A 57671-nucleotide genomic window follows, 5' to 3' on the forward strand; every position below is an offset into this window, starting at 1 on the left:
ACTTGTTCAACGGCTTGGATTTTGAATTCTTCTGTGTAGCGTTTTCCGCTCATAACAACACCTCAGAGTTTGTTGAATTATATAACTATTAAGTGTCTAGGGAAGTGGGGTCTTACCACCCCGTATATCTTGAATGCATCCGCTGCCATTACTGAGGTGGTAACTCCTGCCGTCATCAGTGCAATGGCTAGCTTGTTTGTCATAGTTTTCATGTGTTGTCCTTATAGGATTACATATCCCTGTTTGTGGTGGTCTTTCCGCCTTGCCTTTTCAAACTATGTACATCTCTTCAGGTAATCCGATGAAAGCCGGCATCAAGGAGATCAAATGAGCACTATGTTCATGCCGTGAGTGATTAAACAGTTGTTCTGGCGGCCCTGCCTCAAGCAGAGAGCCCATGTTCATGTGCCTTACTCGAAGATACATCTGACGAATAACGGGTAGTTTATGTCCGAAAAACAACCTGGTAATACCTTGCGTAACTTGCAGAACTTCAGCCTAGCTCGGAACTGGAGTAGTCGATAACTACAGTTCCTGACCACTCCAAAACTCATGTGGATACTTAAGAGGCACTCAGTTAGAGAGTGAGCAAATCAGGGTCGAATCTTAGGTTGGAGTATGGGTTTTGGAACACCATCTGCATCTGTCAGAGTATGAGGTGGTCTTAGTCTCAAAAAAGATACGCGCTCCTGGACTTGTAGGTCTCAAAAACGGTTGCGATAACAATTCATAACGAAAGAGTTCCCCCGGCCAGGTTAGCCATGGGGAAAAGCGGGTTTGGGGACATCTAGGCTGTTTGATTCGGTGTGTCACCCGAGTTAGCCCTCAACGGCCGTCACGGTGCCAGCCAGCAAAGTTCTGGACAGAAATCATTTAGGGTAAGTAACTCAAACCAAGCTCTTTGCATTAGTTTGAGTATGGCAAACTGGTGATCGATATAGAGACATCACATCTCGTGTTGAATGAATTTTCAAAAGGCAAGATTAAACATCTTGCCTCTCAAAAATTAGCTAGCCCGCATTTACCCCATCAGCGACTACTTTAACCTACTCTGGAGCGAGTTTGATAGCCTCTTTGACCACTGCTGATTGGTAGTACAAAAAAGCTAGGGCTCACCTAGCTTTTGGGGTCCTGATTAGATTTCTTGGCTGATCACTGGTTCCAATTCATCGACAGTTGTTTTATTTTCCGGTGGGTTTAGCTCGAGTTGTTCCGTGTTGGTGTTAAAGAATAGAAGTTCTTTTTCCCCTGCATTGTATCCAACAAATTCAAACATCAGCCCAGTTGTGTATTCAATATGAGCAAGTTGGACACCAAGCGGAATGAATGTTAGTAAATTTGTAGCTTCTTCAATCAAGTTGCGATCACTGAGTGCACCCTCTTTAACCTTGTAATAAGTCATAAAAGGTGTATCACTTGATGATGCACTTAGGAAGTTGGCTGGAAAGTAGAACCACCCATGCTTTGTGGAGTAGTGCGAAAATGCTCCTTCAACTTCACCGAATGGGACTGATGGGATGCTACTCAAAAGATCAGTGTGGACCCCGTCAAAGTTAACCTTGTAAAGCGACCCTGATGGGTTATCTGTAGATTTAAAGAACCCAATCACATTCCCTTCATCATCTCGAACTGCGTTTGTCGCATCAGTGGTGTCACGCCATACGTTTAATTCGGTGCCATTGGAGCCAAACTGAACACCATCTTCATTGAAAGTTAGGCTTAGTTTTGTGCCATCTCCGCGTGTTGAGCTGGTCAAAAGCTGCGATGTACTGTAGTCATCGTTGGCTAAGCTCTCGATTGAGCCTGCTATAAGACCATGATTCTCTTGAACCTCATCCAAGTCCACGCCGAGTAGTTCAAGTTCCTGCTCAAGATCTGCAACATTGCCGTGCGAAGCTGTTAAATAAGTTAGTCTATATGTATTTGAGTCCGGTTGGCGAAGCTCATATAGGAAATTGATTCCATCAGGTGTCCAGTAACTATTCGGGGTTACAGCACTCGAATAGTCTCCAACTCTTGTTGTTACACTTCCAACTTTTTTTACTGCGTCATAGCCATTGCGCCAAGAGGTAATGCTCGCCGTATTAATCCAGCCATCACCATCCGGTTGGTAGTCGTTTGATGCAAAATAAAGAGTAGAGCGGTCTGTGCTAACAAACGGCTCGCTTATAAGTAACCCGCTAGACCCGTTAGGGGTTAGACAGGTAGGTACTGCATCTGCCTTGTTTAGAGGAACCATGATTACGCCACAGTGCTGTGGGCGCGGGTTGTTTGTTAGGTGAAGGCCTGCAAAGTCACCAACTAGGATTAGTTCATTTTTTAGGACTGCTCGGCTCTTGATCTCACATGCGCCATAATCTGTATCAGCAGTGTAGATGTATTCAAGATCGGTATTATCTTCTTGGTCATCAAGGTCTGGCACTGCACGGAGTAGTGTTGAACAGTCGCGAGAGCCACGTTTTGTATTTTTCGCAGCATCGCTTACTGGTTCATAGCCAACGGCAAGCATGTTAGTTGTGTTCCAAGTGCCTGCGACTTCACCACCGCCACTACCGCCATCGCTCCCGCCGCAGCCTGAAAGTAATAGAGCGAGTGCCGTCAATGTGAAGGTTTTATTGTTAGTGTTCATTCTTTATTGCTCTTTTGATCAAATTATTTAGTTACTCTCTATCCTTGGGTTTCATTAATAATCTAACAATTCTGAGCTAGAGATAAGAATAGAAGGCAGCAAAAAGCCAGCTCTGCGAACAGATGTTTCAGCCAAGAAGGAAACTATCGCAAAAAGAACTAGCGATGGACAAAATAACTGACCCATTATTCCATGTCTATGAGTTTTAAAAGTTTTTTATACCTAAACAACAAAGACTTCAACTAGATTACTGTGAGCGTAAGTGATACCGGAAAGGCCGAATGACTCGAAGGTATTCATCAGAAGAGAAAAAAGATGCATAATAGAAATGCAACCAGAGTGCATATACACCATGACTGTCATATGAGCATTGTTGAGGCTAGTTCTGGTTGCCCCCACTCACTCTTGTTTCATCCAAAACACACAATGGGGCAAAAGCTTGTTTTATGCACATCGTAACACCACTAGCCTTTTTTTAATTTGAAATCTGCCCAATTTAGCTACCAACAGATCAGTCAGGTAAGGGGAAGTATCTGCCATAGTCTGTTGTAATGTTCATTATCGTTGGCCCTCCATTAACCCGAGTAACTCCACCACTTGCCTACCATCACTGGGCATACCCTCATAAGCACCGAAGAAGCTTGGGTAGTATATTGGTACGGATGTAAACAGAAACTGAAAGAGTGCAAAATACAGGCCGAAATTAACCAAGTAGTGGACTAGATAGGGTAGCTCATGACGGCTAATCATATATAAGGTGGCACATAAAATAAGAGATACAATAGGCCCCATTAACAAAGAGACAATTTGTAAATTTTTACTGACATCTCTTTTTATAGAAGCAAAGCCAATATTCATCGATAAAGGTGCTATTGAAATTTTCAGTTTGCCAGCTCGAAACTCTTTAACATCACTTCCACTTCCCAAACGTATTTCTGCTGAGTGGCCAGCGATTAATTGAGGTGTAACGTGACCTAACTCATGAAGTAGCACAGCCAATGGCATAACTAGCAAAAAACCTAGAGTTAAACCTATCATAGTTTTCAAAACCAACCTCCGTAGCATTGATATCACAGCAAAACAATCATATGCCTAATTGATGCTTGTACCAAGGCCCGATTGGATTAGCGTGATTAGGGCAAACCCAGGTTGAGGAGGAGTGAGTCAGCAAAGGTATAACGCATAAAGGGGCATAGACGATTTATGCCCCTTGTTAAGCCCTTTAGCAGGATCGCGTTGCTTTACCCTGATACGATTTCTTTAATTGCTTTTTGGTATGACAACAGCTTGAGTACCCACTCTTCCACCATTCTACGCTCTAGCCTAATACACTGTCCTATGAGAAAGTCTTATAAATGATGTGTTTAAGTGAATAACCTCGCTAATGTCGATATTTGGCTTTATGACTGATTCAGGGTATCAAACGCCTGCATCACCTGCTGACAAGTCATCACTCGGCCATGCCCCTGCCCTTGCGTTGCCACCAGCGTCACGTTATCCATCTCTCCTGCTGCCTGGACAGAGACAGCGAAGCTGGCAAACTTATCCTGCTCGTCATGGACTATGATTGTCGGCTCACTGCGTGCTGCCAGCTTTTGATATGGGTCTACCGAGTGAAGTGGGTAGTGATAACGCTGCTCAAGATCACTGAGAACCTCAGTAAACAGCCGCATCGAGTATCCAGAGCGAGCAACGCTGCCAAACAGGTTTTCCACGTAGTTCAACACGGGAGCGATAAGCAGCAGTGGCACTGACTGGAGTTTTTGATGATGACATTCCAGCGTCGAGGCGGTGCCCATGCTGTGTGCCACCACACCCACGACATCATCCACGCTATCGAGAATCGACTCTAATCCATTCACAAACGCTGGGATATGACCATATGCACCCTCACTCTTTCCATGGGCAGGGTGATCATAGGCCAGCGCCGTAAAGCCCTGTTTAGCGATATGCTCCATCAAAGGGAAGAACTGACTAGCACTGCCGGACCAGCCATGACTCAGCACCCATACCGGGCCTGTGCCTAACGTGTAAGTGGTCAGGGCGCCCTCTTGCCCTGCCACACTGCCTATTACCAAACCTTCTGGCTGGGCATTCTTAGGCTCGGTTCTCACTGGAGTCAGGAACAGCTTATGAGCGGTTTTTTTGGCATGCTTGGGCGCAATTCTGTGGTGCAGGCGCGTGGTGACGTTGATCATGCCACGACGCAGGCTGAAACGATTGCCGGTGTTAAAGTAGATTTTCTCACTCATTGATTGAATCCTATTACTTGCCGCGAATGACTTACCGCGAATTGAGTGTCTGCAGGCTAATCGCAGATTACGACACAGTTTTTTCCAGAAAGCAAACCTGACAGTGCAGCCACAGTCGGCTCTTTTTGTACGACAATTTAATACCCAAGCCCAATCGCCTATGTCAAAATACAGCCTGTTTTCATCCTCCTATAGCGAAATACTATGCTCGAACAGCTGATTTTTTCTGCCTCTGTTACCGGTCCTATCTGCCTCATGTTGGTCATGGGGGTGCTTTTAAAACGCGTGGGTATGATCCATGACGCCTTTATTGAGAGTGCGTCAAAATTGGTGTTTCAGATCACCCTACCCACGATGCTGTTCTTAAGTATCGTTAATGGCAACTTTGACTTGGGGGGCAGTGGCACCCTGATTGTGTTTGGCTTTGTCATTAACACGCTGGTGTTTCTGCTCAGTATCTTGCTCAGCAAAGTGGGGCTGCCTCAGCACCCAGACCACGCTGTGGTCGTTCAAGGTGGCTTTCGCGCCAATACCGCGATTATTGGACTCGCCTATATGGCGAAACTGTTTGGTGATGAAGGGATTGCACTTGCCGCGCTGTACGTTGCCTCTACCACACTGCTATACAACATTCAGGCGGTTTTGATCCTCACACCGAAAGGAACAGGCAAAGGCAGCATCGCAACAATTAAAGATATTCTGAAAAACATCACCAAAAACCCGCTGATCATCGGCATTGTTTGTGGTTTGGTAGTGAAGATTATCAATATTCCCGTTCCAATGATGGTCATCGATACGGGTAATTACTTTGCCAGAATGACTTTGCCACTGGCACTGCTGTGTACGGGCGGCTCACTGAATCTCAGTGCTCTCAAGCAAGATCAGAAACCAACCTGGTTCTCCTCCAGCATTAAGCTGGTGTTTGCGCCGCTGTTTGTCACCAGTAGCGCCTATCTGTTTGGCTATCGAGATATGGAGTTAGGGCTATTTTTCCTAATGAGCTCGGCACCGACAGCCGCAGCAAGCTATGTGATGGCACGCTCTATGGGCGGTAATGCCACCTTGGCGGCGAACATCATTGCTCTCACTACGGTTGCTTCTATCATCACCTGTACGCTTGGTATCTTCATCCTCACCAACCTCAACCTGATTTAGGTTTACATTGTAAATAGCACTGCCGTGATGCGAAAAAAGCTCCCATCTGGGAGCTTTTTTGCTAATGATTGATAGCTTTCTAGTCGAGGAAGTCTAAACACTCAACCAAGCGATGAATGGTAGGCGATTTAAAAGGGTTGTCGTGAGTCAGCGCATCATGAGCAAAATACAAGGTTCTCATCTTCGCTCGAACCCCAGCCTCTACCCCTGCCATTGAATCATCGATAAATAGACACTCATCGGCCTGATAGCCCATCTTGTCCATAACGTAATACAACAGTCCTGGCTCTGGCTTCCAAGACTGGGCATCAAACGCGCTGTAAATGCGACCGGAAAAGTCCTTCTCTAAATCAGTGATTGCTAGGGTAATCGCCATTTTTTCTTGCGGCGCATTAGAAGCAATGCACATCGCTATACCACGTTGCTTTAGCGTCTCAATAACCTCTCGCACCCCTTCAATCGGCTCAAGATACTGCTCAAACAAGGTATTGCAGTTCTCGCGATAGCGGCGGATCAGCGCCTCCACATCATACTCATGATCTGGGCGGTGCTGGTCAAGAATGGCATTGAACACGACATTGATATGGATACCCTGAAAACTCTCTTTTACCCACTGGTATTCAATCTGTATCCCAAGCTCTTCCATGGTGATACAGATGGCTTGAAGGCACAGCTTTTCACTGTCAATTAATGTACCGTCACAATCAAAAATGACGCACTTAATAGCTTGCTCTGACATCGATTTTCTCTTTTCCTTGATAATGCCCCCCTATCTAACCACATATCTGTGACAAACTTAAAACAAAGTTGCGAGGAGCGAGGTTCGAGGACGGGCTTTGCCCTGCGGAGAAAAGCAGAGGCGGGAGTCGAGAGGCGAGAAGCGAGAACATTTCGCTCGCGGGGAGTACTCGTTCCTCGGAGTGAAACGTACTCGCTCCTCGCCCCTTTAAGTTAACGCTGGTACTTGTAGAACATCGTCGCTAACGGTGGGAGTGTTAGCTCGATGGAGTTGTCTAGTCCTTGGGACTCGACTGGCTCTACGGTTGCTACTTCGCGTACCTCAACGCCGCTGCCGTCGTATTTAGTGTCGTCGGTGTTGAGTAGCAGCTCGTAGCTGCCCTCGAATGGTACGCCTAGGCGGAAGCTATCGTGTGGGACTGGAGTGAAGTTAGTCACCACTAGGATACGCTCGCCATCTTCGCTCATGCGCTCGTGGGCAATCACGCTGGCATCCGCATCATCTTGTAGGCGCCACTCGAAGCCACGGGGCTCGCTATCGAGCTCGTGTAGGGCTTTTTCGCCACGGTAGAGGTTGTTCAAGTCACGCGTTAGGTCTTGAATACCTTTATGGCGGGCAAATTCCAACAAGAACCACTGCAGCTGATCATCGTGGTCCCACTCAGCGGTTTGACCTAGCTCGGCGCCCATGAAGTTCAGCTTCTTGCCTGGCTGACCATACATATAGCCGTAGTAAGCGCGGCAGTTAGCGGTTTGTTGCCACTCATCGCCTGGCATCTTGCCGATAATCGAGCCTTTACCGTACACCACTTCATCGTGCGATAGTGACAGCACGTAGTTTTCGCTGTGTGCGTAAACCAGAGGGAAGGTCAGCGTGTTGTGGTGGTACTTACGATGGACAGGATCTTCTTTGATGTAAGAGAGACTGTCGTGCATCCAGCCCATGTTCCACTTAAAGCCAAAGCCTAGGCCACCGGCAAAGGTTGGCGCTGATACGCCAGGGAATGCAGTAGATTCCTCAGCAATGGTGATCGCATTCGGGAAGTGTTTGTACACCTCTTCGTTCATCCACTTGAGTGTCGCAATGGCATCGTAGTTCTCACGGCCACCATCGATGTTCGGGATCCACTGGTCGTGACTGCGCGAGTAATCGAGATACAGCATTGACGCGACCGCATCGACGCGGATGCCATCAATGTGGAACTGCTCGAACCAGTACAACGCGTTGGAAACCAAGAAACGGCGTACGTGCTCACGACCTAAATCGTAGATGTACGAGTTCCAGTCTTGATGCCAGCCACGGCGCGGATCCGGGTCATGGAACAATGGTGTGCCATCGAAATTCGCCAGACCATGGTCATCGGATGGGAAGTGCGCTGGTACCCAGTCAAGCACCACACCAAGGCCTGCCTGGTGGCACTGGTCAACAAAGTACTTGAAGTCATCTGGTGAGCCAAAGCGGCTAGTCGGCGCAAACATGCCAACAGGCTGATAACCCCAAGAGCCATAGAATGGATGCTCAGACACTGGCATTAGTTCAACGTGGGTATAACCCATGTCCACCAAATAAGGCACCAACTGATCAGCTAGGTCGCGATAGTTAAGGAACTGACCATCGGCATCACGACGCCATGAGCCCGCGTGCAACTCATAGAAAGACAGCGCATCTTTACGCTTTTCCGTTACTGGGCGCGATTGCCACTCGTTATCTTGCCATTGGTAGCGCGCGTGATCGTAAGTCAATGACGCGAACGATGGGTACTGCTCTGAGTGGAAGCCCCATGGGTCCGCCTTGTGTGGCAAACCTTTACCATCGGGGCCTTTCATCTCGAATTTGTACTGAGAGCCCTCAGGAAGATTGGGGATAAAGATCCCCCAGATGCCGTAATCGAGGCGCTGCATTGGCGTGCGGCGGCCATCCCATTGGTTAAAGTCACCCACGATGCTACAAGCAGACGCGTGTGGTGCGTAAACCAAGAAGCGTGTGCCTGAGATATGCTCGCCACCGCGCTCTAGGGTAATAAATTGTGCACCCAGGTGGTGGTACATCTCTTTTGGGGTATGCAGCTGTTCAAACTCTGCATATAAGTTGTGGTATTGATATGGATCATCAATGATCTGCTCGTTGCCCTGCCAGTCTACTGCCAATTGGTAGTGTTGCAGGTGCAAATCAAACGGGTGCTCTAGCACAAAACCTGAGGCTTCTTCGCGCACCATCGCTAAACGAGAGCCGTCATCCAAGACAACTTGAATGTTGTCGGCACCCGGCATCCATACACGCAGGCTTCCTTGCTCTGCAGTTAGAAATGGACCGATAAATGCAAACGGATCCGCATACGCGGCATTTTCTAGTTGGGTATACGCCAGCGTCATATCCTTAAGCCCTTCGCTCTTCAATTTTTTCTCTCCTAGACCTAACGAACCGAACGGACAGAAGCCCTAACCAACGAATATCCACCGCTTCCCAGACGAGAAGTGGACACGGTTAGTAGCACGCTCGGATTCTTTCTTCTTTGTTATAATGTGCCCGAATCATTTGACGCCATGGCCAAATTTGGGCAAAAAAAAGACCCGCTAAAAGCGGGTCTAAAGTTAGCGTTCGGCCAGTCTACCTAATATTCACCTTCGATAGAGTGACCAAACCGATATTTCTATGCAACAAGACTATTTACTTGCTTCAGCGCGTACTTCCGTTAGGCGCTTAGCCAGACGATTAACATTGTCTTGAGCGAAGATCTGGTCAAGGTTTACCGACAGCTTACGACGCCAGTTCGGGTACTCGTCGACTGTGCCTGGGATGTTTACCGGCTTATCCATTTCTAGCCAGTCTTCAAGCTGTACGCTCAGCAGGGTTGATGAGCCTGCCGCAACGTGCAACTGCAGTGCTTCAGCCAAGTGCGTATCCATAGGTACGTATTGAGCATCGCGACCCACGCCCTCTGGCAAGTAACCGTGCCATGCGACTGAGTCCAAGATACCCTGCTTGCTCTTCAGGCGTTCAGCAAACAAACCTTCTAGCTGCTCTTCATTTGGGTAAAGACCCAGCTCACGCCCCATCTTCAAATCATCGCAGTGCCAGAAACCACGTAGGGTTGGCATATCGTGGGTACACAGCGCTGACATTGATTGGTTAGCGTAGTGTCCTGGTGAGATAAAGCCACCGTCATTTTCTGATGTTTCGAAGAAGAACACCTTGTAGGAATGCACACCCGCATCACGCAAGATACCGACAATCTCATCTGGTACCGTGCCAAGGTCTTCACCAATCACACTACACTGATGACGATGCGACTCAAGCGCCAAGATCGCTAGCATGTCCTCTACTGGGTAGTAGATGTACGCGCCATTGGTCGCGTCCTCACCCTTCGGAATCCACCACAGGCGTAGAAGGCCTAATACGTGGTCGATACGCAGCGAGCCACAGTGCTTCATATTGGCACGCAATAGCTCAATATAGGCCTCATAACCCGTTGCTTGTAGCACTTGTGGGTTAAGCGGCGGTAGGCCCCAGTTTTGACCTAGCGGACCTAGGATATCCGGCGGAGCACCGATGCTTGCATCCAGCACTAGGTTGCCATCATCTGCCCAAGTTTCGGCACCAGAATCTGCTACGCCAACCGCAAGGTCGCGGTAAAGGCCGACTGACATGCCCTTCTCTTGCGCAAGCGTCTGTGCTTCTTTGATTTGAGTATCGGCTACCCATTGCAGGTACATGTAGAGATTGACCTTATCTTGGTTATCTTTGATGTACTTCTGCACGGCAACGTTTTCAAAGCGGCTGTATTTCTCTGGGAATGCTGGCCAGCCCCAAACATTGGCATCTTCTGCATGCAGCTCTGCGTGCAGTGCATCGAAGGTTGCTTGGTGCTGCAGGCTAACGCCACCTTTGGCAACAAAGGCTTCAAACTCTTGCGCTCGCTCAGTGCCCTTGTCTAGATGACGCACCTTAAACTCGTCAAATAGTAGCGGCAGCACGCTCATCTTAAGCGCAGACACCTCAGAGTAGTTCACCCAGTGTGCATCACGCGCATCAGACAGGCGGCGCTGGAAGTCTGCACTGCCGACTTTCTGCTGCGCTTCAGCGCTGAGTGAGAACTCAGGTACTGAGCTCACATCGATGTACATGATGTTCAGCCAACGACGCGAAGACGGGCTGTACGGGCTTGCGCCCTCTGGGTTCGCCGGGAACAGAGAGTGAATTGGGTTCAGACCGACAAAATCACCACCGCGCGATGCGATATCCGCCACCAGCTGTTTTAGGTCACCGAAATCACCGATGCCCCAGTTGTGTTGAGTACGCAGCGTGTAAAGCTGAACACTCGGGCCCCACATTTTTTTACCTTCACCCATCTGCGGCTGTTTGAAACACGCCTGAGGGGTGATGATCAGAGTCATACAGTAAGGAGTTTTGCGACGTTTACGCGAGATTTCGAGCTTGTGATAACCCCATGGCAGGTTGTTTGGCAATGCAAACACCAATGGGCCACCTTGTGCACGCTCATCGCGCACCACTTGAGACTGTAGGTAACCTTCCATTACCTCACCCTCTTCCGTGGTCAAAGACCAACTAAACTCGCTTTCGCGAGCACTTGTGCCTAGGTAAAGCGGTACTTCGACGGGCTCTCCACTTCTTAAGACAAGAACCGGGTCAAGTACATCCTTTTTATGCTTTTTCTCAGCAGACTTAAGCAAAGTTTCATCATTGGTTGTATCGTAACCAAGCGAGGCTAGTAGCCGACGTAGAGTTTCCTCCTCCACTTGGGCTTCATCGCCCCATGCACTGACGTAGCTATCGGCTAAACGCGCCATTTCAGCGACTTGTTTTAATACACTTTGTTCTTTCATCGCTCTCTCCGAAGGACTGCAGACCTTCTTCCTGTAGGGTTTGACCAAGGTTGGTCGAAAATTGTTGCAAGTTATAGAGCCAAGGCGTTTCCGCCTTGGCTATCAATATCATTAAGAAATTAGCGCTTAACCGCTTCTAGTTTCCAAATGTTGTTCACGTAGTCACGGATTGAACGGTCTGAGCTGAACTTACCGACTAGCGCCGTGTTCAAGATAGCTTTCTTCGCCCAACCAGCTTGGTCGCGGTACTGCGCGTCCATCGCTTCGTGCGCTTTCACGTAAGAAGCAAAGTCAGCAAGACATAGGTATGGGTCACCACCGTCTAGCAGGCTGTCGTACGTGGCACGTAGTAGACCTGGTTGACCTGGAGTGAACTCATCGCCTAGTAGTAGGTCTAGCGACGCTTTCAGTAGTGGGTCTGCGTGGTAGTAATCAAATGGGTTGTAACCGGCTGCTTTCACGCGGTTAACGCCATCTACGTCTAGACCGAAGATGTAGATGTTCTCATCACCCACTTCTTCACGGATCTCAACGTTCGCGCCGTCCATCGTACCGATAGTCAGTGCACCGTTAAGTGCCATCTTCATGTTACCCGTACCTGAAGCTTCTTTACCCGCCATTGAGATTTGCTGAGACACGTCCGCTGCTGGGATGATGATCTCCGCCATGCTCACGCGGTAGTCAGGAATGAAGACTACTTTCAGCTTGCCGCCTAGACGTGGGTCGTTGTTCACCTTCTCAGCAACCTTGTTGATAGCGAAGATGATCTCTTTCGCTAGGTGGTAACCTGGTGCTGCTTTCGCTGCGAAGAACACAACGCGAGGGACCATGTCGAACGTTGGGTCGTTCAGTAGACGGTGGTACAGAGACAGTACGTGGATAAGGTCTAGGTGCTGACGCTTGTACTCGTGTAGACGCTTGATTTGCACGTCAAAGATAGCGTTAGTGTCTAGCTCGATGCCCATGTTGTCAGCAACCCAATCAGCCAGACGCTGTTTGTTTTGCTTCTTCACGGCCATGTACTCTTTCTGGAACTTAGCGTCTTCTGCAAACTCAGCAATCGCCTCTAGCTGCTCAAGTTTTGCAGGCCACTCAGTACCAATTTTCTCTGAGATAAGTGCAGACAGACCTGGGTTACAGAACTTCAACCAACGACGTGGCGTGACACCGTTTGTCACGTTGTGTAGACGCGTTGGGTACATCGCGTGGAACTCTGGGAATAGGTCTTTCTTAACCAATTCTGAGTGCAGTGCTGCTACGCCGTTGACTGCGTAAGAGCCGATCACACATAGGTTCGCCATGCGCACCATGCGGTGGAAACCTTCTTGGATGATCGATAGCTTCTGCTGCTTCTCAACATCGCCAGGCCACATTGCACGAACTTCTTTTAGGAAGCGGTGGTTGATCTCGTAAATGATCTCCATGTGACGAGGAAGTAGACGCTGGATCAGTGACTCAGACCAAGTCTCTAGTGCTTCTGGCAGTAGAGTGTGGTTGGTGTAAGCGAACGTGTTCGAGCTGATTTCCCACGCCTCTTCCCAGCATAGGCCTTTCTCATCGATAAGGATGCGCATAAGCTCTGGGATAGCAATCGTTGGGTGCGTATCGTTAAGCTGGATAGTCTCTTGCTTAGGCAGGTCTTGTAGCGTGAAACCCGCTGCTTCGTGACGACGTAGGATATCGCGTACCGATGCCGCAGAGTGGAAGTACTGCTGCATTAGACGCAGTGTTTTACCTTTCTCGTGGTTGTCGTTCGGGTAAAGAACTTTAGTGATGTTACCCGCATCGATCAGCGCGTGCTGCGCTTCGAAGTAGTCACCGTTGTTAAAGCTCTCTAGTGAGAATGGGGCAATCGCCTGACATTCCCAAAGACGCAGTGGGTAAACTGTGTCTGACTCGTAACCGACAATTGGTAGATCCCATGGCATCGCTTTTACGGTCATGCCCGGTACCCATTTACGTACTTCTTTGCCATCTTGGTTGACAACCTCAACGCGGCCAAAGAAACCGATCTCTTGCGCCAGCTCTGGACGAGCGACTTCCCAAGGGTAGCCCTCAACACAACGCCATGCATCAGGCGCTTCTTGTTGACGACCGTCTTCGAATGACTGTTTGAATAGACCGTACTCGTAGTGCAGACCGTAACCCACTGTTGGGTACTCTTGCGCTGCACAAGAATCCATGAAACAAGCCGCTAGACGACCTAGACCACCGTTACCCAGTGATGGGTCACGCTCTTCTTCTAGAAGGTCAGTTAGGTTTTGACCTAGCTCTTCCATGGCTTCCGTGATTTCTTCGTAAAGACCCATGCTGATCAGGTTGTTACCTGTCAAACGACCAATCAGGAACTCTAGAGATAGGTAGTTCACGCTTTTTGCGTTCTTGATCTTTGGATCTTGCTCAGTTTGTAGCAAGTCAAAAGTAGTTAGCTCAGCTAGCGCACGACCCATTGCTAGGTACCATGCACGTGGCGAAGCAGTTTCTACTGTCGTTGCGTAAGTTGCTGAAAGGTGTTTTTTAACGTCAGCTTGAAATGCAGCTTTATCGAAGTTTTGTTGTTGAGTAGGTTTCATTACAGAAATCTCACTTATTTGGTTTTAATCCATCTACCGCATATCGTGCATTCTCCCCTTGAGCAAAACATCCTCCCGTTAGAGGCGGAGGATAGGAGGAGAATACAGGGCGTAGAGCCTATTACTCTGTCAATAAAGTGATCCGAATCGCACTAGGGCCACTTTTTGCCAATTTTGTGTTGAGACTGATCACACTGGTGTTCAATTAATCATCAATTTGTTTTCACAACAGAAAAATCGGCGACAAAGTGGTGAAGGCTAAAATTCCAACCTTGATCACAAACATTCCTATTGCTGGCTTATTGAACTATCAAAGCAGTGCAACCAATTTCAAATATAGAGATCAATACTGCACAATCTGTGACCAATAGCTCAATTTTGGGGCGTAGATAGCGTTATAAGAGGGATTGATGCAAAAACGCGGGCTAGATCAATATGCCGCTTAACCGTAATTAAGTACCATGTCATTACGCTGGTCTAATCACATTTTTCGCAAAAAGAAAAGTGATTGATTAAAAACAAAAAAATAGAGACATCGACAAAACGATGCGCAAATACTTAGGGTAAGAACACGATGTGGATTCCATCAAAACTAACTCGTCCGGGCCGCCTGCACAATGCGATTGCCCGCCCAAGAGTTCTCGACTTACTGCAAGGTGCGAACTGCTACAAACTCGTCCTGTTTCGTTCTCCTGCCGGGTATGGCAAAACCACGATGGCGGCACAATGGCTCGCCGATAAGCATAATGTCGGCTGGTATAGCGTCGATGAGAGCGACAACGACCCGTTTCGATTCATCAACTATTTTCTTCAAGCGCTGAACAAGGCCACCCATAACTGCTGTCCAAACGCACAAAAGCTGGCGGAAAAGCGCCAGTTCTCCTCGCTACACTCGCTATTTGGTGAGGTCTTCACTGAGTTGAGTAACTTTGGCGAGGAGTGCTATGTGGTTATCGACGATTATCATCTGATCAATGACGATGAGATCCATGAATCGATGCGCTTTTTCCTCAAACACATGCCGGATAACCTCACCCTAGTGGTGACCAGCCGCGCTGCGCCGCCACTTGGCACCGCTAACCTGCGTGTGCGTGACCTAATGATTGAGATTGGCAATGAGCTGCTAGCGTTTGATACCGAAGAGACAACGCGTTTCTTTAATCAACGTGTGGATGACGGTATCGATGATATGACCGCCACCAATCTGTGTACTTATGTTGAAGGTTGGCCATCTGCATTGCAGTTGATTGCCCTTCAAGCCCAGCATCAGCAGCGCACGCTGGCCCAAACCGCTGAGTCGGTCTCGCAATTTAATCACGCCCACCTATGGGATTACTTGATTGAAGAGGTGTTTGACCTGCTTGATCAAGAGACGCGTCAGTTCTTGCTTGAGTGTTCTGTCCTGGATCACTTCAACGATACCTTGGTCTGCACGCTGACCAAGCGCGAGGATGCGCTGAGTATGCTTGAGTCGCTTAACCGCTATGGCCTATTTGTTTACCCACTTGAGGGTGAGCAGAACTGGTATCGCTTCCATAACCTATTTGCGGAATTCCTTGCCCACGAGCGTCTGGCGCGTATTCCGCAAAAAGAGAGCGAATTGCACCGCGCAGCAGCGCAAGCTTGGCTGGAACAGGCGATGCCGCATCGCGCTCTGAGCCACGCACTGATCTCCAATGACACTGACCTAATGGCGACCATTTTGCGCGAGCACGGCTGGAAGATGTTTAACCAGGGCGAGTTGGAGTCGCTTGAGAAAGCCATCAACTCGCTCTCTGCTGAGCAGCTCTACACCGTGCCGAAACTGTGTATGCTACAGGCTTGGGTTGAGCAGAGCCTAAATGGCTACAACAATGTTGGTCAGCTGGTGGCCAAAGCCTCTGAGCAGATGGAGCACTATAACGTTACTCTCTCCACCAAAGAGCAGGGTGAACTCAACGCGCTGAAAGCTCAGGTAGCGATTAACCACAATGAGCCGGAGAAAGCCCTTGAGCTGGCCGAGCTGGCCCTTAGCCAGCTTGACCACACGGTGTATCGCAGCCGCATAGTTGCCACTTCTGTCGTTGGCGAGGTTAATCACGTTACCGGTCAGCTTAGCCGCGCACTGCCGATGATGCAGCAAACCGAGAAGCTCGCGCGTCAATACCAGGTGTATCACCAAGCCCTGTGGGCGATGCTTCAGCAAAGTGAGATCTTGATTGCTCAAGGTTATGTGCAAGCCGCTTACGAAGTGCAAGACAATGCGTTCAAACTAATTGAGGAGCACCAGCTACACCAAGTACCAATGCATGAGTTCCTTCTACGCCTGCGTGCTCAACTCCTTTGGTGCTGGAACCGCCTCGACGAGGCTGAGGTCTGCGCCTATAAGGGATTAGAAGTACTCGGCAAAGAGTCGGATAACCGTAACCTGCACTCCTACTCTATGCTGGCGCGGATTGCGATTGGTCGCGGAGAGCTGGACAAAGCTGCTAAATTCATCAAGCAAATTGAACATTTGATGAATCAGTCGACCTACCACGTTGACTGGACTGCTAACGCATCTCTATCGCTACTACTGTTCTGGCAAGCACGCGGGGATAACGCGGCAATTGAAAAATGGCTTGAGACGACTACGCGCCCGACTGAGGCGTACAACCACTTTACCCAACTTCAGTGGCGTAATATCGTGCGCGCGCATATCAACCTGGGTCAGTTTGGTCAGGCGAAAGAGACCCTGACCTTCTTGCAGCAGCAGGCGGACGAACATCAGCTTGTGACCGACATCAATCGCAACCTGATCATCGAAACCATCCTACTCGCGTGTCGTGGTGATGATGAGCAGGCCAAAGAGAGTCTTAAGTACGCCCTTGAGATGACCAATCAAACCGGTATCTTGGGCAACTTCCTGGTAGACGGTAATAAGATTGGTCATCTGCTAGAGAAACTCACCCATAAGGCAGAGCTTGGCGATCTTGAGCGTCACCGCGCGCAGCAGTTGATGAAAGACATCTCAACCACGCAGCGCAGCCGCTCAGTGCACTTTGACGAGGAGTTTGTTGAGAAGCTGGTCAATCACCCGAATATTCCGGAATTAGTCCGTACCAGCCCGCTGACGCAGCGTGAATGGCAGGTGCTTGGTCTTATCTATTCAGGCTTTAGTAACGAGCAGATTGCTCAGGAGCTGGATGTCGCGGGGACAACGATCAAAACCCACATTCGTAACTTGTACCAAAAGCTCAACATCGCCAATCGTAAAGAGGCGATCCGCACCGCAGAGAATCTGCTTCAGTTGATGGGTTACTAAGTCCACCTCCTCCCCTACCCCAGCATGCTAGGGGCGGGGAGCGAGTACGCTGCGCTACGAGGAACGAGGAGTTTGGAGTTCAATGAAATTAAGTCGATAAAAAACACTTATTTGCTGCTAGCTTTTACCGCTGAGCTAACAACAACTCCAAGACTCCTCGAACCCCGCGCCTCGAAACTCGCACCCTGCAGGGGCTCCGCCCCTGAGTTTTACAGTGTAAAACTTAAGCCTGCTGTTGTTTCAGCGCGCGGATCAGCACCGAGGTATCCATTCGATTATCGCCTTGGGCGCTAAGTTGGCGGTATTGCTCGATGACTTTACTGGTGAGTGGCAGGGTGAGTCCTTGACGCTCGGCCTCATCCAAGCAGAAGCCTAGGTCTTTGATCATCCAGTCGATGGCAAAGCCAAAGTCGAACTTATCTTCGGCCATGGTAACGCCGCGATTTTCCATCTGCCATGAGCCAGCCGCGCCATGTTTGAGGCAATCGACGACCGTGGCGATGTCTAGACCGGATTTCTCAGCTAGAAGCAAACCCTCAGATAAGCCGGTGAGAACGCCGCCAATACAGATTTGATTGACCATCTTGGCGCGCTGGCCTTGACCAACCTTACCCATTAGAACCGACGATTTGCCGTAGGCATTGAAAATCGGCTGCAAGGCATCGAAGAGCGCCTGTTCACCACCACACATAATCGTCAGTACGCCATTCTCAGCGCCCGCTTGGCCACCAGAGACTGGTGCATCCATAAACTGAATAGACAGGCTTTGTGCCGCTTCATTGAGCTCTTCCGCAAGGCTTGCCGAAGTGGTGGTATGGTCGACTAAAATCGCCCCAGGCTTCATTGCCGACAATGCCCCAGACTCGCTGGTGGCAACACTACGCACATCGTCATCATTACCGACACACATCAACACCACATCGGCATCATCAACGGCTTCGGCAACTGTATCGGCCTGCTCTGCGCCATATTGGTTCGCCCAGTCAATCGCTTTCTGCGTGGTGCGGTTATACACAGTCACGTCAAAACCAGCCTTAACTAGGTGTCCTGCCATGGGATAGCCCATCACCCCTAAACCGAGAAATGTCACTTTCATCTGTCTTTGTCCCTTTCCATCAAAATACAATGCTTGCTCATCTAACCGCTGCTGATAATAGCCACAGTTAGGATCAAAAAAGGCCAGTTAGAAAACTGGCCTTTGGTCATTTAATCAGCGCCGGCTTACAGCTCAGCGTTGTGGTAAACCTGCTGAACGTCGTCACAATCGTCAAGAAGATCTAGGAACTTCTGGAACTTCTCAGCATCGTCACCGGTTACAGGCGTGTGCGTTTGAGGAACGAAAGTGATCTCTTCTACGTCAAGCGTTAGCTCTGGGTACTCAGCATTCAGCGCTGTTTTCGCTTTGAAGAACTCAGTGTTTGGTGCAAATACCGTGATCACACCGTCTTCAAGCTCGATGTCAGTCACATCAACGTCTGCCATCATCAGTGCTTCAAGTACTGACTCTTCATCGTCACCCTTGAACTGGAACACCGCTTGATGATCAAACATGTGCGCTACTGTACCTGGAGAGCCGATTTTAGCGCCGGTTTTTACAAAACACTGGCGAACATCTTGGTAAGTACGGTTGCCGTTGTCGGTTAGACAGTCAACGATCACGCTCGCACCGCCTGGGCCAAAGCCTTCGTAACGTGCTGGCTGGTAATCTTCACCGCCGCCACCAGTCGCTTTGTCTAGCGCTTTGTCGATAACGTGCGCTGGAACTTGGTCTTTCTTTGCTTTTGCGATCAGGTGCTTAAGCGACAAGTTCATGTCTGGATCAGCACCACCGTTTTTCGCGCACACGTAAATTTCTTTACCGTACTTAGAATAAACTTTAATTTTTGCGCCTGCAGTTTTTGCCATAGAGGCCTTGCGCACTTCAAAACTTCTTCCCATCGGGATGTTCTCTCTAGTGTTTCGTTTTTTTAACGGCAAGATTTTAGCAAAACCATTGCCCTTTTCAATGACTACCGCCCGGCTTACCACGTAAGTTTGATATCCATAGGCATTTGTCGCTCTGGCTCAGAGCAAGTGACGTGTCAATAAGACGGCGTATTACAGCCCCATCATCTGGCGATATTTGCTCACTGAGGCTTGAAACGCCTCTTGCTCTGTCGGATCAGACAATTTACTTAGCTGCGCCTGTACCTCTTCAAAGGTTCCCTTGCCATTTTTCACCTTCCAAACGATGAAGGAAGCTTGCTTATCCAGCTCAATCAGATTTTTTTCACTGTGTGGCAGTAAGGAGAGATTTAAAGACATTCACAGCCTCTTTGTCCAAATAATAACAACACCGCACTATAGCATAAGGGCCCCCCGGCTAGTAACCCTTATGGCTAGGGAGTATCAAGAACGCATTAGGTGGCTTGCTGAGGTTCAACATTGAGTTTACCAGGGGCATACTGCTCAATCACCTCACGCAGGCGCTGTTTATCGATAGGTTTGGGCACAAACTCGTTCATACCCACCTCAAAGCAGCGCTCTTGATCTTCACGAATCACATTCGCGCTCACGGCGATGATTGGCACCTTGGCGCCCCACTCGCCCATTTGGCGGATGTGCTCAGTAGCGACAAAACCATCCATAACTGGCATCTGTAGGTCCATCAAAATGAGATCAAACGAATCTTCGTCGCACATGCGCAGCGCCACCTCACCATGCTCGGCAATCGATACACGAATCGAGAGTTTCTCCAACATGAACTTGACCACCTTCTGATTGACGACCGTATCCTCAACCACCAAAACCGACAACTGACCGGCGTCGACCTCGCTTTCAGCCACCAGCTCATTAGCCGCCGTTGGCTCAGGGTGGCGTATATCCAGGACGTTACTTGGTATCGATGGGGTCGCCATTTCATCGGTTGTAGCAAAGCTCACGGTAAATTCGAAGCTGCTGCCAAGCCCGAGTGCGCTAGTCAGGTGCAACTCGCCCCCCATTAACGCCACCAGTTGGGTACTGATCGCCAATCCCAACCCTGTACCACCATATTTTCGAGTGGTGCTTCCATCGGCTTGCTGAAAGCGCTCAAATATCGCTTGTTGGTGCTCTTTGGCGATCCCGATGCCGGTGTCGGTCACTTGGAAGTGGACCGTCACCTCCCCTTCAGCACTGGATTGCAAACTCACCGCGAGCTTGACATGGCCGCGCTCAGTAAACTTTATCGCGTTACTCAAGAGGTTATTCAGCACTTGCTGAACCCGCACTACATCACCAGTGACTGTGCTAGGAAGTTTGGGATCAATTTGACACATCAACTGCAGGTGCTTTTCATGCGCTCTAACCGTATGCAAGCTGGCCACTTGATCCAACATTTGCAACAAGTGGAAAGGAGACTGCTCAAGATCGATCTTGCCCGCCTCGATCTTTGAAAAATCAAGAATATCGTTGATGATCGTCATCAGAGAGCCCGATGAGGTATTGATGATCGCGACATACTCCTTTTGCTGATCATCAAGCTCTGTCTCCGATAACAGCGAAGCAACCCCCATGATGCCGTTCATCGGAGTGCGAATTTCATGACTCATCGTCGCCAGAAACTCGCCTTTCTTGCGGTTGGCTACCTGTGCTTTATCCCGTTCTTGCTCAAGTTCATCATGGTGCTCGCGCACCCGGGCGACACTTTGGTTGTATTTTTCTGCTAATACCCCAACCTCGTCGACAAACCAGCGTTCGGGCAGCATCACCGAGCTCGGTACGTGACCCCCCTTAAAATCTGATACCGCACCGGCTAGCAACTTAAGCGGATTGACCATCAAACGAAAGGTAACCCACAGCACCGCAAGCATTAGCAGAAAGATCTTGATCGCCTCAGCGCAGATCAAAAAGAAGAACTGTTGCCACACTCCCTGATAGATCGCGGTTAGATCCGACTGAACGATCAATTGAGCAAGTTCAAAGCGCTTACTGCCAGTGTCAAACTCCATCGGCCAGCGCCGCTCAACGACATCGCCATCAAGTCGAGTTCCGATCTCGATAATCACCTCATCCGGGCTGACAATCTGGATGTAATCGACGCCCGGCAGACGGGCCATACCCTGCACCTGAGTCATCAATAACTCTCTATCTTCAACCCACAAGCTGGCGGTAAAGCTCGAGAGATAGCTGTCTTCAATCTGCTGTAACTCAGCGTCAATATGGCTCAGCTCTTCATCCAGCTCACGGCTGACACTATACGCAGCAATGATAATTGTGAAGATAAGGCTCAGCGATACGACAGCAACCATTAACTGACTGCCAATCCCAAATCGACGCCGCGCCTTACTCGAGTAACTCATATGCAATCATTCCCTTAAATTTGCACTAGTATAACTATAGGACGAGGCAACCAAATTTCGAGGTAACTATGAAGGGACTCATATCCACGCTAGCAATCGCACTCACAACCTACAGCACCACGACTATCGCTGAAGAGGTCAATTACTATGTGATTGCTGAGCAAGCCAGACCATTTCAAATCGAGCAACAGGGGGATAAGCACTCTGGTATTGTCACCGATATTGTCCAAGCGATATTCGATAGCTCTGACTACCAACTCAATTATCACACCTATCCATTTAAGCGCATGATTTCGTTGCTTGAAGCAGGAGGAGAACAAAACTGGCTAACCTACGGCAGTCCGAACTGGGGCAAGGCGCAGTCAGAAAACCTCTCAGAGCTGCCTGTTTACACTGTAAAACATGTGTTGGTTTCAAGTGGTGAGTCGTCGTTTAAATTCGCTGATATTGAGACGCTGCGAGGACGGTCTATAGTGCTGCTGCATGGCTTTGACTATCCCAACCTCACCCCACTATTTAATGATGGCGTGATAAATGAGATGCGAGTAAAAGACTACCAAGCCGCGTATCGCGTCCTCAACAGAACGCCAGATGACACGGCTTTCGTCGAGATGGAATCGCGTGTGGTGTACAACATTGATCGCCTGCAACTCAACCGAGAAGATTTTCTTATCCAGCCGTTTAACAGTGTGATACCGGATTACTCGATCTACTTAGCGTTCTCACCAGGGATGGATCCTGAGCTGCAGCAGTACATCAATCAGCGGCTGGCGGAGCTCAAGCAAAGTGGCGCAATCGAATCAATTATAGACAAATACATATAACTGGGGTGATGAAGCAAAATGATAAGTCACCAGGAATCACCGTAACCATATCTTGAGATTGGTTAGGTATAAAAACATTAGGGTAGCCACATAAAGCTACCCTATTAGACTGGCTAGGTCGAGATTAGTGGATCAAGCCGAGCTCTCGCGCCTCTTCCATACTCAACCCGCTTTCGCGGATCTCACGCAAGACCTCAATCCGGCGCCTCGCCTCCGCGCATTTGATGGTTTTATCTGGTTTAACTAGTGTTTCTTCTTCTGGTAATTCCCATTTGTGAGCAATGTTTGTCATTTCATCATGGTCGATAGAATTTATGGACATAGTTTCCTCCCGCAATAACCATGTTGGGACAACTAATCTTTATCAAAGCCGTGTTACGCTGTTAAGGATTTTTCTCCCTTTCTGTGATAGCGATAATGGTTCATTACATCTGTTGATAACCCAGTCAATATTGCTTTGCGTTGGACGAAAACAACCAGTACAGTGTGAGGTTCAGCCTTACATTATCACCCGATACTTGCCTTAGTTATTTCTCGCAAATTCTATTGCTACCCTACCCTTGAGCAACCCAGTCCAAAGCGTCTTGTCTGGAACGATGATCAAGGTCCAATCACCAGTGACTCGACCGTGTCATAACCCAAGTATATACCCAGGCAAACAAAGGTGCAGATAGACCCTGTATAACTGGCGATTCGACACAGCAATAAGACAAGCATCACGTAAAGCAAATGAGATGTTTTCCAGCTCCCGTCACCTATTGGGCAAGATGGCATCAATGATGGCAAACACAATAAGCTAGGTGATGGATTAAGTGTGGAAGCATGATCAAGGCAAGGCATTCGATAGAAGTAAAATCGATTGCGCTAAAAAAGAAAAAGCGAGTTCAAAGAACTCGCCAAAAAAATAAGTATGTAAAAAATATGAGCCAATCTAATTGATTCTAAAGACGATATACTCATCGAATCGACTTTCATCTTAGGTAGACAGGCTGATGGCTTTGTCAAAAGTGTGTTAGATAACCTGCAGCCAATGTCAACAAACCGTTAGGTTGCAATCTCATCGAGCGCACGGAAGACATTTTCGTCCAGGTGCCCCTCAAAAACCTGCTTACACACCTTACGCCGCACTGCTAGGCCGGCAATCAAGCGCTCAATGGTTAGGTGCTTCACATCATTTTGCTTGTTATACAGCTCAACCACTTGGCTCAATGTTTCGTAAGGCAGGACCTCATCTTTGACCTTCAACCAATCAAGCTTCTCTATGAGCCCCTGACACTCCTCTTTGATCGAGGAAGGGGAATGTCCAGTCATGGCCGATAGAGCCGCGATACTGCGTTCTAGGGCCTCCTGAGAGGTATATTTGGTCAGAGTAATGGTGATTTCATCAGCATTAATCTCTACCAGGTGTTTACGCTGCTTGACGCGGCGACCTAGCTTACCCTTTGATGGCCCTGTTTTGCGCTTGATCGGCTCAAACTCACCATCAATCACTCTAGAGAGCTCATCGAGCTGCTGCTTGCTGACCATCTCATTACGCAGCGGATTGGGCAGAGTCGGCGCCATATTACGCTTGCCAGCATTGGTTGTGCGGGCACGGCAGTAACGTAACACCTCTTCGACATCGCACTTGATGTCGACTTGATAATCGATTGTTTTGCCCTTCTCGAGGATTGCTTCAATGGTCAGATGGTAGCCCCATAGATTCACCACAAAAAGATCGTCACTCCCCTTACCCTTGGAGAGTTTTTTCAGCTCACGGATCAGATCCATTGAGAAGCGGCGCCATTCAATATTACGCGCAAGCTTTTGATTAAGTTCAGAAAGCAGCATAGTATCGGTGTGACGACGCGACATGCGACTACGGAAGTAGGAGTAAAGCTGAAACACTAGCGTGTGTTGACGCAGGATCTCTGGCGGGAAAAGGAAGAAATAATCGCGTGTCATCAATTCATCGTAGAACGACGGCTCCCACACCAAGATATACAGGTTCGGCTTGATACGGATCTCGCCCTCTGCGTTTTCCGTTGGGGCCTCTTCTGATGCCGTAATGGTTCTAGCAAGGAAGCGAAAGCGATCACTTTTGAATCCCTCAGGCATATTCTCACTGAGCCAGCGGCCTGTCAGCTCATGGAGCTGAAAGTCAGTAAACTCGATTCGATCGATACTGTCACGAATCGCGTCGCGCGCCGGACCACTGTCTTTTTTGCCGCGTAGTGACAAAATATCAGTGATGTACAGCGGCGTTTTGTTTGGCGCTGCGACACCATGCAATTGGTAAGCCTCACGATGATGATCGTGATATTGGACCGTCAGGGTAAACAGGGCAAAAAGCGTCATCAGATCATCGACGGTCATGATATTTTTTGACGATCGAGTCTCGATCACTGCGCGCGTTCCCGAGATCGAAACCATCGACTTTTGGTAACTTTTACGCGTTCTTGGTGGCGCAAGCGCTTGATCAATGATCCCTGCCCAATTCGTCGGTGAGACAACGAATTGATCCGCCTCATCCTTCATCGATGGCGGGGTATTCAGCCCATGCTCGGTGAGCAAGCGGCGGTTAACCTGATTCTGAGCTAAGGCTTTTGAACGCTTTTGGCGCTCATTTTGCTTACTAGATTCAGTCATTAAGCTCGTACTGCCGAGCGCCGAAATCAGTAGATTGGGATTGACGAAACGGTGGAGCATGGTTTTACCAGCAAGCCCTTCTTCAAACTTGACTCGATGTTGAGTAAACAAACCAATACTGACCGCGGATCTTAGCCGTTGTTGAATGGCCGCCCGCGTTAAAGCACCCTCAGTTGCATCAATCAACTCGGTTGTTGATACGTAACCGTCCTTGCTGCGTAATCCCTGAAGCGCAATGAGATTCAATAATTCGACAATACTTTTCGTCACGCCTTTGAAGTGAGGATACTGCTCGATCCATTCGATCGACGATTCAGAAACTTGGAATAGGTGTCCGCCTTTGTGAGATCTTGGCAGTTTGATCAGTATTTTTTCTTCGTTACTCATTGGTATTGGGTGTTCTTTTGCCGTAACTTCGCCATAGTTCCGAAAGAATAAAGAAAAAAAGATCATAAATAAAGAAAAAATTTGTTTTATTTTAAACTGATCTTTTGATTTATTCTGATCTAGATTGATATATATGATCTTATGATCTGGGTTGAATTTTTCGCATAAGGTGCTGAAATTAAAAAACTTTAATTCACACCACTCCGAAACAATGATCAAGTAGAGTCCGCAAGCGTGATCAAGTTGGCATTGAAACTATGATCATCAAAATACCAAAGCATGATCATGAGTGTAATGGAAAGATGATCATTGGAAATTCGAAACGATGATCATCGAACACTAACAGGTTATCCACAGGTCTTGGTTTGAATTGCACCGCATCAAGTTGTTCATTGTACATTGTTTGAACCAATTCTGTGGATCAGCAGTGACAATGTTGCCAATTTTATTCCGAAAGCATGATCAAGAATGCAATTATCAGCGCTGTGATTGGCTATTACCTTAATCGATTTGGCGATGTTGCTGTGGCGATTGCCATCCGGTAGTTCTCTTAAAGTGTCGAAACGATGATCAAGTAAGTGAGCCGATCGGGTGATTGCGACACTGTTTATCCAATTTACCGATAAAATTAGTCGGTTTGGTGATTAAACCTAATGTTCATCGGCATTTGGCCGTAAGTTTGCCAAGATTAATCATGCTTCCGGATAGTCATTACTCTTGATCATTGATCCGGATTAAGATCGACTAACCTGGATCAGACATAGCGCTAAACAGGCAGCGAACATACCTTGATCATTGTTCCCTATTCAGCAGATTGGATCGGAAGCATGATCAAGACTCATGCTTGATCATGCTTCCTGTTTTGAAGGAAGTAGTGGTATTCATTGCTTTCAACCCTCAACACGCTTTTCATTATGTACAACCCATATAGAATTTATGGTCTGTCCGACTTGTTCAGGGTTGAAATGACATAAGCCGTAACTATTGGCTGATTTCGAATCGTTCCGAGAAAAAAAGCGGTAATTACGTTTACATTGTAAATTGGTGACACGGTAACACTTAAAATTTGAATAGATTAATTGCCCTTATTAGCCACAAAATCGAGCTGTAGAAATGGACAAATTGATTAATTGTTCATCATTAAATTGCTGATACATTAAATTAATGTGATTTACACCACAAACATATCGTACACCTTTTAATTGAAGTTATTGTTATTCGCTGTACAATAGCAAGGAGATAATCTAACGGAAGCTTTGGTGATGAAACGAGAACAAACCATTGAGAATTTGTATGATCTTGCTGAGCGCACTCAGCAGGTTCAATCCGACCGCATTGAAATCGTATTAGAAGAGCGCAGTGATGAACATTTTCCACCAATGTCAAAGGCGTTGATGGAAACTCGCTCTGGATTAACGCGTCGTAAACTGGATGATGCAATCAATAAGCTTGAATCAGAGGGCCATCAGTTCACAAAGAACAATGCGAATCACTATTCGATCTCTTTGAATGAAGCGCATATGTTGATGGACGCTGCTGGTATTCCAAAGTTTCATGAACGTAAGCAAAACCAAGACAACAAGCCTTGGATTATTAACGTTCAGAACCAAAAGGGTGGCACAGGCAAGTCAATGACCGCGGTCCATCTGGCAGCGTGTATGGCACTTAATCTTGATAAGCGCTACCGCATCTGTCTTATCGATTTAGACCCTCAGGGCTCATTGCGTCTGTTCCTTAACCCGCAAGTTAGCGTTGCTGAGCACGATAACATCTACTCTGCGGTTGATATCATGCTCGACAATGTGCCGGAAGGCGTCGAAGTCAACCAAGATTTTTTGCGCAAATCAGTGTTGTTACCAACACAATATCCTAACTTAAAGACAGTCTCAGCCTTTCCGGAAGATGCCATGTTCAACGCTGAAGCGTGGCAAAACTTGTCGGAAAACCAATCTTTGGACATCGTTAAGCTGCTCAAAGAGAAATTAATCGACAAAATTGCTGATGACTTCGATTTAATTATGATTGATACCGGTCCACACGTTGATCCCTTGGTATGGAATGCGATGTACGCATCAAATGCACTGCTGATCCCATGTGCGGCCAAGCGATTAGACTGGGCAGCAACGGTCAACTTCTTCCAACACCTTCCAACGGTTTATGAGATGTTCCCAGACGATTGGAAGGGCTTGGAGTTTGTCCGCCTGATGCCAACCATGTTTGAAGATGATAATAAAAAGCAGGTTTCCGTCCTGACAGAAATGAATTACCTATTGGCTGATCAGGTGATGATGGCCACCATTCCGCGTAGCCGAGCGTTCGAAACCTGTGCTGATACGTACAGCACGGTCTTCGATTTAACCATCGCAGACTTTGAAGGGGGCAAGAAAACCCTCCATACTGCACAAGATGCGGTGCAGAAGAGCGCACTTGAACTTGAGCGCGTTCTGCACAGTAACTGGTCTTCACTGAACAAGGGGTAACATAATAAATGGCAATCAAAACTTCAGATCTCAACGCCAAACTGTTCGGTAAAGCGAACAAACGTCGTGCTACCACACCACAGGAAGCACAAGCCGCTGCCAAGGAGCAAGCGCAGGTTATTGAGCTGTCTGTTGCTGGAGAAGAGCTGATCTCGTTTGAGTTGGTTCGTATCCCAGCAGACTGCGTCGAAGAACAAACGGTTGTTTTTGCCGATAATGCGCGCGAGCAGTCGTTTCTTAACGAGCATGCACTGTCGGATGTACTAACGACACTGCGTGAGCGTGGTCAACAGTATCCAGCGGTCGGTCGTCGTAATGCTGATGGACTTATCGAGGTTCTCGATGGTAGCCGCCGTCGAATGTCGTGTATCTTGGCAGAAAAAGAGTTCTTGGTTTACGTTGCTGAAGGTATCAACGAACACCACGCAAAGTTCCTTTCAGACGTCGCTAACGCCCACAAGCCTCTCTCTCTTTATGAGAAAGGTAAAGAGATGTTGGCAAAGCTTGAAAGTGGCGAAGCGGAAGACCAAAAGGCGCTAGCGAAGATCTTCCAATGCAGTGAAGCTTTGGTTAGTGGCGCGCTCAAGGCTGCGGATTTGCCGCTTGAATTATTGCAGGCCTATCCAAATGTTGCCGAGCTTGGACGTCCGACAATCGTTAAGCTGCATAAGCAGTATAATGAGCTCACCAAGGAGCAGCAGGCTGAGTTGGTAGATAAGTGTCACCTTGACGGTACGCTCGTTTGGCAGCGCAGTGATGCACAAGGCGTCGCTCGATTAACCAAAGAGGTGTCGGAGACGATTGAGGGCTGGATTGCACAAATGAATCCGACCCAAAAGCCGGTCGCTAAGAAAGTCGATTTGGTTAAAGGTCGGGTTTCTTATTCGCGCAAAGGTGGCAATGTGGCACTCAACATGAAGAAGGTTGATGATGAGACGCTAAACGAAATCTTGGCGTTTATTGAAAGCAAATTCTAATTTATCCGTTGTTAGAAATGAAAAGCCGCGCAAGCGGCTTTTTTTGTGTCTGTCATCAGGTAAAATCTCTAACAAGTTTACTATTTGATGGCGGTTTCTATGCACGCAACTCACGCTTGGCTTCGTTCAATGGCCTTGCAGCTACAACAGCTTAATGCTCGTCAAGGCCTCGTTCTGCACGGCTCCCGCGATTGGCAGCATCACTTCATCAGTGCACTTAAGGCTGAGTATGAACAGTGCCGAGTCGCCTGGCTGGGTAATTCTTCTGCCGAAGGAGGGATAGGCTTCAAGAAGGGTGCGCAGCTTCTAGGTCAAGAGTTGGATATTTTGGTGGTTGAGCTAGACGGTGGGTTTGATGCCAATAGTTTTACTGCCGCATTAGGCGCTATTGTTGGTGGGGGTGTATTGATTGTTCTCCCTTACCAAGCGAAGCTGACAGAGTCTGATTACGCATCGCAGTGGTTGGATGATTGCCTTGCACAGTTGCTGCAGGTCGAGCAGGGCAGGGAGCTTCCAGAACTTAACCTTCATTTACCCGAGTCGTTGGATGTCCCCTTCGCCGATCAGCAACTCGCGATTGAGAACATTGTCCGTGTTATCGAGGGCCACCGAAAACGTCCTTTGGTCATTACTGCAGATCGGGGAAGAGGGAAAAGTAGTGCACTTGGCATCGCAACCGCAAGTTTAATCAGTCGTCGTTCACTGCGTGTCGCGGTGACTGCGCCACAATCGAGTAGTGTTGAGCCTGTATTCTCTCATGCCGCGCAACGTCTTCCGGATGCAACGAGGCTCAAGAATAAGTTGGTTTGTGCCCACAGCTCAATCGAGTTTATTGCCCCGGATGCCCTGCTGCGCAGCGAAGCAGATTATGATTTGGTTTTGGTTGATGAAGCCGCGGCGCTGCCTCTGCCGATCTTGCAAGCCATGGTTGAGCGATTTCATCGTTTGGTGTTCTCGAGCACCATTCACGGCTATGAAGGCTCTGGACGCGGCTTCACGCTCAAGTTCCTCAACTGGTTAAAACAGCACAGACCAAACAGCCGTCATCAACACTTATCCCAACCCATCCGTTGGCGCCAAGGCGATCCATTAGAAGCATGGTCATTTTCGAGTTTTTTGCTTGATGCAGAGCTTGAGCCCTTTGAACCTGTGGCGATAGAACCTGACTGTGAGCAGTTTTCTTTGCTAAGCAAGTCGGTGCTACGCACAGATAAGTCGTTACTGCGTCAATCATTCGCTTTGCTTGTCAGTGCGCATTACCAGACATCGCCCAATGATTTGTTCTCGTTTCTAGCAGACCCTCGCAGTCATCTTTATTGCCTGATGACTGAGGGGCGTGTTGCTGGCTGTATTCTTACCGTAGAGGAGGGTCGGCTTGAGGAAGAGATGATTGAGGCCATCGCTTTGGGTAAGCGACGTCCAGCGGGTCAACTTGCCGTGACCAGCATGATCAATCATTTGGGGTGCTTACAAGCGGGGAAGGCTTCAAGTCAGCGCATTATGCGAATTGCTATCGATCCTTCATTGCAGGGCAGGGGGCTTGGAAGTACGATGCTGCAAAGATTGACTCAACAGCACATCGGTGAGTTTATCTCGACCAGTTTCGCTATGAGCGAGGAGCTGGTGAGCTTTTGGAAACGCAATGGCTTTGTCCCGCTCAAGCTGGGTCACCAGCGCGATGCCTCTAGTGGTTGCTATTCATTACTCATGGTCAGTGGCAGCGCGGATTATACCAACCTAGAGTCGCACTTCCGTCGGCAATTACCTCATTGGTTAAGCGGGCGTGCTGAGGAACTCTCAGCCGAGCTGATCGCGCAGCTCATCGACAGGCAGGGTCAACGAGTCAATGCACAAGATATCGAACATTTGACGCGTTATGCTCAGGGAGGAAGCAGCCTCGAGAGCGTGCGCCCAATTTTGTACGATATTCTATTACGGCTTTCGGCCAGAGACCTAACCACTTGCTCGGAGCTACTACTCAAGACCGTTGTCTGTCAGATGCCGATGACGGAGGCTTGTCGCCGTTTTGCTCTTGCTGGCAAGAAGCAGTTTGAGCAACAACTTCGCCTTGCGACAGGTGAGCTGATTACTCAGCTGAGTCAATCGAATCCTATCTAGCGGTAATATGTTTACAGTGTAAATTCAATTTACACTGTAAACGGCATCACTATTGAGTGTTTACACTGTAAATCAGATTAGGGTAAAGTTTGCCGTTTAACAGTACAGACAGTTAGATTCAGTGACCCGTCACAGATTTTTTTGTTATTTGGCTGTATGTCCTTCAATTAAAACATTATTATTTGAAAATCAAAACATTACCCTTTAGAACGTATGTGGACAGGTTTACTAAATTGGTCGGATGATGGCGCCGCAGTCATTGCTCAACTTCCAGAGGACAATTCTGGAATGGGGCATGGGTTTGGCCGACATGGCTTAGTCGAAGCGCTGGCTGAACTTGGGGCGTCCAGCCTGCAGATTGATGAGAAAGCGGTCAAGCGGTTTGTAAGCCACGCCAAAGAAGCGACGGACGAAGCGCGTAGCGGTATGAGTGTGGCTGAGCGTACCAATGCGACGCTTGAATTGCATCTCAGTGAGGACCGGCAGGTTGCCAGTCTTACGGTTACTGGCGCTTATGGCGGTAACAGTTTAGAGCCGGATCAGATCATCAATGCGATTCAAGCTGCTGGCGTGACCAAAGGGATTAACAAGCGTGCCCTCAAGAGAGCGCTGCTTAAGAGCACTATTTTACCGCCTGGTGAAGAGCTGACAATTCCATTCGCTCAAGGACGTTTGCCTGTGGATGGTAAGGACGCTCAGTTTATTCCACTGTTCACTAAGAATCGCTCATCAGTGCCGGACAATGATTCTTTGAGTAAGATTGATATGCTGGATCGTGGCAAAACCCTGACTGTACGCAAGGGACAACCCCTTATGCGTCGTGAGCCGCCGACCAACGGCCGTCCGGGTATCACGGTACTTGGCGAGTTAATCCCATCAAAGCCGGGTAAAGATACCCCTTTCCAAGCGGCAAAAGGGGCGGCACCGAGCGCTTCACAACCCAATATCTTAGTTGCTACTCAGGCCGGACTTCCAATCACTAAGCCAACGTCCGTGGTCGTGGATGATGTGCTCCACCTCCAGGCGATTGGCGTCGAATCAGGTCACATTAAGTTTCATGGCAGCGTGATCGTGTCCGGCGATATTGAGTCGGACATGCGGGTTGATATCGGCGGCAAGTTGATTGTTGGTGGTTTTATTGAATCCGCGCATGTCGAGGCTGGCAATGATGTGATTGTTGCCAAGGGGATCATTGGTCACAATGTCTCTGAGGGGGATAAGAAAACCTGTTACGTTCGCAGTGGTGGCAATATTACCGCTCACTATGCGCAGTACAGTCGAGTGTTGGCTAAGCAAGATATTAAGCTCAAGATTCACTGCCTTAACTGTGAAGTGAATACCGGACGAGACCTGTTTGTGATGGATAACGCACGTCGCAAGGGAACGTTGGGTGGTGGCAGTGTCGAGGTGGGTGGCAAGCTTGTATGCGTCAGCCTAGGGGTAGAGGGCAATACTCCAACTTCCGTTGTTGCCTTCGCCGATTACCACCAGCTGCGACAGCGCGCTGAAGAGCTCAAACAAGAGTATCGTGATGCGCAAGAGCAGACGATGGAAGTGATACGTAAAGAGATTGCCTTTAAGAAGCGTGCTAAGTCAGAGCGGACCGCGGAAGCTGAGCAGAACCTGATGAATTTTAAACAGCAGGTGGATGCAAACTTGGTTAAAGCCAAGGATGCAATAGAATTACACCAAATGGATTTTGAGGAGCGTCTGGCACGCAATACCATTGAGGTGACCGCGAAAGTGTTTCCTCACGTGACGCTGCAGCTAGGTGATGAGCGCATGACGGTGTCTAAGGAGCATTCGGCGAGTTTGTTTGCTTTTGACCAGTACGAGATTAAGCGTAGCGCTTTGGTTGAATAGACGGTCAGTTGTTATAGTCTAATGACAGAAACTTAAAACGCCCTTAAGTGGGCGTTTTTTGTTGTTGTGGTTTTACTTTTTGTTGCCGTTCTTAGCGCAGTCTTTCCAGTACTGAATACGAATGCGATGCAACTGAGCTCTTCTCATTTTTTTCATCGTTTCCTCCTGAAACCTAATTGGCGCAATACTCTTTTGTCGCGCCCCAATATTATTTACAGATCGAATTTAATCGTTCCTAGCCATACTTTCTACGATAGAACTCACAATATAGTAATAACTTAGCGGGTTTTCTCGAAAACTTTTCGATGAATTTGGAGCGTTATCGCAGTCTGTGTAATGTCATCATTACCTGCTTGGTTGACAGTTCTGTGACAGAAACACGACAGAAACATGATCAATGAAGAAACTGTCGCGTGGGTAATACAGTCGGCATGGTGCTGGCAGCCAGGCCGGATTCACATGTATTGCGTCGAATCTAGCTCAACGATTTACAGTGTAAACAAACAATGATTGGGGTAGGTCGGTAGCGAAGGGAAGTGAGGAGAAGGGTATCGAGTTCAAAGCTAAGGAGAATCGAGAGGCGATACTTGCCTCCCGATACATTGCATTAAAGGCATGCTAGCAAATCATTCGCTGTCATCACCACCGATGAATCCCCCAGTTTGATGGGCCCACAAATGCGCATAGATCCCACCCTGGTCAATCAATTGTTGATGCGTACCCTGTTCAACGATTTGCCCTTGGTCGAGCACAATCAGCCGATCCATTGCGGCGATAGTTGAGAGACGGTGCGCGATAGCGATAACGGTTTTCCCCTCCATTAATTGATTGAGGCTTTCTTGAATCGCCGCTTCAACTTCAGAATCAAGTGCAGAGGTTGCCTCATCTAAAACTAGAATTGGCGCGTCTTTGAGTAACACCCTGGATATAGCGATGCGTTGTCGTTGTCCGCCAGAAAGTTTAACCCCTCGCTCACCGACTTGGGCATCAAATCCGACATTACCAAACGGGTCGGTGAGCGTACGAATAAACTCATCTGCATGCGCTTGTTCGGTAGCACGGCGAAGGTCATTCTCGGTCGCATTCGGGTTGCTGTAGAGGATGTTGTCTCGAATCGAGCGATGAAGCAGTGAGGTGTCTTGTGTGACCATGCCGATATTGGCACGCAGCGAGTCTTGAGTTACATGGTCGATTGCTTGGCCATCGATTGAGATACTTCCAGACTCGACATCATGAAAGCGCAGCAGTAGGTTGACTAGGGTCGATTTACCTGCCCCAGAGCGACCAACTAGTCCGACTTTCTCACCGGGTTTAATATCTAAGTTGAGATTGCTGATCACGCCCTTTTTCTCACCGTAGTGGAAGCTGACGTTATCGAACTTGATACCACCACTTGCGACGTTGATTGGCTGGGCATTGGGTTTGTCTTCGATGTCGATAGGCTTTGACAGTGTCTTCATACCATCGACGACTGTGCCCATGTTTTCAAATAGGGCACCGACTTCCCACATGATCCACATCGACATCCCATTGATTCGCAGTGCGAGTGCGATCGCAATGGCAATTGCACCGACGCTGATCGAATCCGCCATCCATAGGTAGATGGAGATGGCACCAATGCAAAATACCAACAGGTAGTTAGTAATTTGAACCGCGACGTCGAAGCCGGTAACCAAACGCATCTGGCGATAGACCGTATCCAAAAAACCACGCATCCCAGTTTCTGCGTATTGTGTTTCTCGGTCGGTGTGCGAGAAGAGTTTTACTGTCGCGATATTGGTGTAGCTGTCAACGATACGTCCGGTCATGGTTGAACGCGCGTCGGCTTGCTCGGTCGCGACTTGTTTGAGTCGTGGCACAAAGAACACCTGAATCGCGATGTAGGCCAAAAGCCAGGCTAACATTGGTAGCATCAGTCGCCAGTCCGCTTGTGCGAGCAGTACCACGATAGCGGTAAAATAGACGCTGACATAGACAAACACATCCATGGTCTTCATGACCGTTTCGCGTACCGCTAGGGAGGTCTGCATTACCTTGGTCGCTACGCGTCCAGCAAAGTCATCTTGGTAGAAGGTGACACTCTGTTTAAGTAGGTAACGGTGAGCGAGCCAACGAATAGACATTGGGTAGTTGCCTAGCAGTGATTGATGAACCAACAAAGAATAGACGACGACAAGCAGTGGCATCACGACCAGCAGCAATAGGCCATACCCCATCAGCTGTGATTGGTTATCTGCCCAAAAGGTGGTTGGGTCACTGTTAGAGAGCCAATCGACTAAGTTTCCCATTGCGCCAAATAGCGCGACTTCGACGATGGCGACAATTGTCGACATCAGTGACATGATGATCAAAGGAACTTCAAAACCACGCGTGTAGTGACGGCAAAAGGCAAAAATGCCTTTTGGGGGTGGCTCAGGCGAGTCAGAAGGAAAGGGTTTGGTGAAACCTTCGAATATCTTAAACATACAGCTTCCTAAAGCGTCAGTGACCAAAATGGACGAGTGACAAAAAAGAGGGTGAGAGCGAGTTAGCGGAAGAAAAAATAGAAAAGCGCAAAACCCGCGTTCGATATATTCATAATATACCCATGCGTACCAAGACCCAACGAGTTGACGACCCGGCAAAGCAAATTTTCCCATGTGCTAGCCGCAAAGACCAAATGCGCGAGTGGAGTGTGTTCCCCATAGCCAGAGCTTTTGATTTAACACTGGCCCGGTGTCCACACTACGGGCGTTGAATTGCTTAGGTATATGTTATTATCAGCCGTGATTCCCAATTACGGCAGAAAACAGGGCAACTATTATGGCGAGCAGCGAGATAATAAGCAGGATCGAAGCGTGCAAAACACTAGAGCAGGTGTTTGATCTGTTTGAGCTCGACTATGACGCTGCATTTGTTGCCGAGTACCGAATACCACTATTTAAGCGCTTCAACGGCTATTTGATGCTACAAAAGCCGCAGGATTGGTTTGCCGCCCGTCGAGTACTGCGAACGGCGTATTGCAAGATCCAACGTGGTCGACTCGACCCTCACACCCGCTCAGCTTGTCGTGGCTGCACTTAGTGTTTACGTCGCTGAGTGTTATTTTGAGTGCCCAGCACTCTAATTTACATTGTAAAACCCCCAGCGACTTTTATTGCTCTACTTATTAAGCTTTGATTCAAACTGTTGATGGATGTATTGCCTGATCAACTCTTTTCGCGCGGGCAATTCGCGGTGGTACTTATGGATCAGAGACAGAGGCAGTTTTACGTTGGCTTTTGGCTGGAAGACGTGCAGCTGATCTTTGAACGAACAATTGTCCACTGCTGTTTGTGCGAGGATAGTAAAGCCTAGGCCTTTTGCTACTGGAATAAGAATCTGATGGATCTGATTAATATATCCCGAGCGCGTAAATCGGCTGGCATCGAGTGATTCTAATTCGGGCTCTGCACACTGAGCGCAATAGAGATTAAGATAACGCTCAGCATCGGGATGGCCAATCAATCCCAGCTGATCCAGCGTGGAAAAGTTGAGCTCCTCTTGCGCATAGTGTTTTGGCAATACAAGACACAGCTCTTCATTACCCAATTGGGAGACACTGTACAGCTCTGGGTGGTCAATACTGGTCACAATACCAAAGTCGGTTTTACCTTGCTCAACACTGCTGAGAATGCTCGCATTCGGTGCGGCTTCAAGTGTTAACTGAAGCTGGCGGTGTGACTGTTGCAGTTCAAGCAGCTTGGGGTAGAGATACAGCGCAATGGCTCCTGAGCAGCTAATATGACACTCTCCAATGTGGGGAGAGTCTAACTGCATCGCCTCAGAAAGTTGGTGCTCTTGCTGCTCAAGTTGGCAGGCATAGTGATACATAAGCTGGCCTTGCTCGGTCAACTCAAAGCGTTTCTGATAGCGAGTTAATAGGCTATGGCCACAAGCCTGTTCGAGCTTACGAATGTGCTGGCTGACACCGGGTTGGGTCATAAACAGTTTTTCGGCGGTTTGAGTAAAGTGGCCGACCTCAACCAGAGTTTTAAAGGTCGCAAGCCAAGTGCGATTGAGCATAGGGAAATTTTCACCAGCGACTAAAACAAAGAGTATAACGCCAAGTCGGAGAGAAACCTAAATTCGGGCTGCGAGATGGGGGAGGGAAGTTCTCTTAGTTGCGAGGTGATGAAGCAAAAGAAGGAGCCATTGGCTCCTTCGGTTTAATTGCATATATCAGACTGTATGGGAATCAACTATTGATTGACGGTTTGGCCAACCTTATTGAACACAAAGCGCCAGATAAACAGCACTGCGGCAATGTAACTCAGACCAACGCCCAGCGCTTGCCATTGCATGCCGTGATACATCGCCAGTGGCATCAGTGAGATGATGAAGATATCGGTGATTGAGCCCGGTACATAAGCGATGGCGTAATCATCTAGTACTTTGCTGCGCATGTTCGGATCAACAATGCGTAAAAGTGCGATACCCATAGCGACTGTACCGGTTAGCCAGCCCCATGAGAAGATGCCTTTTTCAAACCAGTCATCACCAAGAATGCGCGGTGCTACCCAAAGCACCAGCCACAGGGTAAACAGCACGCCACCAAAAGCCAGCACAATCATAGGCGCAAGATAGTTGGCCAAAACGGTAATTTGAATCGAAGAGATACCAAAGATGATCAGGTAATCGGTGCTGATCCCAGCGCCATGTTTGAACGCGCCGTCGCAGAGGTAATCCGATGCCTTAGTTTGCTTGGCAATAATGCGCACAAACATACCGCCCAAGAAGCCGGTTACAAAGGTTGGGATCTGAACTTTGTCGTGGAAAGAAGACAAATAGCCAGCTGCGACATAAGAAAATGCCGTCACCACGACAATCAAGGCTGCGTGAATGGCAAAGGTATCAACCGACAACGATGACGTGGTGTCTTTCATAACAGACTGCTGCTGTGAGGGCTTGATAAGGCCCTTACGTTCATAGTCGTCCATTTTAGCAAAACTGGTAAATGTCGAGATCCAGCCTAGTTTGAGAGCGATTTGCAGGATCAGCATGCCGATGCCGATCGAGAGGAAAATCCCAACCGTGGCAAAGGTCAGGCTGATTGAAAACGCATCTTCCCAACCCAGAGAGTTAAAGATATCACCGACTACGGCGGAGGTGCCGTGACCTCCCATAAAGCCTGCAGACATGGTGACACCAAGGCCTGCGCTGATTTCCGGCCAGAAGAGTGAGGTGATCAGCCAGCCAAACATCGCGGCAAACAACCACTGCGAAACCGATGCGATTTGGTTAAAGGCCCATAGAGACCCGGCGCGCTGGGCGACTATCTTTGGGGATGGGACATCGGTTGCAAGGCCAAGTGCTGAGAAAAGAGCCGCAGTTAGGATACCCGCATTGGCTGTAAACGTATCGGACCAAGGCAGCAGGTTGGCGGCAGCCGGACCTAGCGCTAGGCCAATCAGGCCTGCCAATACGGCTGATGGGATATAGATCTTTTGCAATAGTGTTATCTTGACGCGCAGAATCTTGGCGATAATGAGTAGGCCGCCTGCAATGGCAAGATCAGATAGCATTAAACCCTGAGGCATAATATCTCCTATTGTTTGTTTAACGCTCAGCGTTAAGGTGAACAGTCCCCAGGTAATCAGTGGTACCTTCCCTGGGACCCGAAACAAACAACAAGAGTGTAAAAGAGCAGGCTACAACTGATAGAAATGTCTTGTTTTTTTCGATTTCAGTGTAGGCAGTTAGCGTTAGATAAAAGTGTCTAAATGCGTCAATTTGCGCTTAAAGTTAGCTAATTGCAGCTAAATGTTTTTATATGTCGTTTGTTCGTTTTGTCAGGTTACTGTGAAAAAGGCGGCTATTGTACAGATATGAGCCGATTGTGGCAAATTGTAACCAAACGGGTCAGTTTTAATCTTCAAAGGTATTGAGAACCACTTGATTACGCCCCAGCCCCTTCGCCTGACACAGGGCTTTATCCGCCCGGTTGATGGTTGTTTGCTGACTATCACGTATTTGGGAGATACCGATACTTATCTGACACTCGACCAAGGTCGATTCCGCCTCCACTCGCGCTTGCTCAACCGCGAGCCTTAAAAGCTCGCACTGCTCATAGGCATTGGCCTCGTCACAGGCGCGAAATAAAATGCAGAACTGTCCTCCACCATAGCGGGCTAAACATAATGCATTGGGCTTGGTAAAGCAGGTTTGCAGTAGCTTAGCGATATGAGCAATGACCTTATCACCAACAAGGTGGCCGTGAGTGGCGTTAATCTGTTTGAGTTGGTCAATATCAAGAAGCGCAAAGTAGATTTGAGCTTGACCCAGGTGTTGGTTGATTTGGGCCCGGATAGTTTGCTTGTTCTCAAGTTGAGTCAGTGCATCTTTGTTGGTGACTTTCGCCTTAAGCAGTGCGCGGTTAAGCGCCATTGCACAGTAACTTTGTACCATGTTAAGCAAGACTTTGGGCGCGGGCAGTCGAGTTTGCAGATAGATGACCCCGGAAAGTCCCTTGTCACCACGGAGCGGGATCACATAATGCCCTCGACGAAGGTTGAGAGTTTTGGCAAGCGGATCTTTGCGCTGTCGCCGAGAATAAGTTACGGGCTGCTGACTGAGCTGTTCGCCGAGCACCCTATCGACAAGGACAGTATGTCGATTGCCATGGTAGTCAATGGTTTGAAACTGTTGTGATTCAGTGTCAAACAGACACAAGGAGACACCGGAGTGATAGGTAAAGCGGTCAAAAAGGGATTTGACCGCCCCCTTAAACTGATTTAACTCTTGGTACTGAGCGATGTGCTCCAGTGCATCAGTCAGTTGCTTAGCGAGGTACTGATAGAGCAAGATAACGACGCACAGCAAAGATAAGATCATCAGCGCCCACGGCAGCAGGTTATTGCTCATTAGTTGGTCTTTTTGACCCGATAATAATACCCAACCATTGTGATCATCGATATACCAGTCTCCCACTTTGAGCGCAGTCGGGTGGAAATCAAGCGAGTTACGCGTCTCACCATCGAGCGAGAGTAGCGTTTGCACATCCGCATCATCGCTATCAAATGAGGTGCCAACGAGATCCATATTGGGATGGATAATAATGGTGGCGGTGTGTTTTTCTACCACAAACAATGAATCGGATGCCATCGGCTTTAACGCATTGAGTCTTGCTGCTAAGTAACGTAAGTCAAACTCGATCCAGAAACTCTGTTGATTGGACGAATCACCATCGCGCAACGCGAACACCCAAGTGCCTGATGCGGTTTGGTACGCCGATGAGACCCAAAATTGTTCAGAGATATCTTCTACTTGGTGCCATCTAAGATTGCTATCGAGCATGGCATATTGGGTATTGGTAGCAAGTGACAGGTAGCGCTCCTGACGGGCGTCAACCAAGATGATGTCATTGAATGCGATATTCTTTTTTAAAGCGGTCGTGGCGAGTTGCAGGTGGGTCGGCTCACGGCTTGCCTGCTCGAGCAGGCGAAGCTTACTCATCGCATTGTTCAATTGGGCTGCCAATACCTCATGAGCAATCTGTAAATTCCGTTGTGATTGCTTGTCGCGCTGCTCTTGTTGTTGGGCGAGTTGGGCTGCGCCAGTTGTAAACAAACCCACGCAAAGCAAAATCACTAGTACTGGTATGATTCTTATCAAAAACTTAGGTAAAGCCATCCGTTGCTCTAATCCAGTTGTTAATAGAAGAGTTATTACTGCATGACCAATATGTTAACGACTTCGCGCTTTTTGTTCAATGCAAAATAAGGCTCGGATCGTGTAAACAAATTGTACTCAAATACAGGGTGCGGGGTTCGAGGGGCGAGTTTCGAGGGGGTCAACGCACGTGACAAGTTGAACGTGCAATAATTAGATCAATGCTTACTAGTCTTACAAAGGATCCTCGCAGATCAAGTAGTAACAGGAATAAAGCGAGGAGCTTGACACGCGTGGTGTCTACTCGCTCCTCGCACCTCGGAACGCAGTGTAACCCGCCCCTGTTACTTAGCCTTGTAGTGGAAGATCGCGATTGAGCATGGCTCGACCAGGACCTGGCTTTGATCAACGCTGCGGTGTAGTTCGTGTGAGTCGGTATTGCAGATCATTTGCCACTCTTGCTTACGATCTTTAGGTAGGGCAAACCGTGCTGGGGCGTTGGTTTGGTTGATGCAATAGAACAGCTCATCCCCATCTTGGCCAATACCCATATGCATGGACACTGAGCGTAGCTGGTTCCAATCGTCGTGTGACATCTCACCGCCATTGACGCGGCGCCAGTAAACGCGGTTTTGGTTACGGTTGTGGCCACTGAACGCTTGGATAAACGGCACCATATATTTTTGCCTTGCCGCAATCATCTCAGCTAGCCAGTCTTTAAACGCCTTCTTGCGCTCATCTAAGCGCCAATCGAGCCAGCTGATTGGGTTATCTTGGCAATAGGCGTTGTTGTTGCCTTGCTGTGAATGAGAGAGTACATCTGCAGTCAGAATGTGTGGGATACCAAAGGAAAATAACAGGCTGGTCATGAAGTTACGTTTTTGCTTTTCACGCAACTCATTGATGGTGTGATTATCGGTTGGCCCCTCGATGCCGTAGTTTTCTGAACGATTATCACCATGGCCATCGCGGTTATGCTCGCCGTTGGCCTCGTTGTGCTTGTGCTTGTAGGACACCAGATCCTGCATGGTAAACCCATCGTGATAGGTAATGTAGTTCACCGTTAGGTTGTATGGCCAGGTTGAGGCACTGTAGAGGTCGCGTGAGCCCATCAAACGAGTAGCGAACTCCTTCAGATAGCCATGATCACCACGCCAGAAGCTGCGGGTAATATCGCGCAGTTTGTCGTTACATTCGTTCCAACCGAGAGGGAACTGGCCAACTTGATAACCATTTGGACCGATATCCCATGGCTCGGCGATCAATTTGATCTTACTCAGAACCGGATCTTGCGCGACGGCGCGGAAAAACGCGGCATTTGGATTAAATTGATCGCCATTGCGCCCGAGAGTTGCTGCAAGATCAAAGCGGAAACCATCGATCTTATACTCTGTCACCCAGTAGCGTAGGGTATCCATCACTAGGTTGAGTGACGGTTGGTAATCCATATCCACCGTGTTACCACAACCGGTGTAGTTGGTGAAATGGCCGTTATGCATTAGATAGTATCTTGGGTCGAGCGCCTTGAGGTTAAGCACACAGCCACCATCGCCGCCTTCAGCGGTGTGGTTGTACACCACATCCAAGATCACCTCGATACCATTACGGTGCAGCTCGCGCACTGCGGTTTTTAGCTCGGTAACCGCATCTTCGCGTGCAAAACGCGGATCGGGCGCCATAAACACGTAGGGGTTATAGCCCCAGTAGTTGACCTTTTGCAATGGCTCCAAGTGGGGTTCATCGAGACACGCTGCGATTGGCAATAGTTGAATCGTATTGATGTTTTGCGCGCGGTAAAAAGCGAGCATATCCTGGTTGATAAGGCCTAGGTAGGTACCTTGCTCATCGGCTGCGACCAACGGATTGAGCTTGCTTACCCCTTTGGTGTGGGTTTCAAACAGAATCGTCTCTTCACGTGGAATATAGGGGTGATCCGTTCCCTGCCAGTCGAAATCATCATTGATCACGATGCATTTTGGCAGTGAGAAGCTGTTGGTTGAATCGAATGGGCGAGGGTAGAGAACAGGGCCATCGAGCGCCTTGGCGTAGGGATCGGAAATAAAATGCGGTTTGCCTTCGACACGACCAACATAGCCATATCTTTGCCCAGCCTTGACACCTTCAATATACACAGACTGTATACCTCGGCAGTCAGATTCCAGCGGAAAGGTTTGATAGTTGTTGCCGTCACTAAACAGTGCCAGTTTCAAAAAAGGTTGATTGGGTGCGTGGATCGCAAATTGGCATCCTGAGCCATCAAGGGCCGCACCAAGGGTTATTGGTTTTGTGCGTTTATTGTTCATTATTTGGCCGTTATTTCGGACTTGCTTGTGAACTATTAGTAAAAAACTTTGTCGATCCAAATGCAAGTACCACATTTAGATAATAATTTACTCTTTTTTTGTGTCATTTTATCTGTAGCACGTTTTTTCAAAACTTGAACTGTGTAGCACTTTCTTGGTCAACTTGTGATCAGGGCCGCGGCTCCTCCCCCTTAATAGTGTGATCCCATCGAAAATAGAGGCGTACGCCCCGTTTTCTCCTCCTTTCTCATCCCCCCTAAATTAATTAGGGGTGGAGGAAGTCAACCTTATCAGCCCCGCTTATTCTAACAACCGTTGAAACAAAACGGGGAACCCACCAAAGAGTGTGATCCCATCTTATCTCTCTTTTCTGCTGTACCTATTGTGCCTTTTAGGTTGAACAAGAGAGAAAAAGAATAAAAAACCTAAACGGAGTTAATAATGAAAAAAGTAAGTGTAATTGCTGCTGCTGTTGCTGCTTCTCTAGCTGCGGGCTCTGCTTTCGCGGTTGAATTTAATGGTTACATGCGTGCTGGTACAGGTATCAGTGGTAATGGTCAAGGTGACCTATCTGTTAATAAAAATGGTATTGGCCGTCTAGGTAACGAAAGCGACAACTACTACGAGTTCGGTCTAGCTAAGCAACTACAGACAGGCGAGCAAAGCTGGCGTATTGAGTCGATGATTGCTCAAGGTAATGACGGTGCGTCTGGTTGGGAAGACGGCGACTTTAACGTTGCTCAGTTCGCGGTTAAATCGCAGGGTGTGTTGTCGTTTGATAAAGAAGCAACTCTGTGGGCGGGTAAAACTTACTACCAACGTAAAGATATCCACATCACTGACTTCTACTACCTAAACACATCAGGTACCGGTGGTGGTATCGAGAACCTTTCTCTTGGTAACACAAAGCTTTCTCTTGCCCTAATTCAAGACGGCGACCATGACGAGTCAACAGGCTACATCTTTGATGCACGTCTAGCAAACATTGGTCTTTGGAAAGACGCTTCTCTAGAGTTGGCACTAGCATACAACTTTGCGACCGAAAAAGACGATGCGACAGAAGTCGCTGACGATGGCGCACTTGTTACTGGTATCTTGCACCAAGGCTTCAGCGCTGGCTTTAACCAAACCATTCTTCAGGTTGGTACAGGCGGTTACGGCGTACAAGCCGCGAACTTCTGGGGCTCAGGTTCTTACTACGCTCGTGGCACCGAAGCATTCAACGATGCTGTTGGTTCACGCTTAATCAACTGGGGTGTAATTAACCTAGGTCAATCGTGGGAACTAGGTCACCAAGCAGCGCTTCTATCAGGTACTGATATTGGCGGTCAAGACGACGGTAATTACACAGGTCAACAGTTTGATATCAGCCAATTCTCGGTAGTAGCGCGTCCAATGTACAAGTGGAACGACACAATGAGAACCGTGTTTGAAGCAGGCCTAAACGCAGGTGAGCGTATCACTGAAGATGGCTTGGATACTGAAGACTTTGGCAACGCCAAGTTCACAGTTGCTCAATCTTGGGCAATGGGTGATAGCTTCTGGGCACGTCCTGAAATCCGTGTTTACGGCTCTTACATCGTAGATACTGAGAACGAACCGTTCAACGGTGATGACACTGAATACGTGTTCGGTATCCAAGCTGAAGCTTGGTGGTAATCCTAAGATAATTGTCCATATCATTTGATTAACCAGTCGTTATTAGCCGGCAGACTTGCCGGCTATTTTCCTAAATGTTTGAATAAGAGCATTTAGGAAAATAAGGCAGAGGAAGGTTGGTATGCGTTTAAAAGCCCTCGCAATTGCGACATTACTCGGATTGGCCGGTTGCCAGTCTACCGAGATTATTGAGCAGCACAGCACTGCTGGTGCTCAGGTAGTGAGTGAGGTGAGTGAACTACAAGCTCAGCCATTACGTTTGCCAAGTTCAGCGATAGTCAATATTACTTCCAATAGCCAGTCTATCGATATGCTTGGTATCGAAGGGCGAGTCGCCGTATTTGAGCTACCGGCCGATCGCGGTGAGTACACGCTAAATATCACCAGTCGTATCTCTAAGACAGCGTTCGTCCCTCATGCTTTAGTGGTGGATAAACAGGGTCGGATTATTGAGTACTATGGTGCTGATTTGTTTGAGTACCGCAAGCCACGTTTGCATCTTGGAAATCGATTAGAGCTAAAAACGGATTTCTATCCACCACGCGATCTTGAGTCCGTTTTTCTGATTGTTTACACCACCGATAAGGATGTGCAAGGGCATACCGATGTAATCCATCCAGCTCGGTTAGATGCTGAGGCGCGTGGTAATTACTTGCCTGAGGTAGCGGATATTAAAATTCCGAACTCGGCGTATGGTGAGGTTGAGGTGTCCATTGACAAAAGTAGCTTCTTCTCATTCAGCAACTCAGCGGAGTCAGAGGTCAAATCGGTAACGACTCAACCTGAGGTTCTCGCTCAGCCAGAGACGACGAGCTACTATATTCAAGCTATCGAGGCGGCAGTGAACGCAGAAGATATTCCTAAAGCGCTTGCGCTCCTAGATGAAGCAAAGGCACTTAATGTAGAGGGTGCGCAAGAGGCATTTGTTAAAGCAGTAAACAGTAAATAAGCAGTAAACAGTACGAAAGATTTTGGGAAGCTATTATGGCTTCCCTTTTTTTGTTCTGTGATTCTTGCGAGGTGGCTCACGTAGTACTGGGCGTAAGGGTCAGCGTTGCTGACGAGACCGATATCACATCGTACAATGCCAAGGCTGGTCGAGTAGGTTTTGTATCACGGTTATATATCAAAAAGCAGCTTAGACACACCGAAGTTTAAGCGATTAAATAACATAAACCTGTGAATTTACTTGCTGAATCTAAACCAAGACTTGGTAGTCCCCCAAACTGCCTAGCGTTATGAGTCCAATTTTTTCCGACTAACGAATAGTCGGTTTTCATCACAAGAGGTGAGTATGAAACAGTGGGTATTAGGCTGCGCAATTAGCATGGCGTTGATGGGGTGTACGTCGGTAGAGAGAGTCGACTTTAGCTTTGATGGCACTGAGCAAGTAGCACAAAGTTACGCAGACGTAGAGTGGGTTGAGACAATACCGGGCACTTACTTAGACTTCTCGATTGATGAAAATAATCAAATTATGGATCTTGAGGATGGCTTGAGTGCCATCGCTGCTTTTGAAATCGACACTCAGGGCAAAGAGGTTGATCTAGAAATTGTCAGCCTGTTTTCACGAACGGTTTTCTATCCCAATGCCTTATTACTTGATGAGCAAAATCAGGTGGTTAAAACCTTTAATAATGAGGATTTTAAGTACACTCACTCGCATGCGCTTGGCAGCAATCGCTTGGTAGCGGAAACCAAGATCCAACCGATTGGCAATCAAAAGGTCAAGCTGCTGATTTTCACCACGCCAGAACTTATCCAAGGTTCAACCGATACGGTGCACCCAAGTGAGCTAGAGGCAATGGAAAGAGGTGAACAGCAGTCTAGCTCACCGACGCTAGTAAAGGTTCCCCATTCCCCTTACGGCAACATGAGCGTCTATATTAATCTGGCTGAAGCCTCTACCGTGAATGAACCTGTTGTTGTCGGTGGTAGTCAGGCAACCCCTGATCCGGTGATGAGCACGCCTGTTGTGGTCGATAGTGCCGCAAGTGGAGGCCAAACGGTTGCCACCGAAGCGCAGAGAAACTTCTATATCTCAAGTATCGAGAAGGCGGTCGAGGCCGGTATGCTTGATAAAGCCATTGCGCTGCTTGAAGAGGCCAAAGCCTTGAATATCGATGGGGCGCAAGAGGCGTTTATTAAGGCGGTAAATAAACAGTAAACACAGGTTCGAGGTTCGAGGACGGGCATAGCCCTTCGGGGAGCGAGGGCTATCCGCGCGCGAAAAACGCCTCGTACCTCGTAGGGCTATGCCCGCCCCCGCTCCTCGTACCTGTTATTGTATAACCGCTGAGACTGGGGCAATTTGGAGCTCAGTTTTGTCGATACCTAGCAGGGCTTGTTGGGGGGCGGTTAGGTTTATGGCTTTAGTGTGTTGGGATAAATTGACACCGACTAGGACGACGTCTTGTTCTAGTTGGCGGGCGAATACCCAACATTCGGCGTCGCAGTATAGCTCTACTAATGCTCCGCGCTGCAGCGCTGGGTGCGATTGACGAAGCGCAATTAACTGCTTGAACATCGGCAGTAGTGACGATGAGTTGACTCGCTCCCATTCCATACAGCGGCGGTTATCGGGGTCTGCACCGCCTGCCATGCCGATTTCGGTGCCGTAGTATAGGCAGGGTGTACCGACATAGGTAAACAGCAGTGTAGCGGCGATAGTGAGTAATGGCTCACTTTCGCTGATTAGACTGAAAAATCGTGGGGTATCATGGCTGTCGAGTTGATTGAGCTGGGCCAGCTGATTGTCCCATGGTAGTTTAGCTCTCGCCTCTGCCAGCCAGTCGCGAAACTCGAGCATGTTAATCGATATCGGGTCGAGCGCGATATCTTTGTTGGCTAGTAAGGCACGCAGAGGGTGGGCAAAGCCGTAGTAATTCATTGCTCCATCTTCTTGCTCGCCCTGCAACCAACCACTGGCCTCAAAAAAGTGTTCACCGAGTATATAAGTCTCAGGGTTAACCTGTTTGGCAGACTCTCTGAATGCCTTGACGTAATGGGCATTATTCTTCGCCCCTTCCCCTTCTCCAAGCATATGGATCACGTCAAAGCGCCAGCCGTCGATGCGGTAGGGCGCCTTGAGCCAGTGCTTGATAATCGACTCTTCACTTTGGTAGATGATGTCACGCACCGCCGAGTTTTCAAAATTGAGTACCGGCAGGGTGTCAATGCCGTTCCAGCCAATATATTGGTTACTGTCCTCAGCAAAAAAATAGTAGTCACGATAGTCTGATGTTGGGGATTGGTAGGCGCCGATTTGCGGGTGTTGACCTAGTTTATTGAACCAAGGGTGCTCGGTCGAGGTGTGGTTAAACACGGCATCGAGAACAATCTTCATTTTCCGGCCATGGATATCCTCACACAGCTTGGCAAAATCGGCATTGGTTCCCAGATGCGGGGCGATATTGAAGTAGTCGGTGGTGTCGTAGCCGTGGTTGCTGCGCGCGTTAAAGATAGGGTTGAGGTACAGTGCAGTGACACCGAGCTGCTGTAGGTAGTCGAGCTTATCCTCAACACCATAAAGGTCACCGCCATAAAACTCACATCCCCCATTGCCTGAATGGGTCTCGACGGGGGCGCCCCAAGCCTTGCTCACCACACGCTTGGTGCTATCGCCCAAGTCAAACTGGTCATCTCGCACGCTGATCTCAGGTTTAGCATTGTTAAATCTATCGGGAAAAATTTGATAGAACACCTGCTGATGAACCCATGTAGGGGGCTGGTGATCTGGATTGATTTTAAAGTGAGTCTCCAGTCCTGGCATACGCTTACTGACGCCAAGTGCGGAGAGCCAGTATTGCTGGCCTGTGGTCAGGAGTTTGAACACGTAGTTATTAAGTGCGCGATCATGGCGCAGCTCAAATGAACCCTGCCAAAAGCATAGACGGTCGGTTTGTCTGACCAAAGACATAGTCTCGAACTGTTCTTCGTTGTCGGGCTCATGGCGGATCAGCACTTTTTGCCAGTCTTGGCCTCGTTCGGTAACTAGGGTTAGGGTAAGTGTGCGCTCACAAAGCGCCGACCAGTCAGCGCTTTGTGCATGAAAAATAAACGGCAGTGACATCTGTACTCCATTGAAACTGAGTGAACTGCCCTGACTATATCGCCGTGCCAGAGAGAATAATGATTATGGCGATAACTCTGTGCACGGCTTTGCGTTTTGCGCAGCTCTAGCGCGCTACTTCTCCCAGTTGTTGCTGCTCAAGCTGGTTGAGTGCCTGCTGATACATTAGCCAAGCACAGATACCAGCGAGAATATTGCCGACAAAGGCGCCATAAAATAGCCCTTGGATACCGCCCCATTGTGCTCCTAGCCATAGGCAAGGCAAAAAGAAGGCAAATAGGCGCAAAGCCGAGATAGATAGGGCGCGGTAAGAGCGACCTATCGCGTTGGCACTTGAGACCATCAGCATGCAGATTCCAAGCGGTCCTAGACTCAAAGGCACGATATGCAGATGCCAGATCAGGATCTGCTCAACACCGCCCTCTTCACTGGTCATCAAATCCGCCAGCGGCACCGCTAGTAGGTAGGTGATGATGGCAATGATCAACTGAAAAACAAGGATAAATATCGCCGCTATCTTGGTTAGCTCACGTATTTCCGCGTAGTTTTTCGCTCCACGTAATCGGCCAATCATTGGCGGCATGGACATCGTGAGAGCGAGGACTACAACGATAGCAAAGAACTCATAACGCGAGCCCAGCGCCCATGCAGCAACAGCAGCGGTGCCAAAGCCTGCCAGCAGTTTTGTGGCTAACATCGAGGAGAGTGGCGGCAGTAGCTGACTGATCATTGCCGGGCCCATGATATTCGTTAGGGCGCGAATGCTTTTGCCCACATCGAGTTCATGCCAATCAAAACACATCCACTCCTTGGCAATCACCCGAGGGGAGACAATGATGATACCAATGCCAAAGGCAATGATGGTCGCGATGGCTGCCCCATTAATGCCCATATCCAGGGTGAAAATAAAAATCGGGTCTAACACCAGGTTGAGCAAGCTGGTGATCATCATCATGCTCCCAGGTAGCAAGGTATTGCCATTGGCTCGGCATAGACTGTAGAGAAAATACAGCACTGCGCCCGTCCAAGAGCTAATTAACCACCAGATCCAGTAGCTGTCGATGATCGGCATAATGCTGTCGGGGGCGCTCAATGCGCCGAGAATTGGCCCGCGTAGCAGATAGGCAATCACACCGAACAAGGCGATCCCAACACTACCTAGCACGATGATTAGCCCACCGAGCTGCTGGGCATAACGGGTTTGCCCAGCACCTAGTGCGGTTGAGATCACCGCCGTGGTTGCAATCCCAAGACCGACCTGCAGGCCAATGATCACCATTTGAATGGGTAGAGTGAACCCCTGTGCTGCAAGAGGTAAAACGCCGAGCTGACCAATAAAGGCACTGTCGATCAGCTGAAAACTCATGAGAGAGAGCACGCCAAACAGCATTGGCCAGGTCATTTTGTACAGCTGTTTGGCGAGTTTGTTACGATTGGTTTTGTTCATTATCAGATTCATCAAATTGATCGGCGTAGCCCTTAGGTGGCGGTGTCCAGCCGCGCTCAGAGTGCGAGTGCTTATCGCTGCGATCATGGGACATTTCGGTGATTATTTGCGCTTCTACTTGGCGGAAGAGCTCGAGATAGTTGTTGTCGTAGCGTTCGCCTTCAGAGCCGCCCTGCCAAGCGGCGAAGAGTATATCAAACTTGTTGCTCTCTACTCGCTGATAGGTCGCTTTTTGTTGTTCTGCGAGGAAAGGATGCATGCCGATGGTTTCAAGCGCTTTACCGCCAATCGCCAGCGCTGAGTGGAAGGTCTCAGATTCCACGATATCGGCCCCTGCTTCTTTGAGCTCGTAGCCATGCCCGCGATCGAATGCTCGGGCAATAATCGTCACACTCGGATAGGTGTGTTTGACGTAATGCACCAGCTCAACGGCTCGCTCACGATCATCAATCGCCACCACTAATGCTTTGGCATGCTCGATGCCTGCAGTATGAAGCAGATCGGGACGGGTGGCGTCACCATAGAAGGTCTTAGTGCCAATGGCACGCATGTTTTCGACTTGGCTTGCTTCGTGATCGAGCACCACGGTTTCCACACCGTTGGTGGTCAGCAAGCGATTGACGATCTGACCGAAGCGACCGATACCGGCAACAATAACTGTGCCTTGGTCATCGATGCTGTCGGCTTCTTGTTGATTAGACTGCTCTTCAAAGCGCGGCAAAATTACCTTGTCGAACAAGATAAACAGCCCTGGGGTCAAGAACATCGAGATCGCCACCACCAGTGAGAGGGTTTGAGCTAAGTCGAACGGCAAGACATTGTTTTGCAGCGAGAAGCTGAGCAGAACAAAGCCGAACTCACCGGCTTGGGCCAAGCTGAGGGTGAATAGCCAGCGGTTACTGCCTTTGATACGAAAGATCATCGCAAGGATAAACAAAACCAGTGCTTTGAGCAGCATCACACCGAGGGTGAGTGACATAATGCCGGCGAACTCGCCAAATAGGATTGAGAAGTCGATGCCCGCACCGACGGTGATAAAGAATAAGCCGAGTAACAGTCCCTTGAATGGCTCGATGTTGGACTCTAACTCATGGCGGAACTCGCTGTTAGCAAGGACCACCCCAGCGAGGAAGGTACCAAGTGCAGGGGAGAGCCCTACCAGGCTCATTAACGCGGCGATACCAATTACCAACATTAGCGCGGTGGCGGTGAAGATTTCTCTTAATCCAGAATCGGCGACAAAGCGGAACAGGGGACGACTTAAGAAATGCCCACCAACCACGACGGTGACTATCGAGGCGATGATCACCAAGCCGTACGCCCAGCCAGGCAAATTGGCGACGAGAGAGAGTTCCTCATGGTGGTCGGCGGCGTGAGCCGCTGCAGATTGTGCAGCGGCCACTAACTCGGGCAAAGCAAGCAATGGGATAAACGCCAACATGGGGATCACAGCGATATCTTGAAACAGCAGTACGGAGAAGGCGTTGTTGCCCCCCTCAGTCTTGGTTAAGCCTTTCTCGCTAAAGGTTTGCAAGACGATAGCGGTTGAAGAAAGGGCAAAGATAAGACCTATGGTCAGCGCTATTGACCAAGGCTGACCAAGTAGCATGGCAATGCCAGTGACTGCCGCGGCGGTCAAACCGACCTGCAGACCACCAAGGCCAATCAGCCTATTGCGCATCGACCAAAGCATCTTAGGCTCAAGCTCGAGACCGACAAGAAACAGCATCATGACCACACCAAATTCAGCAAAGTGCTGAATCGTCGTCGTTTCTTCGCCCACGAGGCCAATGATGGGGCCGATAACCACTCCAGCAATCAGATAACCTAGCACGGATCCAAGGCCAAGCCGCTTGGCCAAGGGTACTGCAATCACCGCTGCAATAAGATAGACAAACGCCTGTAAAAACAGTCCAGTCATGCCTGCTCCTCCTTGCTAAGCTGTTCTACTAACGCATTAATGGTCTCGAGGTGCAAAGTGTTATCTGCACTGATTTTGCCGGTAAGAAGGCCATGGAGCAGGGTTTTGTATTGCTGCACATGTGCCGCGATCCGCCCTTCTTCTTGGGCGGTACGTGAACCAAACAAAGTAAAAGGAGGTAAATACTGCATACAGGTAAGGCGAGCCATCTGCTCTAAGGGTTGCAGGAGCTCTTTGATTGTATAGTGGTTGTAGCCATCTTGTTGGTAAGCGTCTTGTTTCCCACCTGCGGTTAATGCACAAAGAAACAGTTTACCATCGAGTGCCTTACCCTCTTTACCGTAGGCAAAATTGTATTCCAACACCAGATCCTGCCACTCTTTGAGGATCGCCGGTGTGGAGTACCAGTAAAGAGGAAACTGGAAAATGATCACATCATGATCGATCAAGCGCTTTTGCTCACGATCAATATTGATGTTGAAGCGAGGATACTCAGCATAAAGATCGACCGTAGTGACGCCTTGTGTTTGTTTGGCCTGGCGAAACAATGGCCGGTTGGCCTCGGAGCGGTGTTGTGAAGGGTGTGCGTAGAGCACCAGTACACTTTTGTTATCCATATTGACCTTGTTGTTTTGAGATTCAATATCATACGAAGCAGTTATTCGAGTATAGGACAGGTCTGGTATTGAGCTACTCGATGTTGATTTTCGTATTATCTGGTGCTGCTGTTTCGCGGTCGTTGGGGCTCGAGAGGGGCCTTATCATGGGCTCGTGGGAGTTTCAGTGTAAGAAATCGTGTCGTCACAGAAATTCTGTGTCGGTCACATCGGGATTGGGGAAATAGACCATACTAAAGGTAGGTCTAACGCCCAAGTTGGGAAAGGAGGGCTTATGAAAAACGAATTAGACTCAACCAAGATTTTGCACGCCTATGAGAAAATTATGGCAAACGGCTCACCCACTGAGCATGGAAAAATCTACGAGGGTGTTGAAGCATTTTCAGATTATGACGGTTACAACATCTATCTGCGCGGCAATGGGGTAGAGCTTAGCGTCGGCTTCCACAACACGTATCACCTTGAGTATGATCAGTCACACCTAAAAGAGAGCTTCCTAAAAAAACTCGCGTTACTGGCTAAGTAAGCGTGATTTTTGGTCAAACAAAAAAGAGCGCTGCAGGCAGCGCTCTATGATTAATTAATCCTCAGCAACCGAATCGGTCGCCGTTGCTGGATATATCGATGCATTGGTGCGAAACGCTCCATTAAGGGTATGGAAGCGTTTGCGAGAGCGTGCAAGGCGGATGTATTTCAACCAAGTACGCTCGAGCTTGCTATTCGCCAGGGTCGGGTCTTGCAACATATCAATAAAATGCTGCTCTTCACTGCTTTGCGGCACAAGCTCACCACTTTCTAAGCCTATCAGGGTGTCGCCAAATTGGATCAATAGTTCCTCTTCAGCAAGCGTAAAGTCGCCTGACTTTGCAAATCCACGTGGAAATTTTTTGTTATCGTAAAAACGTTTTTTGCCGTAGCGAAACTGAGTTTCTGACATGGTGACCTCAATGTGTAACTTTTTTATTTATATCGGACAGGGACTCTTGGGTATGTCCGGCCAACTTTTTGATATTACCGACTGAGATTATTGGGCATTGGTGAGGAAGTACCAAAAACCGCGTCCTTGCAGTCTGGGTATATAATCTGTTTGAACTTAATGTCATTTTTATTTCAAGCAAATGGTACAGCTGCAAAAAAGAGAGCCACTTCGCAGAAAGTTTTGTTTGGCGTCAAACACTGTGCGCTATGACGCCTCAAATGGAGTTAACTAGAACAGATAGCTGTTCATACTTAGGTGGACTAAGATGCTGGCAATGTAACCAATGGCGATCACTGGCGCCCAGCGCAAGTGGCCGAAAAAGGTATATTGACCATGAGCGGCTCCCATTAATGCAACCCCCGCCGCAGAGCCAATGGAGAGCAAACTGCCGCCAACTCCGGCGGTGAGGGTCACGAGTAGCCAGTTGCCCATTGAAAGCGCAGGATCCATGGTCAAGACGGCAAACATCACCGGAATATTGTCCACGATCGCAGAGAGCACACCAACCATCACATTAGCCCAGATAGGATCCCACTGGGTGTACATGATCTCTGACGCCAAGCCCAGATAACCAAGTAAGCTTAAGCCACCGACACACATCACCACGCCATAGAAAAACAGCAAGGTATCCCACTCGGCATGTGAGACACGGCGAAAGACATCAAACGGCACAACCGAGCCCAGGCGCTTAAGCGCAAGATCATCACGATTAGCAATCGCTTGTGCTGCCTTGCGTGATAAAGAGGCGCGCAGGGTTCGACGCAGATAAAAACCAAAGAACTGCAGGTACGCCAATCCCATCATCATGCCGATAACCGGCGGAAAGTGCAGGACGGCGTGAAAAGCCACTGCGGTGGCGATAGTGAGAATAAACAAGCCGACGATGCGGCGCGCACCACGCTTGAGTTCGACTTCATGGTAAACCGTATTGGGTTGGGTATTGGGAACAAAGAACGACATGATCAGTGCAGGGAGTAGATAATTTACCACCGAAGGAATGAACAGCGGCATAAACTCGGAGAACGCCACATGCCCGGCTTGCCATACCATCAAGGTGGTGATGTCACCAAATGGGCTGAATGCCCCACCAGCATTGGCAGCCACGACAATATTAATGCAAGCGAGGTTGACGAAGCGCTTGTTATCACCGGCCACCTTCATCACCACCGCACACATCAATAAGGCGGTGGTTAGGTTGTCGGCTATCGGTGAGATAAAGAAAGCCAAAACCCCGGTAAGCCAAAATAAAGTCTTAAAATTAAAGCCTTTACCCACCATCCAAGCCTGCAAGGCATCAAAAAGGTTACGCTCTTCCATCGCATTGATGTAGGTCATCGCCACAAGCAGGAACAACAGCAGTTCGGCATATTCAAGCAGGTTATGCTCAAGCGCCGAGTGCGCCTGCTCTGCCACACCATGCTGGGTATAGACGTAGCCAATGATCGCCCAAATCAGACCCGCGGCAAGCAGCACAGGTTTGGACTTTCTCAGCTCCAAATACTCCTCAAGCATCACCAGAGCATAGGCAATAGCAAAAATGATCAAACAGGCATAACCCACTCCCGATTGAGTTAAGTTAAGGGCACTGCTCGATGAAGCAGAGACAGAGTAAGACACGAACAGCAACGGCACAAACAGGGCGTAGGCTTTCATTGATTCCTCCGGGAACAACGGGGTCTATTGTTTGCGCAAAGTCTAGTCGGTTTCTTGGAAGTTTGGCGTGATCTTAAACTAGGGGCGGGGTTCGGGGACGGGCTAGGCCCTTCGAGGAGCGAGGAGTTACGGTGAAGAAAAACGTAGTCTACAAAACAAAATCTAACGAGAAAAATAGAGGGTATCAATAAAAAATGAATTCTATGTTAACTCAATTAGTTCCAGTATGCGCTTACCCCTCGCTCCCCGAAGCGCAGCGTCCCCGCCCCTCGTACCTAATAAAAAGCCCACCAACACTAAAAGCGCTGGTGGGCTATTTTTCAAAAGATAATCAGGCGATTATTTAGTAGCTTCTGCAGGCACAAAGTGAACCTCTTCTTCTTTCTCCCCAGCGTGTGGGTCGTTGAAGCGTTCTTTGTCGAGTGCACCTTCAGAGTTTGCAACGATAACCGATGCCGCGCTGTCACCTGTGATATTGACTGCCGTACGGATCATATCCAGTAGACGGTCAACACCCATGATCAGTGCAATACCCTCTAGCGGTAGTCCGACTTGGTTAAGAACCATGGCAAGCATGATCAGGCCAACACCTGGAACGCCCGCGGTACCGACAGAGGCTAGAGTCGCGGTCAAGATAACCGTGATGTAGTCACCCATGCTCAGGTCAATGTTGAACGCTTGCGCAATAAAGGCAGTTGCTACGCCCTGCATGATGGCTGTGCCGTCCATGTTCACGGTTGCACCTAGAGGCACTGTGAACGATGCTACGCGGTTTTTCACGCCCAGACGGTTCTTAACGGTTTCTAGCGTGACTGGGATCGTTGCGTTTGATGATGCCGTTGAGAAGGCAAACATGATCGCATCTTCCATTTTACGTAGGAAGGTGACTGGGCTCAGACCGGTCAGTGACTTAAGCAGCACGCCGTAAGTAACCAGCGCATGCAGTAGCAAGGTACAGGTTAGCACTAGGAAGTAGCCTGCTAGGTTCCAGATAGCATCAAGACCAAGACCTGTGAACAGCTTCGCCATGAGGAAGAACACACCAAATGGAGCGATGTTCATCAGCAGCGCAACCAGCTTCATGATCACTTCGTTAAGATCAGAGAAGACAGACGCGATACGTTTACCTGGCTCACCAGCAGCGCTGATGGCAATACCGAATAGGATTGCGAATACGATGATCTGTAGCGTGTTACCCTGCGCCATCGATGCGATTGGGTTTTTCGGGAACATGTTGATGATCACCTGACCCAGAGACGGAGCTTCAGCCGACTGGAAAGTGCTCGCTGCGGCAAGGTCAGCGCCAGCGCCTGGCTGGAACACGGTACCCATGGTCAGTGCCAGCGTAATAGCTACTGCGGTGGTGATCAGGTAGAAAGCGAGGGTTTTACCGCCCATACGGCCAAGGGTGGTAATGTCCTGTAGTGAGCTGGTACCGCAAACAAGAGAAACAAAAATGAGTGGTACGACCAGCATTTGCAAACTGGAGATGAAGATCTGGCCGCCTACTTCGAACAGGCCATTGACAAGGTATTCGTGAACAAAGCTGATATCAGCAAGAAAAGTTCGGATAAAAAAGCCAGTCAATACACCGGTAATCATACCGATAATTACACGACTGGTAAGCGACATTGGTTGCTTGGTATTCATTGTGAACACTCCCTATAGTTTTTTCTTTGATTCATTCAAAGCGGCTTGAGGTTAACAGCAGTTTATGCCGAAACGAGTGACAGAAAAAAAAGATGTGACCTGTGTCATAGAAAAAATGCCACATTTTACACTGAGAGAATGGCTTATTTACTGTTTTTTAAAATAAAAAACAGTTTTTAAACGTGATTTTTTGTATTGATAACAAATAGCGAGGCTTTTTGTCGTTTTTGACGGTTTGTTTCGCTTAAAAAATAGCGATAGTGAGGTAATAAAATTAACGCCACAGTGCCACATTTGAAGAGAAGAGTAAGCGACCATTTAGAGCAATGAATACGATTTTATATTTAATAAAATCATATATTTAAATTGGCATTGGTGCCGGGTGAGTAGCGTGCTTCGAAGAATTACTTGCGGTCGTCTCGTTTACGCAGCAAAGAGTGGGGCATTGATTAATCCTCTAGCCCCATTCTTTACTATTCATTAATCACAGATCGGTTATGTAGAGGCACTGGTTTACTCTAGCCCCGGAACGCAGTGTAACTCGCTCCCCGTCCCTTGTTTATTCTTTAGTGCCGCCAAGGCCTCATCCATGGAGTTGACAATGGCATGGCCGAGGCTCTTTACTTCGGTACAGGGCTCGACTAAGTCTGGAATCTGATAGGTCAACATA

Annotated in this window: 38 protein-coding genes (1 of these 38 running past the window's edge); 12 read left to right on the forward strand and 26 right to left on the reverse strand. The window is 48.6% G+C overall.

All coding sequences use genetic code 11. The features are described 5' to 3' along the window. Positions 1–1135: 1135 nt before the first annotated feature. From ACSTTG_RS21920 to ACSTTG_RS21930, 3 genes are all read right to left on the reverse strand, one after another. The gene (locus ACSTTG_RS21920) at positions 1136–2629 is read right to left on the reverse strand and encodes a hypothetical protein (RefSeq protein WP_438476325.1); all 1494 of its coding nucleotides are present in this window, start codon (positions 2627–2629) and stop codon (positions 1136–1138) included. Between the two features lie 558 nt (positions 2630–3187). Beyond that, complete coding sequence (locus ACSTTG_RS21925) at positions 3188–3667, reverse strand: hypothetical protein (protein ID WP_438476376.1); 480 nt, start codon at positions 3665–3667, stop codon at positions 3188–3190. Positions 3668–4029: 362 nt separating this feature from the next. Next, positions 4030–4881, reverse strand: a complete 852-nt coding sequence (locus tag ACSTTG_RS21930; protein WP_438456738.1) for an alpha/beta hydrolase — start codon at positions 4879–4881, stop codon at positions 4030–4032. A 204-nt stretch (positions 4882–5085) separates the two neighbouring features. Here ACSTTG_RS21930 and ACSTTG_RS21935 point away from each other — a divergent pair, with 204 nt between their 5' ends. After that, a complete protein-coding gene (locus tag ACSTTG_RS21935; protein ID WP_438476326.1) occupies positions 5086–6036 on the forward strand; it encodes an AEC family transporter in 951 nt (316 codons plus the stop codon). 79 nt (positions 6037–6115) lie between these two features. On the opposite strand, the gene ACSTTG_RS21940 is transcribed toward ACSTTG_RS21935, so the two are convergent. The 4 genes from ACSTTG_RS21940 to ACSTTG_RS21955 all read right to left on the reverse strand — a co-directional run bounded on the left by ACSTTG_RS21940 (position 6116) and on the right by ACSTTG_RS21955 (position 14192). After that, positions 6116–6775: an HAD-IA family hydrolase gene (locus ACSTTG_RS21940; RefSeq protein WP_438476327.1), complete on the reverse strand. Its 660-nt coding sequence runs from the start codon at positions 6773–6775 to the stop codon at positions 6116–6118. Between the two features lie 212 nt (positions 6776–6987). Further along, entirely contained in the window at positions 6988–9147 is a 2160-nt protein-coding gene (glgB, locus tag ACSTTG_RS21945; protein WP_438476378.1) for a 1,4-alpha-glucan branching protein GlgB, read from the reverse strand. Positions 9148–9438: 291 nt separating this feature from the next. Continuing rightward, a complete protein-coding gene (gene malQ, locus ACSTTG_RS21950; protein WP_438476328.1) occupies positions 9439–11619 on the reverse strand; it encodes a 4-alpha-glucanotransferase in 2181 nt (726 codons plus the stop codon). Positions 11620–11738: 119 nt separating this feature from the next. Then, complete coding sequence (locus tag ACSTTG_RS21955; protein WP_438476330.1) at positions 11739–14192, reverse strand: glycogen/starch/alpha-glucan phosphorylase; 2454 nt, start codon at positions 14190–14192, stop codon at positions 11739–11741. Between the two features lie 574 nt (positions 14193–14766). Between ACSTTG_RS21955 and malT the strand changes: the two genes are divergently transcribed. Beyond that, positions 14767–17475, forward strand: coding sequence for an HTH-type transcriptional regulator MalT (gene malT / locus ACSTTG_RS21960; RefSeq protein WP_438456733.1), 2709 nt, complete (start codon positions 14767–14769; stop codon positions 17473–17475). Between the two features lie 223 nt (positions 17476–17698). Here malT and ACSTTG_RS21965 read toward each other — a convergent pair whose 3' ends face one another. From ACSTTG_RS21965 to ACSTTG_RS21980, 4 genes are all read right to left on the reverse strand, one after another. Beyond that, entirely contained in the window at positions 17699–18601 is a 903-nt protein-coding gene (locus tag ACSTTG_RS21965; RefSeq protein WP_438456732.1) for an NAD(P)-dependent oxidoreductase, read from the reverse strand. Positions 18602–18696: 95 nt separating this feature from the next. After that, positions 18697–19413, reverse strand: a complete 717-nt coding sequence (locus ACSTTG_RS21970) for a YebC/PmpR family DNA-binding transcriptional regulator (protein WP_438456731.1) — start codon at positions 19411–19413, stop codon at positions 18697–18699. Positions 19414–19572: 159 nt separating this feature from the next. Beyond that, positions 19573–19779: a DUF3283 family protein gene (locus ACSTTG_RS21975; RefSeq protein ID WP_438456730.1), complete on the reverse strand. Its 207-nt coding sequence runs from the start codon at positions 19777–19779 to the stop codon at positions 19573–19575. A 95-nt stretch (positions 19780–19874) separates the two neighbouring features. After that, positions 19875–21794 carry an ATP-binding protein gene (locus ACSTTG_RS21980; protein ID WP_438476332.1) on the reverse strand — a complete coding sequence of 640 codons (1920 nt, stop codon included), beginning with the start codon at positions 21792–21794 and terminating at the stop codon, positions 19875–19877. Positions 21795–21862: 68 nt separating this feature from the next. On the opposite strand from ACSTTG_RS21980, the gene ACSTTG_RS21985 reads away from it, so the two are divergent. Continuing rightward, positions 21863–22618 (forward strand): substrate-binding periplasmic protein, encoded by a 756-nt coding sequence (locus ACSTTG_RS21985; protein ID WP_438476334.1) that lies wholly within the window; start codon positions 21863–21865, stop codon positions 22616–22618. Positions 22619–22742: 124 nt separating this feature from the next. Here ACSTTG_RS21985 and ACSTTG_RS21990 read toward each other — a convergent pair whose 3' ends face one another. Next, positions 22743–22940, reverse strand: a complete 198-nt coding sequence (locus ACSTTG_RS21990; RefSeq protein WP_438456727.1) for a hypothetical protein — start codon at positions 22938–22940, stop codon at positions 22743–22745. A 722-nt stretch (positions 22941–23662) separates the two neighbouring features. Next, complete coding sequence (locus ACSTTG_RS21995) at positions 23663–25633, reverse strand: replication initiator protein RctB domain-containing protein (RefSeq protein WP_438476335.1); 1971 nt, start codon at positions 25631–25633, stop codon at positions 23663–23665. 1262 nt (positions 25634–26895) lie between these two features. On the opposite strand from ACSTTG_RS21995, the gene ACSTTG_RS22000 reads away from it, so the two are divergent. The 4 genes from ACSTTG_RS22000 (at position 26896) to ACSTTG_RS22015 (ending at position 33071) form a co-directional block, all read left to right on the forward strand. Then, positions 26896–28113, forward strand: coding sequence for a ParA family protein (locus ACSTTG_RS22000; RefSeq protein WP_438476336.1), 1218 nt, complete (start codon positions 26896–26898; stop codon positions 28111–28113). A gap of 8 nt (positions 28114–28121) precedes the next feature. Beyond that, a complete protein-coding gene (locus ACSTTG_RS22005; protein ID WP_438456724.1) occupies positions 28122–29090 on the forward strand; it encodes a ParB/RepB/Spo0J family partition protein in 969 nt (322 codons plus the stop codon). A gap of 99 nt (positions 29091–29189) precedes the next feature. After that, on the forward strand, positions 29190–31208 hold the full coding sequence (locus ACSTTG_RS22010; RefSeq protein ID WP_438476338.1) for a GNAT family N-acetyltransferase: 2019 nt from the start codon (positions 29190–29192) through the stop codon (positions 31206–31208). 213 nt (positions 31209–31421) lie between these two features. Then, positions 31422–33071, forward strand: coding sequence for a flagellar assembly protein A (locus ACSTTG_RS22015; RefSeq protein ID WP_438476340.1), 1650 nt, complete (start codon positions 31422–31424; stop codon positions 33069–33071). Between the two features lie 626 nt (positions 33072–33697). On the opposite strand, the gene ACSTTG_RS22020 is transcribed toward ACSTTG_RS22015, so the two are convergent. Continuing rightward, entirely contained in the window at positions 33698–35536 is a 1839-nt protein-coding gene (locus tag ACSTTG_RS22020) for an ABC transporter ATP-binding protein (protein ID WP_438476342.1), read from the reverse strand. Positions 35537–35873: 337 nt separating this feature from the next. Between ACSTTG_RS22020 and ACSTTG_RS22025 the strand changes: the two genes are divergently transcribed. Next, entirely contained in the window at positions 35874–36134 is a 261-nt protein-coding gene (locus tag ACSTTG_RS22025; RefSeq protein ID WP_438476344.1) for a nitrogenase-stabilizing/protective protein NifW, read from the forward strand. 78 nt (positions 36135–36212) lie between these two features. Here ACSTTG_RS22025 and ACSTTG_RS22030 read toward each other — a convergent pair whose 3' ends face one another. The 4 genes from ACSTTG_RS22030 to glgX form a co-directional block, all read right to left on the reverse strand. Then, complete coding sequence (locus tag ACSTTG_RS22030) at positions 36213–37115, reverse strand: LysR family transcriptional regulator (RefSeq protein ID WP_438476346.1); 903 nt, start codon at positions 37113–37115, stop codon at positions 36213–36215. Between the two features lie 176 nt (positions 37116–37291). Beyond that, positions 37292–38629 carry a sodium/glutamate symporter gene (locus ACSTTG_RS22035; protein WP_438456718.1) on the reverse strand — a complete coding sequence of 446 codons (1338 nt, stop codon included), beginning with the start codon at positions 38627–38629 and terminating at the stop codon, positions 37292–37294. A 328-nt stretch (positions 38630–38957) separates the two neighbouring features. Further along, positions 38958–40664 carry a GGDEF domain-containing protein gene (locus tag ACSTTG_RS22040; protein WP_438476348.1) on the reverse strand — a complete coding sequence of 569 codons (1707 nt, stop codon included), beginning with the start codon at positions 40662–40664 and terminating at the stop codon, positions 38958–38960. Positions 40665–41044: 380 nt separating this feature from the next. Next, on the reverse strand, positions 41045–43003 hold the full coding sequence (glgX, locus tag ACSTTG_RS22045; RefSeq protein ID WP_438476350.1) for a glycogen debranching protein GlgX: 1959 nt from the start codon (positions 43001–43003) through the stop codon (positions 41045–41047). Between the two features lie 441 nt (positions 43004–43444). Here glgX and lamB point away from each other — a divergent pair, with 441 nt between their 5' ends. From lamB to ACSTTG_RS22060, 3 genes are all read left to right on the forward strand, one after another. Next, entirely contained in the window at positions 43445–44662 is a 1218-nt protein-coding gene (gene lamB / locus ACSTTG_RS22050; protein ID WP_438476352.1) for a maltoporin LamB, read from the forward strand. 121 nt (positions 44663–44783) lie between these two features. Beyond that, positions 44784–45611 (forward strand): MalM family protein, encoded by an 828-nt coding sequence (locus ACSTTG_RS22055; RefSeq protein ID WP_438476354.1) that lies wholly within the window; start codon positions 44784–44786, stop codon positions 45609–45611. A 345-nt stretch (positions 45612–45956) separates the two neighbouring features. Further along, positions 45957–46829: a MalM family protein gene (locus tag ACSTTG_RS22060; protein ID WP_438456713.1), complete on the forward strand. Its 873-nt coding sequence runs from the start codon at positions 45957–45959 to the stop codon at positions 46827–46829. A 114-nt stretch (positions 46830–46943) separates the two neighbouring features. Here ACSTTG_RS22060 and malZ read toward each other — a convergent pair whose 3' ends face one another. The 4 genes from malZ to ACSTTG_RS22080 all read right to left on the reverse strand — a co-directional run bounded on the left by malZ (position 46944) and on the right by ACSTTG_RS22080 (position 52719). After that, entirely contained in the window at positions 46944–48734 is a 1791-nt protein-coding gene (malZ, locus tag ACSTTG_RS22065) for a maltodextrin glucosidase (protein WP_438476356.1), read from the reverse strand. A 106-nt stretch (positions 48735–48840) separates the two neighbouring features. Continuing rightward, positions 48841–50181 carry an MATE family efflux transporter gene (locus ACSTTG_RS22070; protein WP_438456711.1) on the reverse strand — a complete coding sequence of 447 codons (1341 nt, stop codon included), beginning with the start codon at positions 50179–50181 and terminating at the stop codon, positions 48841–48843. Continuing rightward, positions 50162–52102 carry a monovalent cation:proton antiporter-2 (CPA2) family protein gene (locus ACSTTG_RS22075; RefSeq protein ID WP_438456710.1) on the reverse strand — a complete coding sequence of 647 codons (1941 nt, stop codon included), beginning with the start codon at positions 52100–52102 and terminating at the stop codon, positions 50162–50164. Before ACSTTG_RS22075 ends, ACSTTG_RS22070 begins: the two co-directional genes overlap by 20 nt. After that, positions 52099–52719: an NAD(P)H-dependent oxidoreductase gene (locus ACSTTG_RS22080; protein WP_438476358.1), complete on the reverse strand. Its 621-nt coding sequence runs from the start codon at positions 52717–52719 to the stop codon at positions 52099–52101. The genes ACSTTG_RS22075 and ACSTTG_RS22080 overlap by 4 nt, the downstream gene beginning before the upstream one ends. Positions 52720–52993: 274 nt before the next feature. Here ACSTTG_RS22080 and ACSTTG_RS22085 point away from each other — a divergent pair, with 274 nt between their 5' ends. Next, positions 52994–53245 (forward strand): DUF3081 domain-containing protein, encoded by a 252-nt coding sequence (locus tag ACSTTG_RS22085; RefSeq protein WP_438456708.1) that lies wholly within the window; start codon positions 52994–52996, stop codon positions 53243–53245. A 54-nt stretch (positions 53246–53299) separates the two neighbouring features. Here the strand turns inward: ACSTTG_RS22085 and ACSTTG_RS22090 are convergent, their stop codons facing one another. The 4 genes from ACSTTG_RS22090 to ACSTTG_RS22105 form a co-directional block, all read right to left on the reverse strand. Continuing rightward, positions 53300–53656 carry a MaoP family protein gene (locus tag ACSTTG_RS22090; RefSeq protein WP_438456707.1) on the reverse strand — a complete coding sequence of 119 codons (357 nt, stop codon included), beginning with the start codon at positions 53654–53656 and terminating at the stop codon, positions 53300–53302. A gap of 270 nt (positions 53657–53926) precedes the next feature. After that, positions 53927–55351, reverse strand: coding sequence for a sodium:proton antiporter NhaD (gene nhaD, locus ACSTTG_RS22095; protein WP_438476359.1), 1425 nt, complete (start codon positions 55349–55351; stop codon positions 53927–53929). Between the two features lie 339 nt (positions 55352–55690). Then, positions 55691–57001 (reverse strand): dicarboxylate/amino acid:cation symporter, encoded by a 1311-nt coding sequence (locus ACSTTG_RS22100; RefSeq protein ID WP_438456705.1) that lies wholly within the window; start codon positions 56999–57001, stop codon positions 55691–55693. A gap of 513 nt (positions 57002–57514) precedes the next feature. Further along, a protein-coding gene (locus ACSTTG_RS22105; protein ID WP_438456704.1) for an HAD family hydrolase crosses the window boundary here: on the reverse strand, positions 57515–57671 show its final stretch. The gene runs 539 nt beyond the window's last position; only the last 157 of its 696 coding nucleotides appear in the window; the start codon falls outside the window, past its right edge; it ends in the stop codon at positions 57515–57517.

Source organism: Vibrio glycogenivorans (genome assembly GCF_051660965.1).
Lineage (GTDB): Bacteria > Pseudomonadota > Gammaproteobacteria > Enterobacterales > Vibrionaceae > Vibrio.

Bases quoted from the DNA above. Each gene is read 5' to 3' on its own strand.
- ACSTTG_RS21920 (WP_438476325.1), bottom strand. From the start codon at position 2,629: ATGAACACTAACAATAAAACCTTCACATTGACGGCACTCGCTCTATTA.
- ACSTTG_RS21925 (WP_438476376.1), bottom strand. From the start codon at position 3,667: ATGATAGGTTTAACTCTAGGTTTTTTGCTAGTTATGCCATTGGCTGTG.
- ACSTTG_RS21930 (WP_438456738.1), bottom strand. From the start codon at position 4,881: ATGAGTGAGAAAATCTACTTTAACACCGGCAATCGTTTCAGCCTGCGT.
- ACSTTG_RS21935 (WP_438476326.1), top strand. From the start codon at position 5,086: ATGCTCGAACAGCTGATTTTTTCTGCCTCTGTTACCGGTCCTATCTGC.
- ACSTTG_RS21940 (WP_438476327.1), bottom strand. From the start codon at position 6,775: ATGTCAGAGCAAGCTATTAAGTGCGTCATTTTTGATTGTGACGGTACA.
- glgB (WP_438476378.1), bottom strand. From the start codon at position 9,147: ATGACGCTGGCGTATACCCAACTAGAAAATGCCGCGTATGCGGATCCG.
- malQ (WP_438476328.1), bottom strand. From the start codon at position 11,619: ATGAAAGAACAAAGTGTATTAAAACAAGTCGCTGAAATGGCGCGTTTA.
- ACSTTG_RS21955 (WP_438476330.1), bottom strand. From the start codon at position 14,192: ATGAAACCTACTCAACAACAAAACTTCGATAAAGCTGCATTTCAAGCT.
- malT (WP_438456733.1), top strand. From the start codon at position 14,767: ATGTGGATTCCATCAAAACTAACTCGTCCGGGCCGCCTGCACAATGCG.
- ACSTTG_RS21970 (WP_438456731.1), bottom strand. From the start codon at position 19,413: ATGGGAAGAAGTTTTGAAGTGCGCAAGGCCTCTATGGCAAAAACTGCA.
- ACSTTG_RS21975 (WP_438456730.1), bottom strand. From the start codon at position 19,779: ATGTCTTTAAATCTCTCCTTACTGCCACACAGTGAAAAAAATCTGATT.
- ACSTTG_RS21980 (WP_438476332.1), bottom strand. From the start codon at position 21,794: ATGAGTTACTCGAGTAAGGCGCGGCGTCGATTTGGGATTGGCAGTCAG.
- ACSTTG_RS21985 (WP_438476334.1), top strand. From the start codon at position 21,863: ATGAAGGGACTCATATCCACGCTAGCAATCGCACTCACAACCTACAGC.
- ACSTTG_RS21990 (WP_438456727.1), bottom strand. From the start codon at position 22,940: ATGTCCATAAATTCTATCGACCATGATGAAATGACAAACATTGCTCAC.
- ACSTTG_RS21995 (WP_438476335.1), bottom strand. From the start codon at position 25,633: ATGAGTAACGAAGAAAAAATACTGATCAAACTGCCAAGATCTCACAAA.
- ACSTTG_RS22000 (WP_438476336.1), top strand. From the start codon at position 26,896: ATGAAACGAGAACAAACCATTGAGAATTTGTATGATCTTGCTGAGCGC.
- ACSTTG_RS22005 (WP_438456724.1), top strand. From the start codon at position 28,122: ATGGCAATCAAAACTTCAGATCTCAACGCCAAACTGTTCGGTAAAGCG.
- ACSTTG_RS22010 (WP_438476338.1), top strand. From the start codon at position 29,190: ATGCACGCAACTCACGCTTGGCTTCGTTCAATGGCCTTGCAGCTACAA.
- ACSTTG_RS22015 (WP_438476340.1), top strand. From the start codon at position 31,422: ATGTGGACAGGTTTACTAAATTGGTCGGATGATGGCGCCGCAGTCATT.
- ACSTTG_RS22020 (WP_438476342.1), bottom strand. From the start codon at position 35,536: ATGTTTAAGATATTCGAAGGTTTCACCAAACCCTTTCCTTCTGACTCG.
- ACSTTG_RS22025 (WP_438476344.1), top strand. From the start codon at position 35,874: ATGGCGAGCAGCGAGATAATAAGCAGGATCGAAGCGTGCAAAACACTA.
- ACSTTG_RS22030 (WP_438476346.1), bottom strand. From the start codon at position 37,115: ATGCTCAATCGCACTTGGCTTGCGACCTTTAAAACTCTGGTTGAGGTC.
- ACSTTG_RS22035 (WP_438456718.1), bottom strand. From the start codon at position 38,629: ATGCCTCAGGGTTTAATGCTATCTGATCTTGCCATTGCAGGCGGCCTA.
- glgX (WP_438476350.1), bottom strand. From the start codon at position 43,003: ATGAACAATAAACGCACAAAACCAATAACCCTTGGTGCGGCCCTTGAT.
- lamB (WP_438476352.1), top strand. From the start codon at position 43,445: ATGAAAAAAGTAAGTGTAATTGCTGCTGCTGTTGCTGCTTCTCTAGCT.
- ACSTTG_RS22055 (WP_438476354.1), top strand. From the start codon at position 44,784: ATGCGTTTAAAAGCCCTCGCAATTGCGACATTACTCGGATTGGCCGGT.
- ACSTTG_RS22060 (WP_438456713.1), top strand. From the start codon at position 45,957: ATGAAACAGTGGGTATTAGGCTGCGCAATTAGCATGGCGTTGATGGGG.
- malZ (WP_438476356.1), bottom strand. From the start codon at position 48,734: ATGTCACTGCCGTTTATTTTTCATGCACAAAGCGCTGACTGGTCGGCG.
- ACSTTG_RS22070 (WP_438456711.1), bottom strand. From the start codon at position 50,181: ATGAACAAAACCAATCGTAACAAACTCGCCAAACAGCTGTACAAAATG.
- ACSTTG_RS22075 (WP_438456710.1), bottom strand. From the start codon at position 52,102: ATGACTGGACTGTTTTTACAGGCGTTTGTCTATCTTATTGCAGCGGTG.
- ACSTTG_RS22080 (WP_438476358.1), bottom strand. From the start codon at position 52,719: ATGGATAACAAAAGTGTACTGGTGCTCTACGCACACCCTTCACAACAC.
- ACSTTG_RS22085 (WP_438456708.1), top strand. From the start codon at position 52,994: ATGAAAAACGAATTAGACTCAACCAAGATTTTGCACGCCTATGAGAAA.
- ACSTTG_RS22090 (WP_438456707.1), bottom strand. From the start codon at position 53,656: ATGTCAGAAACTCAGTTTCGCTACGGCAAAAAACGTTTTTACGATAAC.
- nhaD (WP_438476359.1), bottom strand. From the start codon at position 55,351: ATGAAAGCCTACGCCCTGTTTGTGCCGTTGCTGTTCGTGTCTTACTCT.
- ACSTTG_RS22100 (WP_438456705.1), bottom strand. From the start codon at position 57,001: ATGAATACCAAGCAACCAATGTCGCTTACCAGTCGTGTAATTATCGGT.